This is a genomic window from Tessaracoccus pujii (genome assembly GCF_055326215.1).
The window spans coordinates 1-57,671 of the sequence record NZ_JBUZNP010000013.1 but is presented as its reverse complement, the minus strand read 5'-3'; the positions used below and the strand labels follow the sequence as shown (position 1 = coordinate 57,671).

Annotated in this window: 47 protein-coding genes (1 of these 47 running past the window's edge); 14 read left to right on the top strand and 33 right to left on the bottom strand. The window is 65.7% G+C overall.

Going from position 1 to position 57,671, the window contains the following annotated elements; all coding sequences use genetic code 11:
- Positions 1 to 323, bottom strand: partial view of a cytidylate kinase-like family protein gene (locus ACZK5N_RS13760; protein WP_459017726.1) — the beginning only. Its footprint begins 370 nt before the window's first position; only the first 323 of its 693 coding nucleotides appear in the window; the start codon lies at positions 321 to 323; its stop codon lies off the left edge, out of view.
- Positions 324 to 580: 257 nt separating this feature from the next.
- On the opposite strand from ACZK5N_RS13760, the gene ACZK5N_RS13755 reads away from it, so the two are divergent.
- From ACZK5N_RS13755 to ACZK5N_RS13745, 3 genes are all read left to right on the top strand, one after another.
- Positions 581 to 1,672 carry a tartrate dehydrogenase gene (locus tag ACZK5N_RS13755; RefSeq protein ID WP_459017725.1) on the top strand — a complete coding sequence of 364 codons (1,092 nt, stop codon included), beginning with the start codon at positions 581 to 583 and terminating at the stop codon, positions 1,670 to 1,672.
- Between the two features lie 63 nt (positions 1,673 to 1,735).
- The gene (locus ACZK5N_RS13750) at positions 1,736 to 2,761 is read left to right on the top strand and encodes a type II glyceraldehyde-3-phosphate dehydrogenase (RefSeq protein WP_459017724.1); all 1,026 of its coding nucleotides are present in this window, start codon (positions 1,736 to 1,738) and stop codon (positions 2,759 to 2,761) included.
- Positions 2,762 to 2,767: 6 nt separating this feature from the next.
- Positions 2,768 to 4,045, top strand: a complete 1,278-nt coding sequence (locus tag ACZK5N_RS13745; protein ID WP_459017723.1) for a phosphoglycerate kinase — start codon at positions 2,768 to 2,770, stop codon at positions 4,043 to 4,045.
- Positions 4,046 to 4,176: 131 nt separating this feature from the next.
- Here the strand turns inward: ACZK5N_RS13745 and ACZK5N_RS13740 are convergent, their stop codons facing one another.
- The 20 genes from ACZK5N_RS13740 to iolD form a co-directional block, all read right to left on the bottom strand.
- On the bottom strand, positions 4,177 to 5,133 hold the full coding sequence (locus tag ACZK5N_RS13740; protein ID WP_459017722.1) for a sugar ABC transporter substrate-binding protein: 957 nt from the start codon (positions 5,131 to 5,133) through the stop codon (positions 4,177 to 4,179).
- Between the two features lie 37 nt (positions 5,134 to 5,170).
- Positions 5,171 to 6,151, bottom strand: coding sequence for an ABC transporter permease (locus ACZK5N_RS13735; protein ID WP_459017721.1), 981 nt, complete (start codon positions 6,149 to 6,151; stop codon positions 5,171 to 5,173).
- A gap of 2 nt (positions 6,152 to 6,153) precedes the next feature.
- Positions 6,154 to 7,626, bottom strand: a complete 1,473-nt coding sequence (locus ACZK5N_RS13730) for a sugar ABC transporter ATP-binding protein (RefSeq protein ID WP_463625144.1) — start codon at positions 7,624 to 7,626, stop codon at positions 6,154 to 6,156.
- Between the two features lie 339 nt (positions 7,627 to 7,965).
- The gene (gene rpiB / locus ACZK5N_RS13725; protein ID WP_459017719.1) at positions 7,966 to 8,421 is read right to left on the bottom strand and encodes a ribose 5-phosphate isomerase B; all 456 of its coding nucleotides are present in this window, start codon (positions 8,419 to 8,421) and stop codon (positions 7,966 to 7,968) included.
- A gap of 123 nt (positions 8,422 to 8,544) precedes the next feature.
- Positions 8,545 to 9,387, bottom strand: coding sequence for a 3-hydroxyacyl-CoA dehydrogenase NAD-binding domain-containing protein (locus ACZK5N_RS13720; RefSeq protein WP_459017718.1), 843 nt, complete (start codon positions 9,385 to 9,387; stop codon positions 8,545 to 8,547).
- 39 nt (positions 9,388 to 9,426) lie between these two features.
- Positions 9,427 to 10,203: an enoyl-CoA hydratase-related protein gene (locus ACZK5N_RS13715; RefSeq protein WP_459017717.1), complete on the bottom strand. Its 777-nt coding sequence runs from the start codon at positions 10,201 to 10,203 to the stop codon at positions 9,427 to 9,429.
- A gap of 2 nt (positions 10,204 to 10,205) precedes the next feature.
- Positions 10,206 to 11,390 (bottom strand): acetyl-CoA C-acyltransferase, encoded by a 1,185-nt coding sequence (locus tag ACZK5N_RS13710; RefSeq protein ID WP_459017716.1) that lies wholly within the window; start codon positions 11,388 to 11,390, stop codon positions 10,206 to 10,208.
- Positions 11,391 to 11,445: 55 nt separating this feature from the next.
- Positions 11,446 to 11,718 carry a ferredoxin family protein gene (locus ACZK5N_RS13705; protein ID WP_459017715.1) on the bottom strand — a complete coding sequence of 91 codons (273 nt, stop codon included), beginning with the start codon at positions 11,716 to 11,718 and terminating at the stop codon, positions 11,446 to 11,448.
- Between the two features lie 11 nt (positions 11,719 to 11,729).
- Positions 11,730 to 13,043 carry an FAD-dependent oxidoreductase gene (locus ACZK5N_RS13700; RefSeq protein WP_459017714.1) on the bottom strand — a complete coding sequence of 438 codons (1,314 nt, stop codon included), beginning with the start codon at positions 13,041 to 13,043 and terminating at the stop codon, positions 11,730 to 11,732.
- Between the two features lie 7 nt (positions 13,044 to 13,050).
- A complete protein-coding gene (locus ACZK5N_RS13695; protein ID WP_459017713.1) occupies positions 13,051 to 13,959 on the bottom strand; it encodes an electron transfer flavoprotein subunit alpha/FixB family protein in 909 nt (302 codons plus the stop codon).
- Positions 13,956 to 14,753 carry an electron transfer flavoprotein subunit beta/FixA family protein gene (locus ACZK5N_RS13690; RefSeq protein ID WP_459017712.1) on the bottom strand — a complete coding sequence of 266 codons (798 nt, stop codon included), beginning with the start codon at positions 14,751 to 14,753 and terminating at the stop codon, positions 13,956 to 13,958. Before ACZK5N_RS13690 ends, ACZK5N_RS13695 begins: the two co-directional genes overlap by 4 nt.
- 23 nt (positions 14,754 to 14,776) lie before the next feature.
- A complete protein-coding gene (locus tag ACZK5N_RS13685) occupies positions 14,777 to 15,958 on the bottom strand; it encodes an acyl-CoA dehydrogenase (protein ID WP_459017711.1) in 1,182 nt (393 codons plus the stop codon).
- A gap of 10 nt (positions 15,959 to 15,968) precedes the next feature.
- Positions 15,969 to 17,273 (bottom strand): acetyl-CoA hydrolase/transferase family protein, encoded by a 1,305-nt coding sequence (locus ACZK5N_RS13680; protein ID WP_459017710.1) that lies wholly within the window; start codon positions 17,271 to 17,273, stop codon positions 15,969 to 15,971.
- Entirely contained in the window at positions 17,240 to 17,626 is a 387-nt protein-coding gene (locus tag ACZK5N_RS13675) for a NifU family protein (RefSeq protein WP_459017709.1), read from the bottom strand. The genes ACZK5N_RS13680 and ACZK5N_RS13675 overlap by 34 nt, the downstream gene beginning before the upstream one ends.
- Before the next feature lie 30 nt (positions 17,627 to 17,656).
- Entirely contained in the window at positions 17,657 to 19,108 is a 1,452-nt protein-coding gene (locus ACZK5N_RS13670; RefSeq protein WP_459017708.1) for a 4-hydroxyphenylacetate 3-hydroxylase family protein, read from the bottom strand.
- A 277-nt stretch (positions 19,109 to 19,385) separates the two neighbouring features.
- The gene (locus tag ACZK5N_RS13665; protein ID WP_459017707.1) at positions 19,386 to 20,501 is read right to left on the bottom strand and encodes an alcohol dehydrogenase catalytic domain-containing protein; all 1,116 of its coding nucleotides are present in this window, start codon (positions 20,499 to 20,501) and stop codon (positions 19,386 to 19,388) included.
- 45 nt (positions 20,502 to 20,546) lie between these two features.
- Positions 20,547 to 21,434: a 5-deoxy-glucuronate isomerase gene (gene iolB / locus ACZK5N_RS13660; protein ID WP_459017706.1), complete on the bottom strand. Its 888-nt coding sequence runs from the start codon at positions 21,432 to 21,434 to the stop codon at positions 20,547 to 20,549.
- Between the two features lie 32 nt (positions 21,435 to 21,466).
- Positions 21,467 to 22,402, bottom strand: coding sequence for a transketolase family protein (locus ACZK5N_RS13655; protein WP_459017705.1), 936 nt, complete (start codon positions 22,400 to 22,402; stop codon positions 21,467 to 21,469).
- Positions 22,399 to 23,280, bottom strand: coding sequence for a transketolase (locus ACZK5N_RS13650; protein WP_463625140.1), 882 nt, complete (start codon positions 23,278 to 23,280; stop codon positions 22,399 to 22,401). The genes ACZK5N_RS13655 and ACZK5N_RS13650 overlap by 4 nt, the downstream gene beginning before the upstream one ends.
- 53 nt (positions 23,281 to 23,333) lie before the next feature.
- Positions 23,334 to 25,208, bottom strand: coding sequence for a 3D-(3,5/4)-trihydroxycyclohexane-1,2-dione acylhydrolase (decyclizing) (iolD, locus tag ACZK5N_RS13645; protein WP_459017703.1), 1,875 nt, complete (start codon positions 25,206 to 25,208; stop codon positions 23,334 to 23,336).
- A 361-nt stretch (positions 25,209 to 25,569) separates the two neighbouring features.
- Here iolD and ACZK5N_RS13640 point away from each other — a divergent pair, with 361 nt between their 5' ends.
- Complete coding sequence (locus tag ACZK5N_RS13640; RefSeq protein ID WP_459017702.1) at positions 25,570 to 26,451, top strand: sugar phosphate isomerase/epimerase family protein; 882 nt, start codon at positions 25,570 to 25,572, stop codon at positions 26,449 to 26,451.
- A gap of 104 nt (positions 26,452 to 26,555) precedes the next feature.
- On the opposite strand, the gene ACZK5N_RS13635 is transcribed toward ACZK5N_RS13640, so the two are convergent.
- The 9 genes from ACZK5N_RS13635 to ACZK5N_RS13595 all read right to left on the bottom strand — a co-directional run bounded on the left by ACZK5N_RS13635 (position 26,556) and on the right by ACZK5N_RS13595 (position 36,639).
- Positions 26,556 to 27,314 carry an IclR family transcriptional regulator gene (locus tag ACZK5N_RS13635; protein ID WP_459017701.1) on the bottom strand — a complete coding sequence of 253 codons (759 nt, stop codon included), beginning with the start codon at positions 27,312 to 27,314 and terminating at the stop codon, positions 26,556 to 26,558.
- Entirely contained in the window at positions 27,311 to 28,078 is a 768-nt protein-coding gene (locus ACZK5N_RS13630) for an IclR family transcriptional regulator (protein ID WP_459017700.1), read from the bottom strand. The genes ACZK5N_RS13635 and ACZK5N_RS13630 overlap by 4 nt, the downstream gene beginning before the upstream one ends.
- Positions 28,079 to 28,386: 308 nt before the next feature.
- Positions 28,387 to 29,406, bottom strand: coding sequence for a Gfo/Idh/MocA family protein (locus tag ACZK5N_RS13625; protein ID WP_463625139.1), 1,020 nt, complete (start codon positions 29,404 to 29,406; stop codon positions 28,387 to 28,389).
- 150 nt (positions 29,407 to 29,556) lie between these two features.
- Positions 29,557 to 30,552 carry a substrate-binding domain-containing protein gene (locus ACZK5N_RS13620; protein WP_459017698.1) on the bottom strand — a complete coding sequence of 332 codons (996 nt, stop codon included), beginning with the start codon at positions 30,550 to 30,552 and terminating at the stop codon, positions 29,557 to 29,559.
- Positions 30,553 to 30,634: 82 nt separating this feature from the next.
- The gene (locus tag ACZK5N_RS13615; RefSeq protein WP_459017697.1) at positions 30,635 to 31,651 is read right to left on the bottom strand and encodes an ABC transporter permease; all 1,017 of its coding nucleotides are present in this window, start codon (positions 31,649 to 31,651) and stop codon (positions 30,635 to 30,637) included.
- A gap of 4 nt (positions 31,652 to 31,655) precedes the next feature.
- Positions 31,656 to 33,167, bottom strand: coding sequence for a sugar ABC transporter ATP-binding protein (locus tag ACZK5N_RS13610; RefSeq protein WP_459017696.1), 1,512 nt, complete (start codon positions 33,165 to 33,167; stop codon positions 31,656 to 31,658).
- A gap of 602 nt (positions 33,168 to 33,769) precedes the next feature.
- Positions 33,770 to 34,618, bottom strand: coding sequence for a sugar phosphate isomerase/epimerase family protein (locus ACZK5N_RS13605; RefSeq protein ID WP_459017695.1), 849 nt, complete (start codon positions 34,616 to 34,618; stop codon positions 33,770 to 33,772).
- A complete protein-coding gene (gene iolG, locus ACZK5N_RS13600; protein ID WP_459017694.1) occupies positions 34,615 to 35,619 on the bottom strand; it encodes an inositol 2-dehydrogenase in 1,005 nt (334 codons plus the stop codon). The genes ACZK5N_RS13605 and iolG overlap by 4 nt, the downstream gene beginning before the upstream one ends.
- A gap of 6 nt (positions 35,620 to 35,625) precedes the next feature.
- A complete protein-coding gene (locus tag ACZK5N_RS13595; protein ID WP_459017693.1) occupies positions 35,626 to 36,639 on the bottom strand; it encodes a Gfo/Idh/MocA family oxidoreductase in 1,014 nt (337 codons plus the stop codon).
- Between the two features lie 421 nt (positions 36,640 to 37,060).
- Between ACZK5N_RS13595 and maeA the strand changes: the two genes are divergently transcribed.
- The 3 genes from maeA to ACZK5N_RS13580 all read left to right on the top strand — a co-directional run bounded on the left by maeA (position 37,061) and on the right by ACZK5N_RS13580 (position 42,514).
- Complete coding sequence (maeA, locus tag ACZK5N_RS13590; RefSeq protein WP_459017692.1) at positions 37,061 to 38,788, top strand: NAD-dependent malic enzyme; 1,728 nt, start codon at positions 37,061 to 37,063, stop codon at positions 38,786 to 38,788.
- 62 nt (positions 38,789 to 38,850) lie between these two features.
- Positions 38,851 to 40,935, top strand: a complete 2,085-nt coding sequence (tkt, locus tag ACZK5N_RS13585) for a transketolase (protein ID WP_459017691.1) — start codon at positions 38,851 to 38,853, stop codon at positions 40,933 to 40,935.
- A gap of 151 nt (positions 40,936 to 41,086) precedes the next feature.
- The gene (locus ACZK5N_RS13580; RefSeq protein ID WP_459017690.1) at positions 41,087 to 42,514 is read left to right on the top strand and encodes an aldehyde dehydrogenase family protein; all 1,428 of its coding nucleotides are present in this window, start codon (positions 41,087 to 41,089) and stop codon (positions 42,512 to 42,514) included.
- 106 nt (positions 42,515 to 42,620) lie between these two features.
- Here ACZK5N_RS13580 and ACZK5N_RS13575 read toward each other — a convergent pair whose 3' ends face one another.
- Positions 42,621 to 45,167, bottom strand: coding sequence for a sodium-translocating pyrophosphatase (locus tag ACZK5N_RS13575; protein ID WP_459020436.1), 2,547 nt, complete (start codon positions 45,165 to 45,167; stop codon positions 42,621 to 42,623).
- A gap of 323 nt (positions 45,168 to 45,490) precedes the next feature.
- Between ACZK5N_RS13575 and ACZK5N_RS13570 the strand changes: the two genes are divergently transcribed.
- Positions 45,491 to 46,237 (top strand): sulfite exporter TauE/SafE family protein, encoded by a 747-nt coding sequence (locus tag ACZK5N_RS13570; protein WP_459017689.1) that lies wholly within the window; start codon positions 45,491 to 45,493, stop codon positions 46,235 to 46,237.
- A 72-nt stretch (positions 46,238 to 46,309) separates the two neighbouring features.
- Here ACZK5N_RS13570 and mobF read toward each other — a convergent pair whose 3' ends face one another.
- The gene (mobF, locus tag ACZK5N_RS13565; RefSeq protein ID WP_459017688.1) at positions 46,310 to 52,027 is read right to left on the bottom strand and encodes a MobF family relaxase; all 5,718 of its coding nucleotides are present in this window, start codon (positions 52,025 to 52,027) and stop codon (positions 46,310 to 46,312) included.
- Between the two features lie 485 nt (positions 52,028 to 52,512).
- On the opposite strand from mobF, the gene ACZK5N_RS13560 reads away from it, so the two are divergent.
- The 4 genes from ACZK5N_RS13560 (at position 52,513) to ACZK5N_RS13545 (ending at position 54,898) form a co-directional block, all read left to right on the top strand.
- Complete coding sequence (locus tag ACZK5N_RS13560; protein ID WP_459017687.1) at positions 52,513 to 52,908, top strand: alpha/beta fold hydrolase; 396 nt, start codon at positions 52,513 to 52,515, stop codon at positions 52,906 to 52,908.
- The gene (locus ACZK5N_RS13555; protein WP_459017686.1) at positions 52,905 to 53,198 is read left to right on the top strand and encodes an alpha/beta fold hydrolase family protein; all 294 of its coding nucleotides are present in this window, start codon (positions 52,905 to 52,907) and stop codon (positions 53,196 to 53,198) included. The genes ACZK5N_RS13560 and ACZK5N_RS13555 overlap by 4 nt, the downstream gene beginning before the upstream one ends.
- 333 nt (positions 53,199 to 53,531) lie before the next feature.
- Positions 53,532 to 53,915 carry a helix-turn-helix domain-containing protein gene (locus tag ACZK5N_RS13550; protein ID WP_459017685.1) on the top strand — a complete coding sequence of 128 codons (384 nt, stop codon included), beginning with the start codon at positions 53,532 to 53,534 and terminating at the stop codon, positions 53,913 to 53,915.
- Positions 53,912 to 54,898, top strand: a complete 987-nt coding sequence (locus tag ACZK5N_RS13545; RefSeq protein WP_459017684.1) for a PIN domain-containing protein — start codon at positions 53,912 to 53,914, stop codon at positions 54,896 to 54,898. Before ACZK5N_RS13550 ends, ACZK5N_RS13545 begins: the two co-directional genes overlap by 4 nt.
- 388 nt (positions 54,899 to 55,286) lie before the next feature.
- Here the strand turns inward: ACZK5N_RS13545 and ACZK5N_RS13540 are convergent, their stop codons facing one another.
- Positions 55,287 to 56,180 carry an IS3 family transposase gene (locus tag ACZK5N_RS13540; RefSeq protein ID WP_459017683.1) on the bottom strand — a complete coding sequence of 298 codons (894 nt, stop codon included), beginning with the start codon at positions 56,178 to 56,180 and terminating at the stop codon, positions 55,287 to 55,289.
- Positions 56,181 to 56,215: 35 nt separating this feature from the next.
- On the opposite strand from ACZK5N_RS13540, the gene ACZK5N_RS13535 reads away from it, so the two are divergent.
- Both ACZK5N_RS13535 and ACZK5N_RS13530 read left to right on the top strand, forming a co-directional pair.
- The gene (locus ACZK5N_RS13535; protein WP_459017671.1) at positions 56,216 to 57,316 is read left to right on the top strand and encodes a tyrosine-type recombinase/integrase; all 1,101 of its coding nucleotides are present in this window, start codon (positions 56,216 to 56,218) and stop codon (positions 57,314 to 57,316) included.
- Positions 57,313 to 57,671 (top strand): hypothetical protein (locus ACZK5N_RS13530; RefSeq protein ID WP_463625134.1); only part of this gene is annotated, 359 nt, incomplete at its 3' end. The genes ACZK5N_RS13535 and ACZK5N_RS13530, both read left to right, overlap by 4 nt.

Here is a 57,671-nt window from a genome sequence, read left to right as displayed (position 1 = left end):
TTCACGAACACGTTCACCACGTCCGCCATGCCCTGGAGCACCCTGAAGCCGCCCCGGCCAAGGATCACCACGTTGCCGCGGGCCGCGACAGCGGCGATGGTCTCATTCATCATCTGGATGGTGGTGGCGCTGTCGTCGTTGAACAACTCCCAGATCTTGGGTTTGTGATCGTAGATCGCGTCGAGCCGGGTGAGACCGTACTGGCGGATGACCTTGTTGATCGTCGACTTGTCCACGAAGTCGTAGCCGAGCTGGAGAGCAAGCTCCTGCGCGATGCGGCCACCCTGGCTACCGAGCTGACGGGACACGGTGACGACGGCCATGACTACCTCCTCCTACGGGACGGACAGTCTGTCCGCTTGGGTCATAACGTTAGCCCCTTTCTGCGGGGCGCGTGGTCCATACAGGGGGTGTCGATAGCGAAATCGGGGATCACGAGGTGATCCGAACCGAGGCCAAGAGGGCGAAACGATGACATCCTGTATGAACTTCTCTGAATCACCACGGATCTCGAACAACCGTGAGACATCGAGGCTAGCCTTGGGTTGTATGCGGTTTGGTCATGGGCGACGGGAGCATCATGAGGTCCAAGAGCGTCGCGGTGATCGCCGGGGATGGGATCGGCAAGGAAGTGGTGCCGGCCGCCATTGACTGCATCGGTGAGCTCCTACCCGCCTATGACCTGCAGCTCGAGTGGGTGAACTACGAATGGGGCTCCGACTACTACCTTCAACACGGTCGCATGCTTCCCGCTGACGGCCTGGAGACGCTTGCGGGGCACGACGCCATCTTCCTCGGCGCCGTGGGCATTCCAGAGATCCCCGACACCGAAACACTCTGGGGCCTGCTCATCCCCATCAGGCGGACCTTCGAACAGTACGTGAACCTCCGGCCGGTGCGTGCGCTGCCAGGCGTGCCCTCTCCGGTTCGGGGCGGCGACGACATCAACCTGGTCATCGTGCGGGAGAACAACGAGGGCGAATACTCCGAGATGGGAGGCAGGGCGTTCGTCGGCCTGCCCGACGAGATGGCCATCCAGGAGAACGTGTTCACCAGACGGGGCATCACGCGGATCGCGAAGTACGCCTACGAGCTGGCGGCACGCAGGCGAGGGCTTCTCACCTCGGCGACGAAGTCCAACGGGATCATCCACACGATGCCCTTCTGGGACGAGGTCGTATCTGAGGTTGGCCGCGACTACCCCGGTGTGGAGAGCCGCAGCATGCTGATCGACGCGCTCGCAGCCCGCCTGGTCCTTCGCCCGGCGGAGTTCGATGTCATCGTCGCCTCGAACCTCTTCGGCGACATCCTGTCGGATCTTGCCGGTGCGATCGCCGGGTCGATCGGCGTCGCGCCGAGCGCCAACCTCAATCCAGAGGGAAGGCACCCCTCGCTGTTCGAGCCCGTGCATGGGTCAGCCCCTGACATCGCCGGTCGCGGCATCGCGAACCCGATCGGGCAGATCTGGTCGGGAGCCATGATGCTCGAGCATCTCGGCGAGCCCGGCGCATCTCACCACCTGATCCAGGCCTTCGAAGCGGCGCTGAGGGCCGGCGTTCGAACCGCCGACCTGGGTGGCACTGCGACGACGGCCGAGATGACCGCCGCGATCATCGAGCAGATCAATCTGCTTGCCCCCGGCGACCCGGGCCGCCGCAAGGTCGTGCCGTGAGGCCCTCCTGCCCGGACCAGCAACTGAGACCCAACAGACGAATCACTAGGTAGAGGACCGTTCATGGAGAAAGTACGTGTGGGTGTAGCCGGCTACGGCACCATCGGGCAGCGTCTTGCTGACGGTGTTGTCCTGCAGGAGGACATGGAACTGGTCGGGGTTGCGGACGTGGCACCGACGCTGCCGGTTCAGGCTCTGGTTGAGCGCGGCATGCCGTACAGGTTCTTCAATGCCCAGCCTGAGAATCGCTCGCTCCTCGAAGATGCAGGCGTGCCGATCGCAGGGTCACTTGAGGACCTCGTAGAGAGCGTCGACATCATGCTGGACGCAACGAATGCCGGCGTGGGCGCGCGGAACAAGGAGCTCTATCTGAAGCATGGGAAGAAGGCGATCTTCCAGGGCGGCGAGCAGAACTCGGTTGCGGACGTCTTCTTCCACGGCTATGCCAACTACGAGCAGGGCGTGGGTGCCCAGTTCCTCAAGCTCACCAGCTGCAACACCACCGGTCTGATCCGGGTGGTCGACTGCATCGACCGGGCCGTCGGCGCCGAGCGTGTCGCGATCACCATCATCCGGCGGGTGGCTGATCCCGGCGACTACAACCGTGGCCTGACCAACGCGCTGCAGGTCGAAGCGGCGCCGAGCCACCAGGCCCTCGATCTGATGACGATCATGCCGCACGTAACTACGACGGGGATCCTGGTGCACACCCCTGTGACCCACGGCCACATCATCACGGTGCTGGTGACACCGAAGAAGTCGATCGACAAGGCCAGCCTGCTGGAGCTCTTCAACGAGCATGGCCGCATCAGGGTGGTCAGCCTCGCCAAGGGCTTCCTCGGCAACGCCTCGCTGTTCAAGTACGCCCGCGACCTCGGCAACCCGCGCGGAGACATGTACGAAGTGGCCGCGTGGGACGAGTCGGTGGTGATGTCCGGCAACGACATCATGTTCGCCATCAACATCCCGCAGGAGGCCGTCGTGATCCCGGAGAACATCGACGCGATCCGTGCCTCCATGCGGATGCAGGAGGATCGGCTCGAGGGCCTCGCCCTGACCAACAGATACCTCGGTATGGCCAAGGCCTGACGGGCCATGAAGTACCAGATCCTGACCCTCGACGACTTCGAGGTTGCAGGTCGGACGGTCCTGTGTCGCATCGATATCAACCAGCCCGTCGACAAGGCGGCTGGGCGCCTCAAGGACACCACCCGCATCCGGGCCTGCCTGCCCACGGTCAGCGAGTTGGCTGACCGTGGTGCGAAGCTGGTGCTGCTCGCCCACCAGGGCAGCGACGTCGAATACCAGAACTACTACACGACAAGGTTGCATGCCTCCTATCTGGAGGAGTACCTCGGCCGCGACGTGATGTTCATCGACGACGTCGTCGGTCCTGCCGCGAGGGAGGCGATCGCTCGGCTCAAGCCTGGCCAGATCCTGCTTCTCGACAACGTCCGGTTCGTCGCGGAGGAGCAGACCCTGTTCGAGACGAGGCTGAACCTGACGATGGAGCAGATGGCCTCGACGTTGTGCGTCGAGAAGCTCGCGCCCCTGGCCGACCTCTACGTGTGCGACGCGTTCGCGGCGGCTCACCGGGCACAGCCGACGCTCTGCGGGTTCGAGATGGTTCTGCCCTCGTGCATGGGCCGGCTCTTCGAGCGTGAGTATGGCGTGGTATCCGGGATCATGGAGGCGCCCGATCGACCCTGCGTCTTCATTCTGGGCGGCGCCAAGGTGCAGGACGCGTTCTCCATGATGGAGAGGGTGCTCTCCACGGGGAGCGCCGACACGGTTCTGTGTGGTGGGCTCGTGGGCAACATCATGCTCGCCGCCCAGGGCCACGAGATCGGCGCCGCGTCCATGGACTTCCTCCGCGACAAGGGGCTGGCGCAGTACATCGACGAGGGACGGCGCGTCCTCATGTCCTACTCCGGCCGGATAGTGCTGCCGGTTGACCTCGCCTGCGTCGTCGAGGGCGAACGTCGAGAGGTGGGAGTGGACAGCCTCCAGGATGCCGAGTCTTACGTCGACATCGGCGAGTTGACCGTGGCCCGGTTCGCCGAGTTCATCCAGGCCGCGGCCACGGTCTTCGTCAACGGCCCGATGGGCGTCTTCGAAGCCGCCCCGTCCGCGTACGGCACCCGGGAGGTATGGCGCCACGTAGCAGGCTCGCAGGCATTCTCAGTGGTGGGTGGCGGCGACAGTATTTCCGCGGCCCACGCGTTCGCGGTCATCGATGATCTGGATTACGTCTGTACCGGCGGGGGCGCGCTGCTGCGCTTCCTCTCCGGTGAACAACTGCCGGTTGTCCAGGCACTTCGCCACGCGGAAGCGGCTATCGGAGTTCCAGAAGCGCTGGCCCGAAGAACGTAACCTTCAACCACCAGGCTGCGCGAGTGCGGTCGCCCCGTCGAACTCGGGCTCCCCACGCGCAGCCTGGCACGGTTGCGTAGGGTTCGGTCTGGGAAACGGAGTCCAACGGCCAGTCCGAACCGGCGCCATGGTCACTCGAACTTGAACACGTTTTCCGTGGTCACCCAGACCGGGGTGGTGAGCGTGGTGGGCTCAACGGCTTCACCCTTGATTGCCTCGAGCATGATCTGACTCGAGAGCTGGCCCATGCCTACGGTGTCTTGGGACACCGAGCCGGCGAGCCGCGCATCCTTGATCGCCTGCAGGCCTTCAGGTGTCGCGTCGATCCCGCTCACAGGGATATCCAGTTGCGCGTCTTGGACAGCTTTGGCGGCGCCGATAGCCATGGCGTCATTCTGCGCCACGACGTAGTCGATCTGCTTGCCCGTCTGAAGCCAATTCTCCGTGAGCTTCAGAGCCTCGTCGGTTACCCAGTTCGCGGTGCTGTCGAAGATGATCTCAACACCAGGGTTGGCGGCCAGGACAGTGTCGTAGCCCTTCTTGCGGATGAGTTGCGCGTCGGAGCCCATCGGACCCCACAGGACGGCGATGCTTCCTTGGCCGCCGATCGCGTCGACCGCCATTTGCATCTGCATCTCGCCCGCGGCTTCGTCGTCGCCTCCTACGTAGGCCTTCGCAAGGTCCTGCTCGGTCATCTTCTGGACCACCGTCATGATCGGGATCTCGGCTGCATTCGCGGCTTCGACGGCGGGCCGGATGCCGTCAACGGACCCCGGCTCCACCATGATGCCGTCGAACTGCTGGGTGATCGCCGTCTCGACGGCCGCGTTCTGGGTGGCCTGTTCCTTCTTGCCGTCGAAGACTGTGAGTTCGGCCCCCAACTTCTCGGCTTCGGCCTTGGCGGATGCCGAGAACGTCGTGGTGAACGAGTTGGTCAGATGGCTCATGACCAGAGCGATCTTGACCCTCTGGGTGCCGGCGCCGGTGCTTGCGTCAGAGCCCGATGTTCCGGGTGTACTGGAACAGCCGGCCAGGAGGGCAACCGTCAGTAGTGGGCTGACGAGTGCCACCAGGGTGCGTTGCTTCATTGTCGATTCCCTTCGAATCGTGCGGATTGTTTCGGTTCTACGTTTCGAGCCGTAGGCTCCGCTTGCCCCGGATGTCCCAGAACACAGCGAGAATGATGATCAGGCCCTTGACGACCTGCTGATAGTTGGAGTCGACACCGAGAAGGTCGAGCCCGTTTCCCATGACGGCGATCAGGAGTGCCCCGACGACAACGCCGTACCACCTGCCCAGTCCGCCGGCCATGGAGACCCCGCCGATGACAACGGCGGCGATGGCATCCAACTCGTAGGAGACGCCAGCGTTGGGTGCGCCCGTGATCGTGCGTGACGCGTTGAGCAGCCCGCAGATGCCCGCCAGGAGCCCGGAGATCGTGTAGACACCGATCTTCACCCACCGCACGGAGATGCCGGAGACCTCGGCTGCTACCTCGTTGCCGCCCACTGAGTACACGTGGCGTCCGAAGACGGTGCGGTTGAGCACAACGGCGCACACTGCGATCACGACGGCGTAGTAGATCGCCAGCAGTGGTATCGATCCGACGAGGCCGGAGAGGGCCTCGAACTCGGGGGAGACGTTGGAGACGGGCACGCCGCCGGACACGATCAGCGCCAAGCCCCGCACCACCGTCATCGTCCCGAGTGTGACGATGAACGGTGGGATATGCCCCACTGCCACGGCGACACCGTTGAACGCACCCACGGCCGCCCCAACCAGTGCAGCCAGCATGATCGACACGATCAGCGGATATTCCCCGGGGTGAGCGAAGGCGGCAGCGACCACACCGGCGAGGGCAACGATCGAACCCACGGAGAGGTCGATCCCCCCAGAGACGATGACGAACATGATGCCCATCGCGAGAATCCCGTTGATCGCCGCCTGTTTGAGTACCGTCACCAGGTTCTTCGGTGAGGCGAATACCATGTCCGGCGAAAGGAACGTCAACACGACGACGAGAACAACGAGGACGAGGACGATCCCATAGTTGCGGAGAAGAGAGCTCAACTGTGCGTTGATTCCGCTGCGAGGCATTGTGGGCATGGTTATCCTTCGAAGGTCGCTGCGAGGTGCATGATCTGCTCCTGGGAGAACTCGGATCGGTGGAGTTCGCCAGTGACTCGACCCTGAGCCATGACGACTATCCGGTCGGCCAAGCCCATTACTTCCGGCATTTCGGAGGAGATGAGGATCACGGCTTTCCCTTGGGAGACGAGTTCGCCGAGGAGCAGGTAGATCTCCCGCTTCGCGCCGACGTCGATGCCACGGGTGGGTTCGTCCAGAATGATGATGTCCGGTTCGCTCAGCAGCCACTTGGCCAGGACGACCTTCTGCTGGTTGCCCCCGGACAGCAGTCGAACAGCCTGTCCCAGGCCCGCGGTCTTGATCCGTAGGCGGTCGACGAAGCGCGTCGCCGCAGTTCGCTGCAGACGCGTCCGCAGGAATCCACCCCGCGCGAACCGGCGGAGGGTGGCTGCGGTGATGTTGTCCTGGACGGAGCCGACCAGGTTCAGCCCGGTCGACTTCCGATCCTCCGTAAGGAACGCGAGGCGATGGCGTATGGCGTCACGCGGAGAGCGGATCCTCACCTCCTTGCCTCGGATGAAGATGCGACCCGACTCCTTGCGGCGTAGGCCGAAAATGCACTCCATGAGTTCGCTGCGGCCCGCTCCCACCAGCCCGGCTATGCCGAGGATCTCCCCGGCGCGCACACTCATCTCCGCGTCCTTGACGCGTACCCCGGACGTGAAGCCTTGGGCCCGGAGTACCTCGGGCCCGAACTGAGTGTCGACCTTGGGGAACGCGTCATTGAGATCGCGGCCGACCATGTGACGTATGAGCGATGCTCGGTTGAAGCTGGAAGCGGGCCCGGTCGCCACCATCTGCCCGTCGCGCATCACGGTGATGGCGTCGCTGATCTGGAAGATCTCCTCCATCTTGTGAGAGATGTAGATCACTCCAACGCCTCGATCGCGCAGCTTCCTGATCTCCCTGAAAAGGACCTCCACCTCTGACTCGGTGATCGCAGAAGTCGGTTCGTCCATCACGATGACTTTCGCCCCTACAGAGATTGCCTTCGCAATCTCCACGAGCTGCCGCTTGGCGACGGACAGCGCTCGAAGCAAGGTGTTCGGGTCCGTGGCAAGCCCCAGCTGGGCCAGCAGCGCGCGCGATTCTTCCCTCATCCGGCGCTTGTCCACCAGTCCGGCCCGGGTCCTCAGCTCGCGGCCGAGAAAGAGGTTCTCGAACACCGGTTGGTCGAGCACCGGATTGAGTTCCTGGTGGATCATCGACACACCGTGGTGCAGGGCCTCGCCGGCGGACCGGAACTGCACCGGTTCGCCTTCGAGCTCGATGACGCCGTCGTCGGCCTGGTAGATCCCCATCAGGATGCGCATCAAGGTGGACTTGCCGGCGCCGTTCTCGCCCATGAGGGCGTGCACCTGGCCCGCCGTCAATGTGAGGTCGACTCCGCGCAGAACCTTGACCGCTCCAAAGGACTTGGTAATGCCGGACATCCGCACGAGGGGGTGATGAGGATCCATCGCGGTGCACCTCCTCGCTCGGCGGACGACCGCGCCATTGTTGGTTCTGGCTGCAAAACGAGCCGTGACGACTTGATTGACAGGGCGAGCCGCTCGACACTGAGCTTTCACGGTCACCTGTGACTCAATGTCTATCACGCACCGGACAGAGCGTCAATCTGGCAGGAATTAGGCCGAATCGGGATCGGCGCGGCGGAGAAGAGCCTGGCCGCACCGCTGGACACCACCCCGTGCGGATGGAGCTGGCTCTGTTCAACGACGGGACAGACGGCGGCGCTGTTGTCGCCGCCGCCTTGGTCGCTGTCTGGGAATTCAGAGAGGCGAACGCTCCCTCTCGATGTCGCTGATGAGCGCCAGCCGGTCTGCGTGCCGGCCGCCCTCTTCGAAGTCGGCCTCGAGCCAGGTATCGATGATCATCATCGCCAGGCCCGTCCCGACCACCCGTGCGCCGAGCGCGAGGACGTTTGAGTTGTTGTGTTGTCGCGACAGACGCGCGGAGTAGGGTTCGCTGCAGCAGACGCAGCGAATGCCCAGGACCTTGTTCGCGGCGATCGATATACCCACCCCGGAACCGCAGATCACGATGCCTCTCGGCGCCAGCCCTGAGGCGACGGCCTCGGCTACGGCGCGTCCGTATGTCGGGTAGTCGGCGCGGTCGGCACCGTGATGGCCGAGATCGTCCACCTCGTGGCCCATCGCGCGCAGGTGTTCCACGACCTCCAACTTCAGGCTGTAGCCGGCGTGGTCGTTGCCGATGGCAATCCGCATTGTTCGCCCCTTCCGGGCTCGTGTTCCGTGCCTACATCTGGTGAGTCGCCCTCAGCGGGCGTCCATCCGAGGCATCATCTAGTGTTCGCCCGTTCATTGCTGGGCGAGGGTTCCGTCCAGGGCTCAGGAGGCGGGGTAGTGGTGGAAGCCCCGCCCGGTCTTGCGGCCTAGCCAGCCAGCGCGGACGTACTTGCGCAGTAGCGGGTGCGGCCGGTACTTGGGGTCGCCGGTCTCGCTCTGGAGTACCTCCATGATCGCCAACACAACGTCCAGACCCACCAGGTCGCCCAGCGCCAGCGGGCCCATGGGGTGGTTGGCTCCCAGCTGCATCGCGGCGTCGATGTCCTCGATCGTGGCCGTGCCGTTGGCAACCACCTCGATCGCTTCGTTGATCATCGGGATGAGGATCCGGTTGACCACGAACCCGGCGCCCTCCTGCACGGTGACCGGGGTCTTGCCGATGGCCACAGCGATGTCCCTCACGGCCTCAACGGTGGCTGGCGGTGTGCCGGCCCCGGCGATCACCTCGACGAGCTTCATCACGGGTGCGGGATTGAAGAAGTGCATGCCGACCACTGCGTGGTTCAGTCCCCGACCGATCTCTGTGACCGACAGCGAGGAGGTGTTCGTGGCGAGGATGGCCTCAGGGCCACAGATGACGTCCAGGTGTTCGAACAGTTGGCGCTTGGCTGCCATCACCTCGATGATCGCCTCGACGACCAGGTCACAGTCCTTGAGGCCGTCCACGAGGCAGGTGCTGAGCCGGCCGGTGATGTCGGAGACGTCGGCCTCGGTGAGCCTGCCCTTGGCAAGTTGTCGCTTCAGGCTGGCGAGGATCCGGTCCCTGCCACGGTTGGCCAGCTCCTCCGTCGCGTCGCTGAGCAACACCTGGTAGCCACCGTGCCGGACCAGGGCTTCTGCGATTCCTGAGCCCATGGTGCCGGCTCCAACCACTCCTATAAGCATGTCTTTCCTCATTCGATTGAAAATGGTCGGCTGGCGCCGTCACTGGTCCTGGAACGGATCAGCCTTGCGCTTGTCTACGAAGGCCGCCATGGCCCCGCGCTGGTCGGTCGTCTCGAAGCAGGCCGCGAACTGGGTTACCTCGATGGCCAAGGCTGTGTCCAGGTCGGTCTGAAGGCCCAGGCTGAGCGCCTCCTTCGTCGCGCGTACCGCGATCGGCGCCTGGGCCGCGATCTCCGCAGCAAGTTGCTGCGCTGCGGGCATGAGCTCCTCCGGAGCGAGTACATCGTTCACCAGCCCGATCGCCCGCGCCCTTGCCGCGTCGATCCGACGGGTGGAGAACAGCAGTTCACGGGCGATGCCCCCGCCCACCAGACGGGCGAGTCGCTGGGTACCGCCGAAGCCGGGCGTGATGCCCAGGCCCACTTCCGGCTGGCCGAACACCGCCCTGGTGGACGCGAGCCGGATGTCGCAGCTCATCGCCAACTCGCAGCCGCCCCCGAGGGCGTAGCCGTTCACCGCGGCGATGGATGGCATCGGCAGCCGCTCCAGTGCCCGGAAGACCCGGTTGCCGAGTTCACTGAACGCCGCGGCCTCGCGTCGGGTCATCGTCGCCATCTCCCGCACGTCGGCGCCGGCGACGAACGCGCGGCTCCCGGCGCCGGTCACGATCACGCAGCGCGGGCCATCGTCGCGGACCTGCTGAAGGGCCTCGCCGAGTTCGACGAGGACGTCGTGGTTCAGGGCGTTGAGCGCACGCTCCCGATCGATGGTGAGCGTGGCGACGTGATCAACGAGTTCGTAGGTGACCAGTGACATGTTCACTCACCCATCCGGACGAGCGTCGAGATTCCCATGCCGCCGCCGATGCAGAGGGAGGCCAGCCCCAGTTCGATCCCCGCGCGCCGCTGCTCGTGCAGCAGCGTCACCAGGATGCGGGCGCCGGAGGCGCCGAGCGGATGGCCGAGGGCGATCGCGCCTCCGTGCACGTTGACCAGCTCCGGGTCGAGGCCCAGCTCCCTGATCACGCAGAGCGACTGCGCGGCGAAGGCCTCGTTCAGTTCCACGATGCCGATGTCGGAGAGGTTGGTGCCGGTCTTGAACAGCACCTTGCGGGTGCTCTCGACTGGGCCGCGGCCCATCACGGCCGGGTCCACACCGGCGGCCGCGCCACCGAGCCAGGTGCCCATCGGCGTCACGCCGAGCTCTCGTGCCCGTTTCGCGCTGAGAACAATGAGAGCAGCCGCGCCGTCGCTGATGCCTGATGCGTTCCCTGCGGTCACGGTGCCGTCCGGTTTGAAGGCCGGACGCAGCTTGCCCAGGGAGGCCGCGGTCGTGCCCGCGCGGACACCTTCGTCGGTGTCGAAGGCGACGCGCTCCCGCCCCACCTGCACCTCCATCGGGAGGATCTCGGCGGTAAAGGTGCCCGCAGCCTGGGCTGCCGCGGCCCGCTGCTGGCTCGTGGCCGCGAAAGCGTCCTGGTCAGCGCGTGAGATCTGGTAACGCTCGGCGATGTTCTCGGCCGTGATCCCCATGTGGTAGCCGTTGAAGCTGTCTGTGAGCCCCTCACTCAGCAGCGTGTCGATCAGCCTTCCCTCGCCGAGCCGGTAGCCGAACCGTGCCTTATCGAGCAGGTACGGCGCCCGGGACATGCTCTCGACGCCCCCGACGACGACGACCTCTGCCTCGCCCGAGCGGATCAGCGCCGCAGCGAGGTTGACCGCCGACAATCCGGATCCGCACACCTTGTTCACCGTCAAACCAGGAACCTCGATCGGGATCCCGGCACCCACGCTGCACTGCCGAGCAATGTTCTGACCGGTTCCCGCCTGCAGGACGTGGCCCATGATCACCTCGTCCACCTCGGCTGCGGCCACACCGGCGCGGCGCAGCGCCTCGGCGATCACGGCGGTGCCCAGCTCTACCGGTGAGGTGCCGGCCAGTGCGCCGCCGAATTTGCCGATGGCTGTGCGGACGGCTCCGGCAAGAACGATCTCTTCGGTCATATCAGTTGTGTCTCTTCCTGTGTTGCTCTGGATCCTGTGGGGGAGCGGTGCGCGCTCAGCCATCGCGGTACTGGACGCCGAACCCTCCGCGTGGATACCGCCAGGAGAGTGTCCCGGGGGAGGCGACGGCGAGGCACGTGCCGCACTCGAGGCAGGCTGCGTACTCAACGGCAATCGTCCCGTCAGCTGCCCAGGAGTAGACCCCGGCTGGGCAGACGTCGATCAGTCGCTTCGCTGTGCCGGTGGCGCGGGCCAGGTCGTCGTTGACGACGATGTGGGTTTCCTCCTCGTCGGTGACGAAGCGGTTCCCGGCAAGGCGCTCAGACAATGGAGCAAGCTTCACAGTGCCCTCACCGCCCCCCAGCCGTCTGAGACCAGTTGGCCCAACCGCACCGGTGATTTCTTCAGCTCGTGGAGGGCGAGTGCGGCAAGGTGTTTGCGAGGACTGGAGTCGACGTTGAACACGCCGTGCATCACGTTGGCCAGCAGTTCGCCGTAGGCGCCGTAGAGGCGTTCGCTCTCGAGGAACTTCGGCGCCCTGGCGTAGGTCTTTATGTCCTGGCCGACGAAGCCGGCGTCCAGCTCGGTGTCATATCGGGCCAGGCCGGCCGCCGAGGTGTCGCCGGCGGTGATGGCGGCCGAGATGGCGGTGGCGGCCGCGATCCCCGAGCCGGCGGCCAGATCCATCCCCCGCACGGTCAGCCCGTTGTTGATGGTGAATCCTGCGGCATCCCCGACCACCACGAGGCCATCCCAGGTGAGACGTCGGCGCATCTCCCTGCCTCCTTCAGCCACCATGTGGCAGCCGTATTCGACCAGGTCGCCGCCTTCGAGCTTCCCGGCGACGAACGGGTGTTGCAGGAACTGGTCGAAGACCTCGTTGGAGCTGGCCCCCTTCGCGACGAGGTCGTCGAGGCGGAGCACCACTCCCACCGATATCGAGTCGCGGTTGGTGTAGAGGAAGCCGCCACCACCGATGCCCTGTGTGCAGGCGCCGACAACGGCCAGTGCTGCGCCGCTGTCACCCGACAGGCCGAACCGTTGTTCCAGCGCATCCTGAGGAAGTCGGACAAGGGCCTTCACGCCGACTGCCAGATGGTGGGGCGGTGGCTGCTGCCTGAGTCCGGCGTCGCGGCAGAGGAACGAGTTCACTCCGTCGGCGGCCACAACGACGCGGGCTCGGAGTTCATCCTCCCCGGCCTGCACCCCGACGATGCGGGGGGATTCGGCAGGGCCCTCGCGCAGCAGGGCATCAACGCGGACGCCTGCCATCACAGCCACACCGGCCAGTTCGCACTGCTCGGCCAGCCAGGCGTCCAGGCGGGCCCGCAGGACTGTGACAGCTGTCCCGGCCTTGCCGAGCCGCTCGTCGGCGTAGTCGATGGCCACCCAGGAGTCGGCGTTGAGGAAGCAGAGTTGGTTGCGGTCGATTCGCCGCTCGATGGGCGCCTGGGCGAGGAAGTCTGGGAAGACCTGGTCCATCACCGTGCTGTAGAGCACGCCTCCGGAGAGGTTCTTGGAGCCGGGGGTTTCGCCTCGCTCGATCAGAGCGACCTCCAGCCCTGCCTTGGCCAGCTGGTAGGCGGCGACGCAGCCTGCCACCCCGGCGCCCACCACGATGACGTCGAAGTCGGGGTCGATTGCCTCGGGCATGGGGTCCTCAGCCGAGCTCTGCGGTGATCGCGGGCACCAGCTCGTAGAGATCGCCGACGACCATGTAGTCGGCATCTTTGATGATAGGCGCGGCTGGGTCAGAGTTGATCGCGACGATGGTGTGAGCGGATCGGGCCCCGGCCATGTGCTGCAGCTGGCCGGAGATGCCGATCGCGAAGTACAGCTGGGGTGAGATGTGCTGTCCGGAGATTCCGATGTAGCGGTCCTTGGGCAGCCATTCGAGCCCCTCGGCGAGGGGACGGGTGCACCCAAGTTCGGCTCCCAGCGCACCCGCGAGGGCACCGACAAAGCTCAGATCCTCGCGCGCCTTCAGGCCGCGCCCTACGCCCACCACCCGCTGGGCGGTGCCGAGGTCGACGGCAGCCTCGCGGCTCGGTTGGCGACTGGTGACCTCGATGGCGAGCTTCTGCCCGGCCTGGCTCAAGATCGGGGCGGCCGGCCCACCGGTCCCGGTGATGCCACCGTCATCCATGAGCAGGGCGACCGGACCGGGGTAGGCCATTGTGCGGCTGGCGATGCCGCCGTACACCCCGGCGGTGACCAGTGTCAGGTCACCTTCGGCTGAGAGTTCCGTGACCCCGGTTGCGACGGGGGCCAGGACGGCCGCGGCGGCGGCCCCGAGCAGGACCCGGCTCGCGGGGTCTCTTCCGGCGAGCAAAACACCAGGCGCGTAGGTGACCGCGGAGGCGACGGCGGGGGCGAAGGCCTCCGCAGCGCCGTTGTCCGGGCAGTCGAACCACTTCACCTCGTCGACGCCGGAGGCCGCGACCGCGGCCGCGAGCTGCTGCCGACCCACGACGAGGGCCACCAGGCGGCCGCCCAGGCCGGCGGCGGCGGTGACGAGCTTGTCAACGCCCGAGTTAGGTGCCACGATCACGTAGCTGGTCCGGCTCATGCTCGATCTCCTGTCGTCTTGGCCAGTACTCCGTCCGAGCGGAGGGCGCTGACCAGTGCGGTCGCCCCTGCCCGTGGGTCGGATCCGTCGATGCGAATGCTCTTACGGCTTGGTCCTTCGAGCGGCGCCGCTGAGCGGAGCACGCCCTCAAGGACTGTCGGCACTGCGAGGCTCGCCGCGGGGATGACTTCCACCGGTTTCTTGCCCGCCGCCAGCACGTCCTTCATTCCCGGTACCCTGGGGGTCGCGGCATCCGTTGCGATCGCCAGCACCGCGGGGGACTCCACGCGCAGGTTCTGGACGCCCTCGGCAAGGGTTCGGGAGACGGCCAAGGCCGAGCCGTCGGGGGTCACACCGGTCACGTCGGTGAGGGTCGGCCATGCCAGGAATCCGCCCAGTACGGTCGGCACCATCTTGGCCCCGACGTCGATGGAGGAGTCGCCGGTGAGCACCAGCGACACATCACCCAGCCGCCGCACGAGCTCAGCCATGACCGCGGCGATGCTGGTGGAGCCCGCCGTGGCCAGCTGGTCGTCGGTTGCCAGAACCACGCGGTCAAGACCCCGGGCGAGGGCCGACTTCGTCGCCATCGGCACGGCCGCCGCGGCGCCACCCACGCACAGGCCCACCAGTTCGGCTCCTGTGGCGTCGGCGAGCTGTCGCCCTACCTCGATGGCCACGGCATCGTAGTCGCTAACCACCGATTTCGCCCTGCTGAGGTCAACGGTGCCGTCCGCACCGACGCTCGCCTCCTGAGGGTCGCCTGCCCACTTGTAGGCCACTGCGATCTTCATCGTCTGCTCCTCGTGATCCGCGATCAGGATCGGGCCTGGCGCGCAGCGCCGGAGCCCGGTCGTGGGGAAAGCAGGCTCTTGGCGATCACGAGCCGCTGCACTTCGTTGGTGCCTTCGTAGATCTCGGTGATCTTCGCGTCGCGGTAGGCGCGCTCCACCGGGTAGGCCTCGGTGTACCCGTTGCCCCCATGGATCTGGATCGCCATTCCCGCGACCCGTGAAGCCAACTGGCCGCAGTACAGCTTCGCTTTCGCCGCGGCGATGGAGTAGGGCTTGCCCTGTCCCTCGAGCCAGGCCGCCTGATAGGTGAGGAGTCGGCCGGCTTCGATCTCGGTGGCCATGTCGGCGATCATCCACTGGATGGCCTGCAGCGAACCGATCGGACGACCGAACTGCACCCGCTCCTTCGCGTAGGACACCGAGGCCTCGAACGCACCCTGTGCGATCCCGAGGGCCTGCGCGGCGATCCCGATCCGCCCACCGTCGAGGGTGCGCATCGCGATCTCGAAGCCATGGCCCTCCTCGCCCAGCAGCGCGTCCTTCGGCAGGCGGACATCGGAGAACATCAACGGCGGTGTGCTGGACCCTCGGATGCCGAGCTTCCGTTCGCCTTCGCCGACCTCGAAGCCCGGCAGGCTGCGATCGACGATGAACGCGCTGATCGTCCTGTGGGCCGGGCCCTCGGCCGTGGTGCGGGCGAAGATGACGAAGGCATCGGCGTACCCGCCACCGGTGATGAAGACCTTCTGGCCGTTGAGGAGGTAGCCGTCGCCATCCGCGACCGCCGTCGTGGTCATGGCCGCGACGTCGGTGCCGGCTCCGGGCTCGGTGAGGCCGAAGGCCCCCATGCGCGCACCGGAGGCCATATCGGGCAGGTAGGCGTTCTTCTGTGCCTCGGTGCCGTAGTGCAGGATCGGCCAGATCGCCAGGCTGTTGTGGGCCTCCACCATGACCGACGTCGTTGCGCACACCCGGGCCAGTTCTTCGACGGCGATCACGTAGCTGAGGGTGTCCATCCCGGTGCCGCCGTACTCGGGTGGCACGAACATTCCCAGGAGGCCGAGCTCGCCCAGCTTGGGGATGGTCTCCAGCGGGGGACGGTGGTCGCGGTCGATCTCGGCCGCCAGCGGGGCCACCTCGGCTTCTGCGAAGTCGCGCACCGAGTCCCTGGTGAGTTGTTGTTCGTCGGTCAGTTCGAAGTGCATGTCAGTTCCTTCAGACCATTACCAGGGGAGCGAATCGTCGCTCGTACTCTGCGGTCAGTTCGTCGCGGAAGTTCGGATGGGCAATGGAAATGAGTTGTTCGGCTCGGGAGCGCAGGGTTCGTCCCCAGAGCTGGGCGATGCCGAACTCGGTGACGACGTAGTCGACGTCGCATCGGCCGGTGCTGACGGATGCGCCGGCGTCGAGGAAGGGCACGATCTTGGACGCCGAGCCTCCCCGTGTGGTGGAGGCGATCGCCATGATCGTCCTGCCGCCGCGGCTCATCGACGCACCCCTGACGAAGTCCGCCTGCCCGCCGATTCCGCTGATCTGCCGGAGGCCGACGGAACTGGACACGACCTGACCGATGAGGTCGACCTGGACGCAGGAGTTGATGGACACGAGGTTGTCGTTCTGCGCAATGACCACCGGGTCGTTCACGTAATCGACGGGGGCCATCTGGATCATCGGGTTGTCGTCCACGAAATCGTAGAGGCGGCGGGAACCCATCAGGAAGGTGACCACGCATCGCCCTGGGTTGAGGGTCTTGCGGCTGTTGTTCACCACGCCTGCCTCGATCAGGTCGACGACCCCATCGGAGAACATCTCCGAGTGGATGCCGAGGTCCTTCTTGTCGCCGAGTTCCTTCAGTACGGCGTCGGGGATGGCCCCGATGCCCAGTTGCAGGGTGTCGCCGTCTCGGACGAGGCTGGCGCAGTGGCGGCCGATCGCCTGTTCCACCTCACCGATGTTCGGCGGCGGGAGTTCAATGACGGGAACGTCTGCTTCCACGAAGTGCTGGATCTGGGTGACGTGGAGGAAGCTGTCGCCCATCGTGCGCGGCATCTCCCGGTTCACCTGCGCGATCACGATCCGCGCCGCCTCCGCGGCCGGTTTGGTGTAGTCCACCGAGACGCCCAGGCTGCAGTACCCGTGCTCGTCAGGCGGCGTCACCTGGATCAGTGCGACATCGACGCGGAGGGTCGTGCGCAGCAGCCGAGGCACCTGGGAGAAGAAGACGGGAGTGAAGTCTGCTCGGCCGGCCTCGATCGCCTTGCGGGTGGGGGAACCGGCGAAGATGCTGTTGTGACGGAACGACGACTCCATGCCCTCGGCGCAGTACCGCGCCGGACCCATCGGCACCATGTGCACGATCTCAACGTCGGTGTAGGCGGCGGCATTGGCCACCATGGCGTCGATGAGTACCGCCGGCTCTGCGCAGGCGTGGCCCGTGACCACCCGGTCCCCGGACCGGATGTAGTTGACCGCGTCCGCCGCTGAAGTCAGATGCGAGCGGTAGTAGCTGCGCCAGTCCATCGTCTTTCCTCCTTGCGAATATCACAACCGGTTCGTGCGGTGAGCCGGAGCGGAACCCGGCGGGATCCTCGCTGCAGCAGGTGCCTGGCCTGGCCGAGGAGGTCATCGCTGACACTGCCCACCAGGACCACGTCGGAGAGCCCCGTCACGACCCCGAGCAGTTCCTCGCGGACGAGTTGCTGCATCGACAGGTCGGCGGCCGGGCACCCCACGCAGGCGCCCAACAACCGGACGCCCAACACGCCCGCCTCGTCGAGTGCCTCGATCTCAATGGCACCCCCGTGCTGCCTCAGGGCGGGCCGCACGCGGGCGTCGAGGACAGCCTCGATCTCTAGAAGTTGCTGGGTGGCCATGGCCGTCGATCCCCTTCCTCCCCGGAGGGGCTAGTCCTGGATGTGGGCGATCGCCTTGGCGAGGGACTTCTTCGCCTCGAGGTCGGCCTGGCGGCCGATCATGATCCGCTGCGCCTGCGGCGAACCCGCCCCGTGCAGCGACTCAGTCATGTACGCGACAGCGCCGGTTCCCAGCGCCATGTTCTCGATGAAGCGCATCACCTTGAGGCGGTTCTCCGTGGAGACCCCCGGTGCCGCCTTGAAGTACTTCTCGACGATCGGGCCGAGCGTGGGATCGCGCAGTTCCTTCTCCGACGGGGCGGTGACCATCAGGCCGCCGGCGACATCCGTGGCGAGCCGCACGATCTCGTAGGGGAAGCGCGTCACGTTCTGCTTGCACACGTTGGCCAGCAGCAGGTCGACGAGGTAGTTGCCGCTCGCGGTCTGCGTGCCCTCGTACGAGCAGGCGAGGCCACAGGCCCACAGCGTCTCGTTGAGGTGGACCATCTCGATGATCTTGTCCTTGACGTGGGAGACGCGGGGGACACCGTTGTAGTCGGCGGCCAAGGCTGTCGCACCGATCAGGACGTCCGCGACGCCGGTCTTGCAGCCGCCGTAGCTCTGCCGGTGGTAGCCGGCGAAACGCTCGACGAGTGACCCCGAGAAGTCGTATTCGCCGTTCATGAAGACTCGGTCGTTCGGCACGAAGACGTCGTCGAAGACGATGAGGGCTTCCATGCCTCCGAAGTCGGGGTTGCCCGTATCCATCGGGCTTCCTTCGAGCTTGCGGGTGTCGCAGGACTGACGCCCGACGATCATGAAGATGCCCTCGGCGTCCATCGGGACGGCGAACGCGACGGCGTAGTCGGCATCGGCCTCGGTCATGCTCTGGGTGGGCATGACGATCATCTCGTGGGAGTTGCAGGCCCCGGTCTGGTGCGCCTTGGCGCCGCGGACGACAATGCCGTCCTCGCGCCGCTCGACGACGTGAAGGAACATGTCGGGGTCGGGCTGCTTGTGGGGAGGCAGCGACCGGTCACCCTTGGGGTCGGTCATCGCGCCGTCGACGATGAGGTCTGAGGACTGGATGTAGCGCAGGTAGGTGAGGAAGTTCTCGTGGTACGACGTGCCGCGCGCCTGGTCGATGTCGAAGGTGGTGCTGTACATCGAGTTCAGGGCGTCCATGCCGACGCACCGCTGGAAGCACGAGGCAGTCTTCTGGCCGAGGACGCGCTGCATGCGCACCTTGTTGACCAGATCCTGCGTGCTTGAGTGGATGTGCGCGAACCTGTTGACCCGCTCGCCGGTGAACGGCGAGATCGCCGTGGCGAGCTCCCGGTGTTCCGGATCCTGGGCCAGGTCGTAGGTGGCCTTCACCGAGTTGAGCGACGGGCGCAGGATCGGGTGGTCGACGGGGTTGTCCACCTTCTCCCCGAACAGATAGACCTTCAGGTCGAGCTGACGAAGGCTCTCTACGTACTCTTCGCCGGTCTTGAGTGTCATGATTTCCTACTCCTCACGAGAGGTAAGCTTCAAGGGGAGATCCGAAGCGCGAGGGTTCTCGCGAGATGGGCATGCCGTCCGTAGCCTCGGCGACTCGACTTCCTCGTCGGGGGAGACCCCGGATAGCCGGCTCGCATACGCTTGCGACTGGGCGGGGCTTACATGACTGACGCACCTTCGGATTTCAGATCTAAGCTGACCTGCTGTCCTATGTTGTGTGCTTGTATGTTGATACTATCACACAGTAGACAGATTGCCTACTGTGTGAGAGCAAAGATCAGACCTCGTCGGCGAGATCGATGATCTGCCGCATGGCGCGGCCTTCGTGGAGGGCATCCATGCCCTCATTGATCTGGTCGAGCCGGATGTGGCCGGAGATCAGTGCCTCCACCGGGAGGGTTCCGTCCAGCCACATCTGTGCGTAGGCGGGAATGTCCCGTGCGGGGACCGCCGAGCCCAGGTAGCTGCCGATGATCGTCCTGGCTTCGCCCGTCATCACTGCGGGCGAGAGCGAGGCGCGGGCATCAGGGTGTGGCAGGCCGACGGTGACCGTGCGCCCTCCGGGCGCGGTGATGGCGAAGGCCGTCTCCAGCGCGCGCGGGTGGCCCGCCGCTTCGATGACCACAGGCGCCTTGAGGCCGGCGGCGATCGCCTGGTCCGGGGTGTACACCTCCGCGACGCCGAGCTCAAGCGCCCGGTCGAGCTTGTCGGGCAGCGCGTCGACGCCGATCACCCGTCCACGGCCGAGTGCGAGCGCCGTGATCACGGCAGCCATTCCGACCCCGCCGAGCCCGACGACAGCCACGTCCTCGCCCTCAGCGGGATTGCCGGCGTTCATGACCGCCCCGCCGCCGGTCAGGACGGCGCAGCCGAGGACGGCGGCGATGTGCGCCGGCACCTCCAGCGGCACCGCCACGACCGAGCGCTGGTCGACGACCGCGTAGGTGGCGAAGCCGGACACACCCAGGTGGTGCAGGATCGGCGCGCCATCACGGTGCAGGCGGACGGCGCCGGAGAGCAGCGTGCCCGCGGCATTCGCCGCGCTACCCGGCGTACAGGGGAGCCGGCCGCCGGTGAGGCAACCCGCGCACTCTCCGCATCGGGGAAGGAAGGCCATCACCACGCGCTGCCCGGTGACCAAGGTGTGGACCTCGGAGCCCACCTGCTCGACGATGCCGGCCGACTCGTGACCCAGCAGCATCGGCATGGGTCGAGGGCGTGCACCGTTGACGACCGAGAGGTCGGAGTGGCAGATGCCGGCAGCCTCGATCCGCACGAGCACCTCGGTCGGCCCCGGCGGGTCGAGTTCCAGCTCCGAGATCGTGATCGGCTTGCTCACCGCGAACGGTGAGGGTCGCCCCATCTCCTCGAGAACGGCTCCCCGGATCCTCATGATTCTCCTTGTTTGTTGTAGTGGCGGCGCGCTGTGCGGGCCGGTCTAGAGGCTGAGTGGCAGCCGGGTGTCGATCGGTTGATCTGCCATCGACTGCGGGATCCAGGAGTGGCAGGGGTCGTTGGTGACCACCCACTCCCGATCGCCCGGCCCTGCCATCACGTTGAGGTAGTACATGTTGTAGCCGGGGGCTGCTGCCGCAGGCCCGTGCCACCCGTGTGGGACGAACAGGGCGTCGCCGGAGCGAACCTCGGCGGTCACGTCGATCGGCCTGGCGGGATCGGTCGAGTAGACACGGGCGTAGCCGATCGGCTGCGCCGCCTCAGGAGCACCCTGGACCTCACCGGTCTCGAAGTAGTAGATCTCCTCGAGCGAGTTCTCGGTCTCGGTGATCTCGTCGTGCTTGTGCGGGGGGTAGGACGACCAGTTGCCCGCGGGCGTGATGACCTCGCACACGATGAAGCGGTCCGCGTCCAGGTTGGCGACGGTGCCGAAGTTGTGCACCTCACGGGAGCAATTGCCCGTGCCGCGGATCTCGGCGGCGATCTCTTCGGCCTTGACCAGGCGGTTGGGCTTCTGGTTCGACGCCGGCGCGGTGGCCACGGCCACCCTGCCAGGGCCGGTCGCCGTGATCGTCACGTCCTGGCCCTTGCCGATGTAGCAGACGTCGGTGGGACCCGAGAAGACGTTGGCCCTCCCACGCAGCGCATAAGTCTGGCCGCTGGCGACCACATCGAAGGCCCCCCAGAGCGGAACGATGATGCGCTCCTCATCCGCGGCGGGCAGCGTAAGCTGCGCCCCGACCGCCAGGTCTGCGACCTTGATCCCCGTGTGGACCCATCCGGGCAGTTCGGTGGGGGAACCCTCCGCGCCGACCGACAGAAGCCATGGACCCTCAGCGGCCGTTCCGGCCGGATAGAACCAGTCAGTCATTTCTTCACTCTCTTCTCTGGATGTGGTGGGGGTCAGTTGTGTCGTGCGTGGACGGACTGGACCTGCTCCGCGACCCTCTGCGGGGACAACCCGTAGTGGTCCAGCAGGTAGTCGTTCGGGGCAGACTCGGACCAGGCGTCGGCGAGTCCCAGCCGGACCACCCGGGTTCCGGGAAGCTCCGCGGCCACAACCTCTGCAACGAGCCCGCCCAGACCGCCGATGATCGAGTGCTCCTCGACGGTGATCACCAAAGCGGTGGTTGCGAGCTGGGCGACCAGTGCGGCCTCGTCGAGCGGCTTGAGCGAGGGCACGTGCACAACGCCGGCCTGGATCCCGGACTCGGCCAGCAGGGCGGCCGTCTCCATGACCCGCGACGTCTGGACGCCCGTTGACACGAGGGTGAGGTCGGCGCCGTCCCTCAGCCGGTACACGGCGCCAGGCTGGAAGTCGTACTCCTCGGTGAACACGGGGGCCACAGCGTCTCGGGCGACCCGCATGTAGACGGGGCCGTCGAACTCCGCGGTCCACCGCATCATCGACTCCGCTTCGTACTCGTCGGCGGGGGCCAGCACAACCATGTTGGGCATCGCCCGCATGGTGGCCAGGTCCTCGATGTCCTGGTGCGTCTTGCCCGAGGAACCGTTCAGGAGTCCGGCGTAGGCCCCGGAGATGCGTACCGGTGCCTTCGTCTGGGAGACGAGAACGCGGATCTGGTCGAGTGCCCTCGACGTGAGGAAGACACCGAAGGTCGAGAGCCAGGGGCGATATCCGAGCGTGGTCAAGCCCATCGCGACGCCCACCATATTGGCCTCCGCGATCCCCATCTCGAGGAAGGCATCGGGCACCTCGTTGGCGACGTTGACCGCCTGGGTGGATGTTGCAAGGTCGGCGTCCAGCACGAGGACCCGGGAGTCCTTCTTCGCAAGATCGACGAGGGTCTCGCCCCACACTGCGCGTTGGGCCTTCACTTTTCTGCTCCTGTCTGATCCAGCAACTCCGCGCGGGCCGTTGCCAGTTGTGCTTCTGTCGCGACACCGTTGTGCCACTTGAACGTGCCGGCTGTGAATGAGACGCCGGCGCCCTTGGTCGTGCGGGCGAGGATTGCGGTCGGCTTGCCGGAGGTTCGCAGCGCCCGATTCTCGTCGAAGGCGGCGCGAATCTGCTCCAGGTCGTTTCCGTCGATGGTGATCACGTTCCAGCCGAAGCCGCGCATCACCGCCTCCAGGTCGACGTGCCCGAGGGGCTCGCTGCGATCGAACCGGTCGCTCGGCTTGGCCGGCCACCCGTACTGCTGCAGACCGTTGAGGTCGAAGATGGCGGTCAGGTTGTCGAGGCCGTATCGAGGAGCCATCAGGATCGACTCCCAGACCTGCCCCTCCTCGGACTCGCCGTCGCCGAGCATGACGAAGGTGTGGAAGCTCTTGCCCTGCTTCTTCGCCGCGATGGCCATGCCGGTGCCGATCGACAGGCCCATGCCGAGGGATCCGGTCGAAGCGTCGATCCCGGGGGTCAGGTGCATGTCCGGATGCCCTTGGAGGCGGGATGCTCCGTGGTCGAAGGTGGCCAGTTCGGCCACCGGGAAGTACCCCCGAAGGGCGAGGACGGTGTAGAGCCCGATCGCCGAGTGTCCCTTGGACAGGATGAACCGATCCCGGTCAGGGTCCTGCGGGTTGTTCGGATCGACGTGCATCTCCGAGAAGTACAGCGACACCAACAGGTCGGTCGCCGAAAGGGGACCGCCGATGTGCCCGGCCTTGCTTGCTGCAACGGTGGAGATGATGTGCCATCTCGCCTGCTTCGCAACATCACTCAAATTCGTGGTCTTGACGTCCATGTCTACGCTCATCGCCTATCTCGATTGGCTTTCGGGGTTTCTCAGGGTCTGTCCGGCGATGGCCGTCAGAGGTAGAGCCGCTGCTTGGCGCGGTTCTCGTCGTAGACAACGCGGGCGGTTTCAACGGACTCCAGTTCGGAGATCTCCGCCACCGGGACCTCCCACCACGCTCCGGAGCCGCCGAAGCGGGCCTTGGCGTCCACCTCGAGGTAGATCACGGTGGTGTCGGGAGAGGCAACGGCCTTGGTCATCGCCTCGGTGAGGGTCTCGACGGTGGACGCCTTGTAGACCGTGGCGCCGTAGCTGGCGGCGTTGGCGACAAAGTCGATCGGCAGGTAGTCGTGGCCGTAGAGACCGGACTCGTCATCGCGGTACTTGAACCGGCAGCCGAAGGCCTGCGAGCCGACAGACTCGGAGAGTGCCCCGATGGAGCCGTAGCCCTTGTTGTCGACGATCAGGACGATCTGCTTCAGCTTCTCCTGGATGGAGGTCAGGAGCTCGGCGGAGAGCATGAGCCAGGTTCCGTCGCCGATGAAGGTGATGACCTCGCGGTCGGGGTCGGCGAGCTTGGCGCCAACACCGGCGGCGACCTCGTAGCCCATGCACGAGTAGCCGTACTCGATGCCGTAGGAGTAGGGGCCACCGGGCCGCCAGATGCGGTGGAGGTCGCCAGGCATCGAGCCTGCGGCGTTGATGACGACGTCGTTGTCCTTGGCGAAGGAGTTGACGATGCCCATGGCCGCGGCCTGGCTGAGCGAACCGGTCTCGGAGACCGGGTCGATGATGCGGTCGATCTCTTCACGCCAGGCCTGGGCCTCAGCGATAGCGTGCTCCCTGTAGCCAGCTGGAACCTGCCAGTCGGCCAGACGATCCCCAAGCTCACGCAAGGACTCGCGGGCATCTCCCACCAGTCCCGTGGCGGACTCCTTGTAGGCGTCGAACTCTGTGGTGTTGATGTTGACGAACCTGACGTCCGGGTTCTGGAAGAGGGTGTTGGATGCGGTGGTGAAGTCGGTGTAGCGCGTGCCGATGCCGATCACGAGGTCGGCTCTCTGGGCCAGACCGTTGGCGAACCTCGAGCCACTGGAGCCCAGGGCGCCGGCGTTGAGCGGGTGCGCATGGGAGAGGGAGGCCTTGCCCGATTGGGTGAGTCCCACCGGGATACCGGTCTTCTCGATGAAGGTCTTGAGCTCGTCCATGGCGTCGGAGTAGATGACGCCGCCGCCGGCGATGATGACGGGCCTCTGCGCCGACTTGATCAGGGCCGCGGCCTTGTCGAGCTGGCTGAGGTCGGCGCGCTGGCGGGCGATGTTCCACACCCGGTCACGGAAGAGGTCCGTCGGGAAGTCGTAGGCCTCGGCCTGGACGTCCTGAGGGACGCAGACTGTGACGGCGCCGGTGTCGACCGGAGAGGTGAGGACGCGCATGGCCTGAAGCAGCGACTCGGCCAGCTGCTCGGGGCGGTACACACGATCCCAGAAGTTGGAGACCGCGCGGAAGGCGTCGTTGGTGGAGATGTCCGGGTTGTGGAAGTGCTCAACCTGCTGGAGCACCGAACCGGTGCGACGTGTGGCGAAGTAGTCCGATGGGATCAGCAGCACCGGGATCCGGTTGGACGTCGCGGTGCCGGCGCCGGTCACCATGTTGGCGGCCCCAGGGCCGATCGAGGTGGTGACGGCCATGGCGCCCATGCGGTTGCGTGCCTTGGCGTAGCCGATGGCCGCATGCACGAGGCCCTGCTCGTTTCGCCCCTGGATGTAGGGGAATTCCTCCTCGTACTGCAGGAGCGCCTGGCCGAGGCCGGCGACATTCCCATGTCCGAAGATGCCCAGGGCTCCGCCGAAGAATGGCTGCGTGACACCATCACGCTCCACCTTCTGGGCCTTGAGGAACGAGACGATTGCCTGCCCGACGGTAAGGCGAACGGTGTCTGAGCTCATGTCTTGCATTTCCTTTCAACATTGAAAGCCGGAATGCCCTCCGGCAACGGATCCACCCCCGGCGCAAGCGCCTCGTGGACCGAACCTGTACACAGTTCTATCACGTAGTGGCCAATACGTCAACTGGAAGAGAAGAAGTCGCTTGGTCGATGTCCCTGAGTGCTAAGCCCGATGAACGCGAGGCGGGGGAACATCGCGAGTCGGTCCGGGCTCTGCCCCAGCCACCTCGTGATCTTGGCTAGGGCACCCCCGCCAAGTTCCCGCAAGAGTGTCGTGTAGTCTGCTGAGTGATAATTCTAAGGACGATCTCAACTGTCGCATTGCGCCGTCGGGGTCTGACGCACATAGAAGGTTGGTTGTCATGAAACGAGTCGCTGGTGCGCCCATCTCCTGGGGCGTGTGTGAGATGCCGGGGTGGGGTCCCATGCTGGAGGCCCGCCGCGTGCTTCGGGAGATGAAGTCTCTGGGGCTGGACGCGATCGAGCTGGGCTCCCCGGGGTTCTTCCCTGAGGACATCGGCCAGATCAAAGAGATCCTGGCGGAGTACGAGGTGCAGGTGATCGCGGACTTCGTGCCGCTGCCGCTCCATGACACCGCCCAGAAGGCGTGGGCCATGGAGAAGGCCGAGAGGATGGCTGCTCGGCTGCAGAGTCTCGGCGCCACCACCTTCGTCACCTGCGCGATCAAGGATCCGAGCTGGAGCGACCCGCACCGGATGGACGCCGATGAGCTGAAGGTGCTGGCAGATTCGCTCGACAGGCTCGAAGACATCTGCGCCGCGCACGATCTCGTCCATACCCTGCACCCGCACCTGAGCAGCATGGTCGAGGTTGCCGAGGACGTGAAGCGGGTCGCCGAAGCGTGCGACGTGAAGTGGACGGTGGATACCGGGCACCTTGCTCTTGGGGGGTACGACCCACTGCAGTTCACGAAGGACCTGGGCAACCGCGTCTCCCACGCCCATCTGAAGGACGTGAACCTCAGCATCGCCGAGAAGGTCATCTCGCGGGAGATCAGCCTGCTGGAAGCCACCGAGCAGGACATCTTCCTGCCGTTCGGCCAGGGTGATGTGCCGGTGGCCGATATCGTGCAGCACCTCGAGAACTCGGGCTACACGGGCTGGTACGTCCTGGAGCGCGACACAACGCTGATGGGACCCGAGCCGGTTGAGGGCGAGGGCCCCGTCAACGACCTGAAGACCTGCGTTGACTACATGAGGGCCAACTTCCCGAACGGCTTCTGAACAAAGCCCATCGAAAGACGTGGCGGCGGGTCTCGGGGGTGAGGCCCGCCCCCGCCCGGACTGCGCACGCGACGTCGCGCCCCACCCACTTTTCGGCTGGGCCTCTAGGCCGGATCGACCTCGTTGGTCATCTGCTCATGCTGGGCAGCGGCTCTCATCAGGGCCTGCCCCAATTCCTCGGAGCGGCGCAGGATCTCATCGCTGAATGACGACACGGCGATTGATCCCAGTTGGCCGCGGACGTTGTCGCGCACCACCACGCTGATGGATCCAAGCCCGAGGATAGTGTCGTCGAGTGACACGGTGTAGCCCTGTCGGCGACTGCGGGCCACGTCTCCCTGAAGCTCCTCGCTGGAGATCATGGTGGACGGGGTGAAGGCCTCGAACGGCGCTTGTGAGAGGACAGCCTGGAGGTCTTCCGGGTCCAGGCTGCTCAGGATCGACCGTCCTTCCGCGCCTGCGTGCAGGGGGACTTGGCGCCCTGGTTGTGCCAGGAGAACCTCGTTGAGCTTCCCGGGCACCCAATCCAGACACATGGGCGTTCTGTTCTGATAGACGCACAGGACGCTGGTGCACTCAGTGAGCTCGGCCAGTTCGCGCAGGATGCGCCGGGCCGGTTGCCATTCGGTGCGGGCTTCGAGGGCGGTGTCGGCCAGCGAGAGCCAGCGGCTGGCGATGTCTATGGTGCCGTTCGCACGGATCGTGACCAGGTCGATGGCGGCCAGGCCCTCGGCCAACCGGAAGACTGTGGATCGCGGCATCTCCAACGCTTCGGCCAGGTGTCCCGTTGTCATCGGGCCCTCGTCGGCGATCGTATCGAGGAGGCGTCGCGCGTTTCCCAGTAAGCGAAGCGGCTTCTTCATGTCGTTGACTCCCGTCCGCCCCGATACCCCATGGCTTGACTCACTTCGTTGGCGGCTTCCAGAACCAGCGAGACCGTCTTTGCGCGATCCTGCAGCAGTCGCATCCGAGCGGTGCTGACGGAGATGGCCGCAACCAGTTCGCCGCGGTGGTTGAACACCGGGGCTCCGACCGCTGCAATTCCGGGAGTCACGTCCTCGTCCGACAACGAGACGCCGGCAGCCTGGATCTCCTCGATCGTGCGCTCCAGCTGGCGTCGGGTCGGCACTTGTGGGTCTACCTCAGATTCCTGTTCGAAATGGTCCAGCACCGCGCGCCTCTCGGCGTCGGCGACGAATGCCAGCAGGGCGCGAGGGCCGGCACCCGCATACAGTGGCATCGACCCACCCAGCCGCAGGGCCAAGGACCGAACCCCCTTGCCGACGACCCGATCGATGCAGACAGCGTTGACCCCCCGGCGGAGCATCAGGAAGGATGTTGCCGTGGTGTTTGTCTGCAACCACTCCAGCCACGGCGTGGCCGTATCCCGCAGGCTCAAGCGGTCGTCGCAGACGGCCCCCATGGTCATTGCGTAGAGCCCTAAGCGGAAACGGCCCCTGGTGAGACCGTTCTCCACGAACCCGATCTCCTTCAGGCTGGTCAGCATGCGGTAGGTGGAGCTGACGGGCTCGTCCGTCGCCTCCGCGATCTCCTGGGCCGACCAGTCGCCACCCTTTTCCAGGAGCGCGAGCACCCCGTTGGCCTTACGGAACAACTCGAGACCCATTGCCTCGTCGGTGGAGCGCCGATTCGCGGGGCCCGGAGCGGCCGGGGGCGCTGCGACCGAGGCTTCAGTGGCCTTGCGGACTGGCTCCACGCTGAGGCTCCCGTTTCTGTGCTGAGATGTGTGCCGGACGTCTTCGTCAGACGCGACGATCTCTGGAATTATCGTTCATTCTGTCACCTGGGGGTGAGTTGGCCCGCCATGTGAACTCTCCCTCCAATACTACGGGCTCTCCGTCGATCCTCTGCTCTACCGGTGGCGTGTCGACGGTGCGCTGGTGGCGGTTCGGGGAGCGGCAGGTGGATCAGTCGTCAGGCCGGGGCGGACTCTCGCAGTGGCAGATCGGCGAGGCGATAGCACTCGTCAATCATCTCCATGTTCGCGATGCCATCGGTCGCGGTCGTGGGGAACGGCGCCCCCTGCCGGATGGCGGCTACTAACGCCTCGAGCTGGTGTCTGTAGGTGGTTTCCCGGCCATGGTGCTCCACGACTTCGCCCGCGGGCGTACGCAGAATGATCCGATCGTCATCGTGAGGGTTGATGTAGTTCGGCACGAACAGGGTTCCCTTCCTGCCGGTGGCGAGGATCGAGTGGCTGCGGGCTGCGTTCAGATCGGCGTGCAGGGCGGCCGTCGCACCGCCCGGCAGGAGGAGACTCACGTGCGCCCACGCGTCGATGCGGGGATCAGCGCCCGGTCGTGGGCCGGTGCGACAGGACAGGACATCAGGCTCGTCGCCAAGGATCGCGGACACATCCCTGGCAACGTGGATGGTGTAGCAGCCGACGTCCATGAGGCAGCCGCCGGACAGGGGCCAGGACCAGCGAATGTCGTGCAGATCGGAGCACTCCCACTTCATGCTGACGTCAAGCTGCTTCAACTCACCGATGGCGCCGCTCTTGAGGAGCTCGAGAAACCGGTTGTAGACCGGGTGGTAGCGGTAGTGAAAAGCCTCGAACACGACGACGCCCGCCGCCGCCGCCGCGGGAGCCACGAGCCTGGCCTCCTCGGCGTTGCTGGCCAACGGCTTCTCTGTGAAGACGTGCTTGCCTGCGCGGATCGCGGCCAGCGTCCACTCGACATGGAGACTGTTCGGTGTCGGGTTGTAGACGACCTCGACGGTGGGATCGGCCAGTAGCGATTCGTAGTCGCCATAGGCGGTGGGGATACCACGGGCCGACGCATACGCCTGTGCCCGGTCGTGGTCACGGGCGGCGATGGCCACCACGCGCGCACCGGCCAGGGCTGCGGGATGGACGACGGCGGGATCCGCGATTCGCGCGGCACCCAGGATGCCGATCCGCAGGGGCTCGCGCTTGGTATCAGAGTCCATGGGGGAGACTCGCCCTTTCACGTGGTTGGTACCTGACCGGTCGGCGGTCGGGGTCGTGGTCTGCACGGAGCCGACGGGCTGCCGGACAGGAACCAGGGCCCATTCGCCGAAGCACGATGACTTCGGCGAATGGGCCAGGATCCATCGATGTCAGCTGATGCCGATGATCTTCTTGATGTCGTCGTCGTTCATGTTGTCCTTGGTGACCCAGACGGACTCGGAGATGATGCTCTTCTCGGACGGCTGGGTGCCCTGGGCGGCTTCCACCAGAAGCTTGACGGTCTGGTAGCCCATGTCGTACGGGTTCTGAGCGACGACGCCAGTGACCTTGCCCTCGCTGAGGAGCGTCAGCACGTCCGGGGGCGCGTCGATGCCGACGACCTTGGTGTCCATGCCCATGGCCGCCACCTGGTCAGCGATGGCGATGGTGCCGAAGTCGCTGGTCCCTGCGAAGCCGGCCAGGTCGGGGTTGGCCTGCAGGATGGCCTGCGCCTTGTCGGAGGACTTTGCCTGATCCGACTCGCCGTTCTGGATGTCGACGACCTCGATGTCAGGCGCATTGGCCTCCAACCATTCGGTGAAACCGTCGCGCCGCGCGGCGGCCGTTCCGCTTTCACCGTTGGTGATCATCGCCACCTTGCCCTTGCCGCCGATCAGCTTCGACAGCTCCTCGGCAGCCTGTGCGCCGATACCGGGGTTGTCAGAGGCGATGGTTGCGATCGCCGCGTCTGTGGACTTGAGGGGGGTGTCGAAGACGACCGTGGGGATACCGGCCTCGGCGGCTGCTTCGACGATGGCCGGCGCGCCGTCCTGGGCGCCGTCCTGGGGTGCGATGCCGACTCCGTCGGGCTGGTCGTTGATGGCCGCCTGCAGTTGGTTGAGCTGCTTGTCGCCCTCGTTCTCGGTGTCCGGGGCGTTGAAGCTGACCTCAGCACCCAGGTCCTCTCCGGCAGCCATGGCGCCGTCCTTGGCGAGCGTCCAGTAGTCCGACGTCCCCTTGGCGATCAGGGCGACGCGAATGGTGCCCTCGGCGGCGCCGCTGCCACCGCTGGTAGCGCTGTCGGTAGTGGTGGCTGTGTTGGTGCAGGCGCCGAGTGTCGCGATTGCGACAGTCGCGATAGCGAAGCTTGCGAGTAGCTTCCTCATCGTAGGTACTCCTTCTGTGGGTGGTGGAAGATGGTTGGTGGGTCGAAGCTGGAGGTCCCAGCTGCGGTCTTGGGTGTAGCGATCACTCTTCTTTTCCGCCGCGCCGCATGATGTCGACGAACACGGCGACCAGGACGACGACGCCGAGGATGACCTTCTGCCACTGGTCCTGAACGCCCATGACGGTCAGGCCGTTGAAGATGGTCTGAATGGTGACGGCGCCGATCACGGCACCGAAGATGGACGCTCGACCGCCTCGGAGCGACGTGCCACCGATGACGGCGGCCGCGATGGCGTACATCTCGTAGCCCTGGCCGAGGGTGGGCTGGGCGGCAGAGAGGCGTGAGGACATCAGGATGCCGGAGATGCCGGTGAAGACGCCGCCGATGACGTAGGCGAGGACCTTCCAGCGTCGGGTGTTGACACCGGAGATCCGAGTTGCCTCTTCGTTGGACCCGATCGCCAGTGCGTAGCGACCGATCGGGGTCTTGTTCATCATGACGCCGGCGATGATCGCGAGGACGATCAGGATGGTGACGCCGTTGGGGATGCCAGGGATCGCCTGTCCCATGGCGATGTCGGCGTAGCCGGGGACCGAGCGCAGGGACACGGTCTTGCCTTCAGCCATCACCAGCGCCAAGCCCCCGCAGACCATCATCATGGCCAGAGTTGCGATCATTGGCTGCATTCGGAGGTAGGCGATCAATAGTCCGTTGGTCAGACCGAGCAGGGCGCCTGCGGCGATGCCGCCGATGATGCCGACCCAGATCGGGAGCTGGAACCCGAATTCGGCGATCAGCACGGCGGTGAACACCGCTGTAGCCGCCATTCCCATTCCGGGCGTCAGGTCGATGCCGCCGGTGGCGATCACGAACGAGAGCCCGAGGGCCTGGATGCCAGTGACGACGGATGCCAGGAGAAGGGAGGAGATGTTCGACCAGCTTGCGAAGTTGGGGTTCATCAGGCTGAAGAACATGCCCAGCAGGATCAGGACGAGCAGGACCATGCCCTGCTGAAGGAACATCTTGTACCGATCCGGGACGGCCCACTTCACGCTGGTGTTGGCCGCGCTCGAGGCGGTACTGGTGGTGACACTCATTTTCTCACGCCTCATTCTGGGTTGCGTTTGGATTGAATTCGGTGGCTAATTGCATGATCTTTTCCTGGGTGGCCTCGGCGTTCGTCAGGATCCCGGTGATACGGCCGTCACACATCACGGCGATTCGGTCGGACATTCGGAGGACTTCCTCCATCTCGGAGGAGATCATGATGATGGACTTGCCCTCGTCCTTGGTCAGGCGTTCGAGCAGGCTGTAAATCTCCTGCTTGGCGCCGACGTCGATGCCTCGGGTCGGCTCATCGAAGATGAGAATGTCGCAGTCGCGCTGCAGCCACTTGGCGAGCACCACCTTCTGCTGGTTGCCGCCCGACAGGTTGCGTACCAGCTGCCGGACGTGGGGGGTTTTGGTGGACAAGGTGGTGGCCCACTTCTCCGCAGCCTGGCGCATGTCGTTGTCTTGCAGGAATCCCGCCCTCGTGAACTGAGAGATCGACGCCAGCACCGTGTTTGCCGCGACGTCCTGGCCCAGGATCAGGCCGTAGCGCTTGCGATCCTCGGAGAGATAACCGATGCCCATGCGCACTGCGTCACCGGGATGGGTGATATTCACCTGTTGCCCGTTGATCAGCACCCGGCCGGCGGACTTCGGATCGGCACCGATCAATGCCCGCGCGGTCTCGGTACGTCCTGCGCCCATCAGTCCGGCAAAGCCGAGGATCTCGCCCTTCTCCAGGGTGAAGCTGACGTCCTTGAGCAGACGCGCGGACGACAGGTGCTCGACCTGGAGGACGGGCGTTGTAGCTTCGCGGATCTCCGGACGGATGTTGGCTGCGATCTCGCGGCCGACCATCAGCTGGATGATCTGCTGGATCGTCAGTTGCGAGGCGGGCCGGGAGTCGATGAGCTCGCCATCGCGCAAGACCGTGACCTGGGTGGAGATCTTCTTGATCTCCTCCATGCGGTGGGAGATGTAGACCACGGCAGTGGTGGGCGTCACGAAGTTGGCGATGATCCGGAAGAGGGTCGTAACCTCGGCGTCGGTCAGCGAAGCGGTCGGCTCGTCCATGATCAGAACCGAGGCATTGAAGGACAACGCCTTGGCGATCTCAACCATCTGCTGTTGGGCGACCGTGAGGTGGGAGACCTGCACCTTGGGGTCGATGTCGACGCCCAGGCGGCCGAGCAGCTCGGCGGCCTGCCGGTTCAAGGCGCGGTCGTCGTTGAGAAACCCGCCGGGGAGCTTGGGCTCGCGACCGATGAAGATGTTCTGGGCCACCGTGAGGTGGTTCATCAGGAAGAACTCCTGGTGGATGACGCTGATTCCCGCGTGGTGGGCGGAGATCGGGGTCGGCAGGGTGATTCGCTCACCGCGCAGCCGAATCTCACCGCCGTCGGGCTGGTACAGGCCCGCGAACACCTTCATCAGGGTCGACTTGCCGGCACCGTTCTCTCCGACCAGCGCATGGACTTCGCCACCTCGCAGCGTGAACGCCACGTTGTGGAGGGCGCGCACGCCGGGGAAGAGCTTGCTCAGGCCTTCGGCCTCGAGGAGCACACCCCCTGGCTCATTCGACAACGGCGATGTGACGTCCTGTGTAAGTACCGTCATTCCCCGACCTCCCTCACTGTTCGTATGGCCAACCCGATGCGAACCGGCCGGCTCCGTGGCTGGCAGGGACGCCGATGTGGCTGTCCCGGTTCGGGTGTCGTGGTTGTGACTCTTGACTTCCTTGTGCAAGAAGCGCTTTGGAGCGCATGGGTAATTCTTACTATGCAACGGTGTCAGTGTCAACTGCGTGAGAGTAGATGGTTAAGGGTTAGTCTGTTGAGGCAGTCAGAATGCGGCTCCGGCCTACACGCAGGGTGATGGAAGCGGCTTGTCGGAGCGCAGAACGTGCCCGTGCGCGTTAAGTCGCGCACGGGCACTATCGCTGTGGACGGAATGACCGTCATATGAGACTTTGTTCTAGCAATTGCGTGTCATCCAGCGGATAACGTCGACAGATCAGGCCCGGGGTATCCGAGGACCGCTGGCTGGGGGTCGAGAGGTTGACCTCTCAACCACCAGCCAGCCCTCCGAGTGCTCGCCTGAGCAGGTCCAGCCTCCGTCGGTCGCGTCAGTCTCGTCTCATGTCGCCTGGTGGAGTACTCACTCCGTCAAGAACAGAGGAGCGTCTGGGTCGACTCAAAGGCCCGCCGTGCGGCCTCTGCCACTGGCAGCTTGCGGTGGGTCGAGGAGAGGATCTCCACTCCCCAGGGGCCGTTCCAGCCCGTTGCCCGCAGTGCGGCCACCACTCCCTTGAGGTCGAAGTCGCCCTCGCCGGGGAGGCGGCGGTTCTTGACCGTATCGGGGAGCCAGTCGCCCACCATGACGGCGCTGGCGTCGGACAGCTCGATGCCGACGATCCGCTCGACCGGACAGGCTGCCACCACCTCGTGGGGCGTGGCCGCCCTCTCAGTGTGCCAGACATCAACGATCAGTCCTCCGTTAGGGTGCCCGGCCGCCTCCACCAGCGCCAAGCCATCCGTGATGGTGGCGATGTTCATCCACGGCAGGAACTCGATGCCCAGACGTGCGCCGACGTTTGCCGTTTCAGTGGCCAACACCGCGAATTCGGCGGCCCACTGGTCCATGCTCCAGTCCTCACCGGAGTCGTCAGGAGCGACCTTCAGGTCGTAGCCTCCGAGTTCCTCCAGGTAGCGCAGCATGGCAGTGCGGTTGGCGTCGGACTCGGCCCGTTGGGGTCCTGGCCCCCACCAGTTCTGCAGGAGTTCGGTCTCCCAGCGTCGGATGCCGTTGTCAGCGAGGATCTTTCGCATCCCGTCGATGCCGTACTTGGCCTCGGCCACTTCGAGATCGCAGAGGAGGAAGCCCATGCCCATGAATCCCGCGGCCGAGGTCACCTCGACCCGTTCCCGGAAATCGACGGGTGACTGTTTGTCGGCCTCCATCGGACTGACGTCGCCTGCGGTCGTCCAGCAGGTGGCGAAGAGCTCGTCGGTCACGCCGGCACCGCCGGGATCTGCACCGCGACGCCGGAGCGGGCCGCTTGCCCAGCGGCGTCAGCCAGAACCAGCGCTGCCCTGCCGTCGGCTAGAGACGGCGACAGCGGTGAGCCAGACTCGATCGCGGCGACGAAGGCCGCCAGCTCGCCGGCGTAGGCCTCGGCATACCGCCCCATGAAGAAGTTGTGGTAGGCGACGGTGCTCTCTGCGTGATCTGAGCCGTAGCTGCGGACGGAGTTCGGCAGCTGATTGACGGCCTGCATCATTCCCTTGGGTCCGAAGACCTCCAGCCGCTGGTCGTAGCCGAAGGCGCAGTGGCGGGAGTTGATGATCGTCGCCACGGCACCGGTTGCGGACTTGAGGGTCACGACGACGCCGTCGAAGTCGCCGGCCTCCTTGATGCCGAGATCGATGAGGTTCTGGCCCGTCGCCGACACCTCGACGATGTCGGGCAGGAAGAAGCGCACCATGTCGAAGTCGTGGATCGTCATGTCCCGGAAGATGCCCCCCGACTGCGCGACGTAGGCCGCGGGCGGCGGGGCCGGATCGCGGGAGATCACGACGATCTGCTCGACGTCGCCGAGTTCACCCTCTAGGACTCGCGCGTGGATGTTGGCAAAGGAGGGGTCGAATCGCCGGTTGAAGCCGATCATCACCTTGGCGTCCTTGCCCTTGAGCGCCTCCAGACACTCGTCGACCCGTTGGAGCGACAGGTCGATCGGCTTCTCGCAGAGCACCGCCTTGCCCGCCGCAACGGAGGCGAGGATCATCTCGACGTGGGTGGGGGTGGGCGAGCAGATCAGGACCGCGTCGACGTCGTCGGCGTTGATGGCCTCGTGGGCATCGAGGGTCGCGCGCGCCCCGAGTGGGCCTGCGATGCGCTCAGCGGCTCCCGGGACCGGGTCCGCCACCCACTTGAGCTCGACGTCCGGGTTGCTTGCGAATGAGCGTGCATGTGCGGGGGCGATGCGCCCGGCACCGATCATTGCGAAACGCTGCATGATTTGTTACTCCTTAATCTCGTCGAGACGCACCGGTCGGTGCTCTGCCAATGAAAGATCCAGTGCTTCACAGATGTAGAGCGCCTCCAGCGCGTCCTGGAGGGTGCACTTGCTCTCGCCGCCCTCGAGCACGCTGGACACGAACTCGGAGATTTCCGAGGCGTAAGCGGGCACGAAGCGTGGGTAGAAGTTCGGGTACCGAGCACCAGCCTGGGCGAACGTGAAGTCGGGCTCGGCAGAGGTGACGGCCATGAACTCGGCGAAACCGACCGAGATCGTCTCCTTGCTTCCAGCGAGTTCGAGCCGGATGTCATAGCCGGCTGCATTGTTGCGTGAGACCTGGAGCGTGATGAACGAGCCGTCGTCGAGCGTCAGAACTCCAGCGCCTTCGTCGATGTCGCCCTGCTCCCCGAAGTAGGCGGCGCCGCGGCTGGCACCGACGACGTATGCCTCGACGACCTCGCGGCCGGTGACCCAGCGGATGATGTCCGCGTCGTGGATCGTGCAGTCCTTGAAGATGCCGCCGGAGCCGGGGATGTAGCTCGCGGGCGGAGGCGGGTAGTCGCCAGTGACGGCGTGCCCACGACGGAGTTCGCCGATGTAGCCCTCGCCGAGCAGCTTGCGGGCGTTGATGTAGCCCTTGTCGAAGCGGCGCATGAAACCGACCTGGACGAGGGTGCCGGTCTGGGCCACCGTGTCGACGACGCGCTTCGTTGTCGGGACATCCAGTGCCACCGGCTTCTCGGTGAATACCGGAACGCCGGCCTTCGCTGCAGCCATGATGTACTCGGCGTGCGCGTTCGTGGGGGTTGCCACGATCAACGCGTCCACCTGGCTGATCAGCTTGTCCGGATCTACCTGACGGGCATTCAGTTCCGCCGCCACCATCGCGGCCCGATTCGAGTCGAAGTCGGCCACCACGAGTCCGGCGATGTTGTCCAGCGTGTTGATGGTCCGAGCGTGATCGGCTCCGATCCGTCCCGTTCCGATCAATCCGACGGTGATTCCTTCTCTTGCCACGGTTGCTCCCTTGCAGTGGTTGGTTGTGGCGGTCGGGTCCCTGTCTGCCATCGGCATCGCAGCGGCCGTAGCCTTGCCTTGATCGCCTCTTCGGACATGGCAGTTGGACGCTGGCCAATGGTCCGGCTGAGGATGCGCAGAAGTTCGTCCTTCTGTGTGCCCTTTCCTATCATGCAACGGTCAGACTGTCAACTGGAAGAGAATATGCGGTGAATCCTGGCCGGCCGACCGCCGTACAGCGGCTCGGCGCGCGGGATGCCTCGCCCGTGCGCCGGGAGCGGTCAGATACGGTGTCGGCCGCGAGTGCCACTCCATACTTAGGTGTCATACAATGGTCAAGGTGTCCGTTGTATGAGTATACTGGGTCTGGAGAGGGGCCCTTCGCCGGCCCGCGGAAGTGCGAACTTGGATCGGAGCAGGCATGCGACAGCGCACCTTCAACCTGGACACGCGTTCCCGTGACGCAGTGCTTGAGATCAGCGCTCGTGGCCGACTCGTCCTGGTGCACCCGATGGCAAACCGCGGTACCGCCTTCTCGCTGGAGGAGCGCGAGGCGCTGGATCTCTCGGGACTCTTGCCGAGCCGGGTCACCACCATCGAGGAGCAGATGCGCCGGACGTACGCCCAGTACGACCGCTCGCCCTCCCCGCTGGCCAAGTTCATCTACCTCTCACAACTGCGCGACCGCAACGAGGTCCTCTTCTACCGCCTCCTCAGCGAGCATCTCGAAGAGATGCTGCCGATCATCTACACCCCTACCATCGGTGAGGCCATCGAACGGTTCAGCCACGAGTACGTGGGGTCTCGAGGATTGTTCCTCTCCATCGACCATCCCGAACTGATCGAACGATCGCTGCTTGACTACGAACTCGACGCGGACGACGTGGACCTCGTCGTGGTGACTGACGCCGAAGGGATTCTCGGCATCGGCGATCAGGGGATCGGCGGCATCCAGATCGCGATCGGCAAGCTGGGCGTCTACACTGCCGCCGCCGGCATTCACCCCCGCCGTGCCATCCCGATCGTCCTTGACGTTGGCACCGACAACCTCGGGCTGCTCAACTCCGACATGTACCTCGGCGAGCGCCATGCGCGTGTGCGTGGGGAGCGCTACGACGAATTCATCGATCAATTCGTGCAGACCGTGACGCGGCTCTTCCCCAACGCGCTGCTCCACTGGGAGGACTTCGGTGCAGCCAACGCCCACCGCATTCTCAACCGCTACGCCAACGACGTCTGCACCTTCAACGACGACATCCAAGGCACAGCCGCGGTGGTCTTGGCCGCTGTGCTCGCAGCCGCGCGCCTCACCGGAACCCCGTTGCCACAGCACCGCGTGGTGGTCTACGGCGCGGGCACGGCAGGCGTCGGCATCGCCGACATCATCAGGGAGGCCATGGCGAAGGCGGGTCTACGCGACGACGGTCACTCCCACTTCTACGCGTTCAACAGCCGTGGGCTCATCGTGGAGGACTCGTCAGGCGTCCGTGACTTCCAACGACCGTACGCCAGAACGAGGTCCGAGGTCTCGCAGTGGGACGTGGCCGACCCAGCGCACATCACGTTGGCTGAGACGATTCGCGCGGTTGCTCCGACGATCCTGATCGGTGCTTCCGCCCAGCATGGCGCGTTCACCGAGGAGGTCGTGCGGGCCATGGCCGACAGCTGCCAACGGCCGATCGTTCTTCCCCTGTCCAACCCCACGAGCCGCTCCGAGGCTCATCCGGCCGACGTCCTCGAATGGACCGACGGAAGGGCGTTGATCGCCACGGGAAGCCCTTATGGCACCGTCAAGCACGGCGACGTCTATCACACCATCGCGCAAGCGAACAACGCCCTGATCTTTCCCGGCCTCGGCCTGGGCGTGTCGGTGGTCCAGGCCCGCCGGGTCACCGAGGAGATGATCTACGCGGCCGCCGACGCACTGGCGGGCCTGGTCAACGAGTTCAGGCCAGGCGCCTCGCTCCTGCCCTCGATGGGGGACCTCCGCCTCGTCGCGGCCACCATCGCCAAGGCTGTGGCTGAGACAGCCGAACGGCAGGGATTGGCTCGACGTCCCATGGTCAACCCGATCAGCGACATCTACCAACGGATGTGGAAGCCGGTATATCCCGAGCTGAAGATCCTCCCGCCCGACCAGACCAACTGAAGGTTGCGCTCAGCAACTCACCCGCCCCGGCGTGGGCACACTCACGGAAGAAGAGGACAACGATGACCGATTTCACCTGGACCGAGCTGGACCAGAGGGCGGTGGATACTGCCCGGATCCTCGCCGCCGACGCGGTGGAGAAGGTGGGCAACGGTCATCCCGGGACCGCCGTGTCCTTGGCGCCGGTGGCGTACCTGCTGTACCAGAAGGTCATGAGAGGCGACCCCGCTGAGCCGACCTGGCTCGGTCGCGACCGCTTCGTCCTGTCTGCGGGGCACTCTTCGTTGACCCAGTACTGCCAGCTGTTCCTCGCTGGGTACGGACTCGAGCTTGCCGACCTCGAGGCGCTTCGCACCGAGGGGTCGCGGACTCCTGGCCACCCTGAGCTCGGCCACACCGACGGTGTCGAATGCACCACCGGTCCGTTGGGTGCGGGCATCTCCAACGCGGTCGGGTTCGCGATGGCGGCCCGTCGGGAGCGCGCACTGTTGGACCCGTCTACCCCGCTGGGGAAGCCGAGCGTGTTTGACCGGACGGTCTTCACGATCGCCGGCGATGGCTGCATGCAGGAGGGTGTGGCGTCAGAGGCGTCATCGCTGGCCGGTGCGCAGAAGCTGGGCAATCTGGTGTTGATCTACGACGACAATCGGATCTCCATCGAGGGAGAGACCCAGATCACGTTCACCGAAGACGTGATGGCCCGGTACGCGGCCTACGGCTGGCATGTGCAACATGTCGATTGGACCGACGGCGGCAGCGGCTACACCGAGAACCTGGGGGCCCTCTTCGACGCCATCGAAGCTGCGAAAGCTGTCACGGACAAGCCGAGCTTCATCAGGCTGACGACCACGATTGGCTGGCCGCTGCCCACCATGGCCGGCCACCACAGCGTCCACGGCGCGAAACTGGGCGCATCGGAGATTGCTGGGCTCAAATCCACTCTCGGCTTCGACCCTGCCGCCCACTTCGCCGTCGAGGCCGACGTGCTGGAGCATACCCGCAGCAACGCGGCGTCGCGGGCGGCGGCCGCTAAGGCGGAATGGCTTCCCCGGTTTGAAGCGTGGCAAAGCAGCAATCCCGACCACGCCGACCTCTACGAGCGCCTTGTCAGCCGCCGCCTCCCCGAAGATCTCGCGGCGGCGCTACCAGTGTTTCCGCCGGGCACAAAGTCCACCCGCGCAGCCTCCGGGGACGTGCTGAACGCTTTGGCGGAGGTGATGCCGGAATTGTGGGGCGGCTCCGCCGACCTGGCTGGGCCCAACTTCACCACCATGAAGGGCGTCAAGTCATTCCTGCCGCCGGATCAGTCGTCACCTGAGTTCGCCGGGGACTTCACCGGGCGGACGCTGCACTTCGGCATCCGCGAGCACGCGATGGGCAACATCATCAACGCGATCACCATCTCCGGGCTGACCCGCTGTTACGGCGGCACCTTCCTTGTCTTCGCCGACTACATGCGCGGCGCAGTCCGGTTGGCCGCGATCCAGAAGGTGCCCAGCATCTTCGTGTGGTCGCATGACTCGGTGGGCGTCGGCGAGGACGGCGCCACTCATCAACCGGTCGAGCACCTCGCGTCGCTGCGGGCCATCCCGGGCCTTGATGTGATCCGGCCGGCTGACGCCAACGAGACCGTGCAGGCCTGGGCGCTTGCCCTGTCCCACACCGACCGGCCTTCGGCGATCATCCTCTCCCGTCAGGACCTGCTCACGGTCGACCGCGACCAAGCCGGCATCGCCCCGGCGTCGGACACGGCCAAGGGCGGCTACATCCTGGTCGACGCCGACGGCCAGCTGCGCGTCGTCCTGATCGCCACAGGCTCCGAAGTCGAGGTGGCCCTCACCGCCCGCGACCAGCTGCAGGCCGAAGGCATCGGCACCCGCGTGGTCTCCATGCCCTGTCAGGAATGGTTCGACGAGCAGCCGGGGGAGTACCGGGCCGAGGTTCTGCCGCCCGGGGTCGCCAAGGTGGCTGTGGAAGCCGGCATCAGTATGGGGTGGCGGGGCTACGTGGGCGACAATGGAGCGATCATTGCCATCGACCACTTCGGGGAATCAGCTTCCGGCGCCCGTCTCTTCACCAAGTACGGCTTCACTGCGGACAATGTCGCGGCAGTCGCCCGAGCCACCTGCCTGGCAGTGGGCAGCTGACCCGCCGTCGCCACGGCGGCGGCTTCAGGCCGCAGTCGACTGGTGCCCCAACGGGTACGATGTCTCACCTAGCGGCCACCCGAACCACTTTCACCTTCGCCCCGGAAACCGACACCCAATCGAGTCAAGAGACCGCTACCAAGGAGCCCCCATGCCCAGTCCGTTCTATCTGTCAGGTGTGCCAACGTTGGGCGCTGAATCCTTTGAGGTTCGGTCCCCCTATGACGGCACGCTTGTTGCTGAAGTCTCGATGCCAACCGACCAGCAAGTCGAACAGGCCGTCGCAGATCTCGCCGCCGTCCGTGCAGAGGCCCAAGCGCTTCCTGCCCACGTGCGAGCATCCGCGCTCGATCACGTCTACCACCGGATGAACGAGCGATTCGACGAGATAGCCCACCTGATCACGATGGAGAGTGGCAAGGCGGACATGTGGGCCCGAAACGAGGTGCGCCGGGCGATCTCCACCTTCAGATGGGCGTCAGAGGAGGCCAGGAGGTTCTCGGGTGAACTCATGCGATTGGACAGCGACGAAGGGGGTGCCGGCAGAATGGCACTCGTTCGACGGTTCCCCCGCGGTCCGATCCTGGCGATCACGCCTTTCAACTTTCCCCTGAACCTTGTGGCGCACAAAGTAGCGCCCGCGCTCGCAGTCGGCGCCCCCGTTCTTGTGAAGCCCACGCCGAAGGCGCCCCTCTCCTCACTCCTGCTCGGCGAACTCGTCGCTGAAACGGCACTCCCGCAGCAGATGTTCTCTGTCTTGCCCATGAGTCTCAGCCAGCAGGAGCCTTTGCTCACGGACCCGCGACTGCCAGTGATCTCATTCACTGGATCTGACCGGGTGGGTGCCATGATTCGCGCCGCAGCACCGGACAAGCATGTGATCACCGAACTCGGCGGTGATGCCGCAGTCGTCGTGACCGCTGATTGGCCGGACATCAGAACTGCAGCCGCCCGAATCGGGCTTTTCGGTTGCTACCAGGCGGGACAGTCGTGTGTTGGCGTACAGCGTGTCTACGTCCACTCGAGCATCGCGGAGGAGTTCACGACGGAACTGGTCAAGGTCATGGAGGGGCTCAGGCAGGGTGACCCGGCCGATGCCGAGGTGCAGGTGGGGCCGGTCATTGATCTCGACTCGGCGAGCCGAATCGTGACGTGGGTGACCGATGCCACGGATCGAGGAGCCAATCTGCTCACTGGCGGGACGGCGGAAGGAACAACGGTCTCTCCGACGCTCCTCACTGACGTCCCCCCGGATTCGATCATCGCCAACAATGAGGTCTTCGGCCCCGTTCTTACCCTTGCGACCTTCGAGGACATCGACGAGGCCTTCGAGCTCGTGAACTCCTCGAAGTACGGCCTACAGGCGGGCGTCTTCACGACCGATATCCAGACGGCATTCCTCGCCCAGCAGCGGCTTGAGGTGGGAGGTGTCATCATCGGTGACGTGCCGACCTTCAGGGCGGACCAGATGTCGTACGGCGGATGGAAGGCTTCCGGCCAAGGCCGCGAGGGTGTAGCCACCGCCATGGCGGACATCACCGACGACCGCCTCCTCGTGTTGACGGGCATCACCATCTAGCCATCTCTCGTTGATGCACACGGTTAGGACGGTGACGTCCGCCGACGCTTCCTTCTGATGGGCCCCGGGCTGCAGGTGCAGCCCGGGGCCCACTGTCACTGACCGGCTAGAGGGCGGAGCCGACGGTGTCCCTCTCTGCCATCTCGGCCCTCGCTGCCTTCGCGTCTTCCTTGAGGTAGGCGAAGTCCGCGGAGGTGAGCATGGGTGCGTCGATCCGCATGTTGTAGAAGGAGCGGTACACCATGTAGATGCTGGCCACGCCGAAGGTGACGGCGAGGACGGCGTTGATGGCGGGGTTGCCGATGATGATCGAGAGCTCGATCGCGAGCATGCCGAACAGGGTGGTGAACTTGATGACCGGGTTGAGGGCCACCGAGGAGGTGTCCTTGAACGGGTCGCCGACGGTGTCGCCGACGATGCTGGCGTCGTGGAGTTCGGTGCCCTTGGCCTGCAGGTCCACCTCGACGATCTTCTTCGCGTTGTCCCAGGCGCCACCGGCGTTGGCCATGAAGATGGCCTGGTAGAGCCCGAAGATGGCGATCGAGATCAGGTAGCCGATGAAGAAGTACGGCTCGACGAAGGCGAACGCGAGGGTGGCGAAGAAGATCCCCAGGAAGATGTTGAACATGCCCTTCTGGGCGTACTGGGTGCAGATCTCCACCACCTTGCGGGAGGTTTCGACGGAGGCCTTGGTGGTGCCTTCAAGGTCGATGTTGGCCTTGATGAACTCCACTGCGCGGAATGCCCCGGTGGTGACGGCCTGCATGGAGGCGCCGGTGAACCAGTAGATGATCGCGCCGCCGGTGATCAGGCCCAGCAGGAACGGCACGTGCAGCAGGGACAGGTTCTCGACGTTGGTGGTCAGACCGGAGGTCAGCCCCATGATGATGGAGAAGATCATCGTGGTGGCGCCCACCGCTGCGGTACCGATCAGAACGGGCTTGGCCGTGGCCTTGAAGGTGTTGCCGGCGCCGTCGTTGGCCTCGAGCAGGTACTTGGCCCGTTCGAAGTTGGGGGTGATGCTGTAGTCGCGCTCGAGCTCCTCGCGGATGCCGGGGAGCGATTCGATCTGGGACAGCTCGTAGACGCTCTGTGCGTTGTCGGTGACCGGGCCGTAGGAGTCCACGGCGATGGTGACCGGGCCCATGCCCAGGAAACCGAAGGCCACCAGGCCCAGCGCGAACACGCCCGGGACGAGCATGACGCCGCCGGTGACCACGCCGTCGACCATCGCGCCGGGTTCGATCAGCGTGGAGACGCCGTAGGCGCCTGCCATCAGGGACACGATCGCGATGCCCAGCCAGTAGGCCGAGAAGTTTCCGGCGACCAGGCCGGAGAGGATGTCGAGGGAGGCGCCGCCTTCCTTGGCCGACTTCACGACCTCCTGGACGTGCTTGGCGCGGACGCCGGTGAAGACCTTGACCAGCTCGGGGATGACCGCGCCGGCCAGGGTGCCGAAGGAGATGATCAGTGAGAGCTTCCACCACAGGGTGGTGTCGCCGCCGACGTCGGGGATCAGGATGGCCGACATGATGAAGGTCAGGACAATGGACACGATCGAGGTGAGCCACACCAGCGAGGTCAGCGGGGTCTCGAATTCCATCTCGTCGGCGTCGCCGAACTTCGACTTGGCCCACATCGCGTTGCCGAAGTAGGACAGCGCCGAGGCCACCAGCATGATCGCGCGGATGAAGAAGATCCAGATCAGGAAGTGGGCCTGCAGGTCCGCCTGGACGCCGAGCAGGATGAAGGTGATCAGCGCGACGCCGGTGACGCCGTAGGTCTCGAAGCCATCCGCGGAGGGGCCGACGGAGTCTCCGGCGTTGTCGCCCACGCAGTCTGCGATGGTGCCGGGGTTACGCGGGTCGTCCTCGCCGATCTTGAACACGATCTTCATCAGGTCCGAACCGATGTCGGCGATCTTGGTGAAGATACCGCCGGCGATACGCAACGCCGAGGCGCCCAGCGACTCACCGATCGCGAAGCCGAGGAAGCAGGCGGTGGCGATGTCGGCCGGCACGAACATCAGGATGGCCAGCATCATGATGAGTTCGGTCGAGATCAGCACCATGCCCACGCTCATGCCCGAGCGCATCGGGATGTCGTAGACCTTGAACGGCTTGCCCTCCAAGGCGGCGAACGAGGTCCGCGAGTTGGCGAACGTGTTCAGCCGGATGCCGTACCAGGCGATGGCATAGGAACCCAGCATGCCGATGATCGCGAACCCCAGCACGATGAACACCCGGGCCCAGCCGCCGGTGGTGTTGAGGAACCCGAAGTAGACGAAGATCACGGCACCGATGAACGCGAACAGCAACATCAGGAACTTGCCCTGCTGCAGGAGGTAGGCCTTGCACGTGGCGTAGATCAGCTCGGACACGTCCCGCATGGACGAGTGGACGGGGAGGTTCTTCAGCTTGATGTAGCTGAGGATCCCGAACACGAATCCGGCCACACAGATCAGCATGCCGACCATGAGGAGCCACCAGCCGCTGATGGTCCCGCCGAAGAACGTGACCGCGTGCAGGTCGGGCAGCGGCAGGTCGAACTCGGAGGTGTGGGAGCCGGTTTCGGCGGGCTCAGCCGGGCCACCCGAGCACGCGGCCAGAGCCAGAGTCAGGAGCCCGAACGCGCCGTAGAGGGCCGCGCGCATGAATCCGCGCGGCCTCCCTGTGGCGGGTTGGGTAACGAGCGAGGGATTCGTCACGATGTCTTCCTTTGAAGGTTCTGTGGGTTGGCGTCGTCCACGTGTCACCGTGTGCAGAGCGACCGCCACGCATCTACGACGTCGGGTCGTAGACAAGACAAGAGTACATCTCATGCAATGAGCAATGTGTCCACCCCGTGCTAACTTGTTCGAACGGGCGTGGGGTGGCGGCGTGCCAACCAGCCGGAGGGTCGAACTTAGTGATGGGTGGCGTCCATGGAGATATGTTCGGTGGAGAAGCAGCGGGGACTTGGGAGCGTGTACCGGGCATGACCGAATGGGTGCATGTCCTGGCTACTGTCTCGCTGGCGGAGTGGCTGATCTTGCTTATCTGCGGGCTGCTCATCGGCTTTGCGAAGACCGCGATCGGGGGAGTGGCGATGATCGCGGTTGTCCTGGCTGCGTTAGTGATCCCGACGAAGGACTCGACGGGGGTCGTCCTGGTGCTGCTCTTGGTGGGTGACATGGTGGCGATCTGGACGTATCGTCGTAACGTCGACTGGCGTTTGATCGGTCGGTTGGTGGTGCCGGTGCTCATCGGTATCGGGCTCGGGGCCTTGTTTCTGAGCTGGGTGGACGGCCCATTGTTGAAGCGGACGATCGGAGCGATCCTGGTCAGTCTGCTCGTGCTGGGACGGTGGTCGGACAGGTTGGCTCCGCACCGGCCGGCTGTGGCCAGGTCCTACGGGTCGCTGGCGGGTTTCACCACCATGGTCGCGAACGCAGGCGGACCTCCCATGAACCTGTATCTGCTCGCCGCCAAGTACGACAAGTGGAGGTTCCTCGGGACAACTGCCTGGTTCTTCTTCGCTGTCAACCTGACAAAGCTCCCAGTCTCTATCGGGCTCGGCATCGTGCGGGCCGACACTGCGGTGTTGGCCTTCGCTCTTGCGCCAGCGGTCCTGCTTGGGACATGGGTGGGCAGGTTGATCATCCGGCGCATTGATCAACCGACGTTCGACCGGCTGGTGACCGTCTTCGTGGCGCTGACCGCTCTATACCTTCTGCTCGGCTGACATGGTCGTCGGTGGTGCGTCGTCATCGCCGCCCAGTCGTCTGCCCCGCCCAAATCTCGCGCACAGCATCTACTACCGACTGGGCCGTGGTGGCCCGGAGCCAGTCGACCGTTCGATGATCCTAGGGCTGACACGCTTCTCTGGATCCCGTGTCGGGGTGAGCTCTAGGGATGGGCCGAGGTGATGCCTCAGGACCCTCAGCAGGGTGGTCGTGATCCGATCAGCTGAGCAGCCCATGAGGGAGCGAGCGAGCGCCTCGAGGTCGGCGCCACACGTTTGGAGGTGCGTCAGCTGGGAAGTGACGCTGTCCCAACTGTTCGGTGCAAGGAGGTCGCTGTTGACGCCGGCGGCCCAGGGGCGCCAGTCGATCTCCACCCGACCACCGGGCTTGTGTTGGGCCAGGGTTGCTGTGACCACGGCGGCGGGGACCCTGGCGAGGCGTCGGGCCAGTAGGTTGGTGTCGGCGCCGGCGTGGTGTAGCTCGTCGAGCCTGGCAGCTATCGATGGCCACTCCGGCGTCCCGGCGAGGCCGGTGGTGTCGGCCCACTGCTGCCAGCGTTCAGTGGAGGGCTGGTCGAGGCGTTGTCGCATGGCCCGGGTCTGCTCCTTGGCTTGGTCGGCGGCTGAGGTGGGTGTGGTGGTCCAGGCGTTGACCCGCGCCACCAGGTATCGGGTCTGCTCCTCCGGGACGAGGTGCAGTTCGTCGCCCCAGGTGGTGGCGGGGCGGGCGGCGATGATGTCGGCGATCTGGCGGCCAGCTTCGATGGGGTTGAGGAAGGTGGCGCGGTCGCGGAGCATCAGCTGCGCCTGGGCGGTGGTGGCATTGGTGAGGGCGTCGTGGAGGGCGTCGGGTCCGTGCTGTTCGAAGAGCTGTGCCGGGTCGCTGCCCGCGGGAAGGAGTAGGCGGTGGGGGTCGTGGCGGTGCTGGGCCAGCAGCCAGAAGGCGTTCTCGGCTGCGACGTGGCCGGCGTTGTCGGAGTCGGTTGCAATCACCGGCGTGACCCCGCCGCGCAGCAGTAGAGCCTGTTCGGGGGTGAAGGCGGTGCCGAGTGGTGCGACGCCGATGAAGGCGCCTCGGCCGGCGAGGGTGACCGCGATCGCGTCCATTGGCCCTTCCACGATGACTGGCACAGCATCGTGGGTGAGGTGGCGGTGGCCGTAGAGCACGTCGCGCTTGGCGAACAGTGGGCTGGCGGGGCTGTTGAGGTACTTCGGGCCGTGGTCGTCGTCGGCGTCGGGGTGGCGTCGGCCGACGAACCCGACGATGACGCCGTCGTGGGTGATGGGGAGGATGGCTCGGTCGCGGAATCGATCGATCACGTTGCCCTGCCGGGTGGTGGTGGCCACTCCGGCCGCCAGTAGCTCGGCGGTGGTGAACCCCCGCTTCCGGAGGTCCGTGACGAGGCTGGTCCAGCCGGCTGGCGCGTGACCGACCCTGAATCGGGGGTCGCCGGCGAGATCCTGCCCGAACCGCTGCGCGAAGTAGCTGTGGCTCCAGCTCCCGGGCAGCTGGACCTCGAAGAACCCGGCTGCGGCCTGGGTGACCTGGGCGAGGCGCTCCGGGGTGTGGGGTTCGTCGGCCCAGCGGTCGGCTGCTGCGAATGCTTGCCGCAGCTCGACCTCGCTGCAATCGGGGTCGGTGCGCTCCCGTAACCGGGCGGCTTCGGCGAGGTCGGCGGTGCGCGTGGACCAGTCGATCTCATCGATCCCGTCGGGCGGCAGCTCGTCGGGATGCGGAGGCGCCTCAAACCCGTCCTCGTCGACCAGTGCGGTGTTGGTTTCGGTGAGGTGGTGGGCGCGCCACAGGATCGCCTGACACGCATCATCGAACCCGGACACATCCGCCACGGGAGCGATCAAGTCGTCGATGTGGAGGCCCTGGTCGGTGCCGTGGGTGATGGCGGCAGCGAGGTGTGGCCACCAGGGGCTGGCTTCCAGATCGGCCGTCGCTTCGTAGCCGAGACGCTCGACGAGCGACCCCTCCCAAGCAGGCATTGTGGGCGCGTCCGCGGTAGCAATGTGTCGGCTGAGGCGCCACCACAGCGCGGCTGCGGGCTGCTCTGCGGGCAGCGGTCCGTCGGCGACGGCTGCGGCGAGGTGTTCGGTGATCGGTACGCCTGTGTTGTGGAGGGAGGCGAGGCGGTGGGCGAGCACGGGGGTGTAGGGGTCGCGGGGGAGGTCGGGGCGGATGTCGAGCAGGAGGTTGGTCCAGATCGCGACGGGGTGGGCGGGGCGGAGCCGGTCGGTGAGGTGTGTTTGCCAGTGGTGTGCGGCTGCGCCGAGTTGAGCGGGTCCGGTGGGTCGTCGGTCGGATCGTTCGACCTGCCAGGCGGCGCGCCACACCTCCACCTCGGTCACGCTCGACGAGGTCAACGTCTGCCCCGGCAACGCCCACACCGGGCGCCCGATGGCAGCTGTGGCGTCTCGGACTTCGGCGGCGAAATCACGGACCTGGGAGGCCCGGGCGGCGAGGTAGGGGCCCCACTGGTCGTGGTGAGCGAGTGTCTCCAGGATGCCGGTGAGCCAGGGGAGTGGCCCCGTTGTGTCGGGGTGGGGGAGTCGCCAGGTCAGGACTGCCGCCGGATCCTGGGCAGTTGACAGTTCGCGCGCATCCACAGCATCGCGGAGCAGCTGGAGCGGTGAAGGGGACGTCTCGCTGGCGGCCGAGAGCAGGAGGAGGTGGGCCCGGAGGGTGGGCCACGCCGCGCTAGAGGTGAGCTGATCGACGACCTCGTCGGCATTCCGATCCAGCTCGCGTGCGGCGTGGGTGTTGAGGTGTTCGACGGCGACGCTCAGCGCGTCGGTGTAGCGGGCCACCGCCTGGCCGAGGCGGGTGTAGGGGTCGACGGCGTGCCGGGTTTCGGTGATGACGGATCTGGAGGATCCGTCGCGGGCAAGGATGGATTCGAGGATGTCGCCGGCGGTGACTGGTCGCAGGGTGGTGGGGTGGATGGGGGAGTTCTCCCCGCCGCCGTCGACCACCTCCACATAGGCATGGTTCGACCGGCGTCCGCGGCTCATCGCCACATACAACTGCTGCCGGGTTTCGGCGCCGGTGAGGACGGTGTGGGTGGTGTCGACGGTGATGCCTTGGGCGCCGTGGACGGTCACCGCGTAGCCCAGCTCCACGCTTTGGGTGACGTAGGTGGGGGGTAGTTGAATCCGGGATCCGGAGAGACGATGAACTGCGTGGATTGCTCCGGTGGTGGTGACGGCGGTGACTGTCCAGCGGTCGCCGTTCTTGACCCAGTCGGTGGCGCTGACGGAGAGTCGACGGTCGTTGAGTCGGGTGACGATGACGTCCCCGACGGAGGCGAGGTTCCCGTCTGACAGCGCGGCGACGGGACCCTCAATGTGGCTGCCGGTGGCGGTGAGGCGGTGTTCGCGGGCCCATTGGTTGAGTTGGGTGACCTGGTCGCGGGTGCCGGCCAGCATCACCGTGTCAAGGCCGGCCGCGCGGTCGGTCTGCCAGCCGTTGAGGGCGTCGCGGAGGACGCTTTCGTCCGAGCCGGCATGGATCCGCTGCTGGTCGAGGTAAAAGCCAAGAGCCTCGGGTCGGCCGTCACGCAGCGCGAGGGAGGCGGCTGCTTCCGCGGTGTCAGCGAACCGCATGACCTCAGTGAGGTGGACGGCGCCGTGGGTGTGGTCGATGTCGCGCAGCACCCCGCCGGCGCCGACGGCGGCGAGCTGCTGATCATCCCCGATCAACCGCACCGACGCCCCACGCGCCATCGCCACTCCGATCACCGCCGCCAGGGTGGGTGTATCAGCCATCCCAGCTTCGTCGATGATGATCAGCGTGTCAGGTCCGATCGTGGAGTGGACATCGTTGTGGTTGTGGTGGAGGTCCCAGGCGACCTTTGCCAGGGTGGTGGCGTGGCCGACGTGGTCTGCCAATAGGCGTGCTGCGATGGCGGAGGGGGCGAGCCCCATGACGGTTCCTCCGCCGTCCTGCCATGCGTGGGCCAGGGCTGCGAGGGCGGTGGTTTTCCCGGATCCGGCGGCGGCGAGGGCGAGCTGGACCCGGCGTCCGCTGGTGGCCATCTGACGCACCAAGGCGATCTGTCCAGCGGTGAGAGTGATGCCATTGGCGGTGGAGGACAGCAGCGCCAGCGACACGTCCGCCTCGCTCGCTGTCCGGCCATCCAGCAGTGTCGCGGCGTTGGTGATGGTCTGTTCGGCTTCGATCACGGCGGTGGACGTGAACCGCCGGCTCCCGACGGTGGTGTACACCGATTCCCCGTCCGTGCGGCGCAGGACCTGCGGGTCGCTGATCGGATCGACCCACCCCTCCAACGCGACACAGCGATCGGTCGCCGCAGCCAGCAGCTCGGCGGTGAGCTGGGCGGCTTGTTCGGGACTGGTGGCGCGTTCCCTGGCCCTCCGGGAAGCTTCGGCCTGCAGGTGCCACACCGTCCACGACGCCCGCGACAGACCCATCCTTGTCACCATCTCGTCGGCCACCGAGTCCACCCATTCCGCCGTCGCCGCCGGCCCCGGCGCGCGGCCCGCGGCGTGCACGTCGGCGAGCATGCGCGTCACGCCGTCGACGCCGAGCACCGCGGTCGCTTGGGCTGCCCAGGTGGTCCGCTGCTCGGTCAGGGTGCGGGGTTCGTGCTTGGCCTGACGGGTCTCCAACGTGGCCTGCTGCGCCAACGCGATCGCCTCGGCAGGTGTCGGCGGGCGATGATGATCGTGCTGGAAGTCGACGGCGAGCTCGGCCTGACGGGCCACGATCGCGGCCCTCCGGCTGGACCACGCCTCACGCAACTGCTCCGGGACGCCGACGATCTCCCGGACCGGTCGCTTCGCCGGATCCCGGGTCAGATCCGGAGCGAAACGGAGACCCAGACGGGTAGTGAGGTGGGCTTCCAGCTGCGTGTTGTACACCTCCGAGACGCTCACCATCCCCGCGAACAAGGGCCGCCCGTCGATCGCCAACCACGCCCCATCCAGGGTCTGGACCTTGTTCGCGATCGCGACATGGGTGTGCAGATTCGGATCCCCCGCGCGCGAGTCCCGGTGCGTGAACGCGGCTGCGATCAGGCCGGTCACCTCGACCTGACGCACCCCACCAGCGCCGCGCCGCGAGTACAGCACCCGCTGCTCGAGGTAGGCCAGGGCGTCGGCGACGGCGGCGTTGTGGGCCTCCTCAATCTGAGCTGCCATCGGCTGTGGCGCGACCGCCCACAAGGCTGAGACCGACTTCACCGGCGTGAACGTCACATCGAACCCCGCACACGCCGTCGTCGCATTCCGCGTCAACCGCGCCACCTCCGAGGACAGCTCCAGACTGCTCGGAGCCCTGCCCATCCGCTGCTGAAAGCCGGCTCTGGCGAGCTCGTTGCGGATCCCTGCCCGCACATCGACAGGCACCGAGGCGTCACTTCCGAGACCGTTGGCGGCGGCCCATTGGCTACACCGGATCGCGACCGCCTGCTGAAACACTGTGGCCGCCTCATGCACCCTGAACGGCGACCCCAGCCGCGCCGCGCGGCGGATCTGCTCGACGGTGGCGCCCTTCGGGAGGGCGGAGAGTCGGGCCTCCATATCGGGATGGTTCCCCGCCCCGAACAATGCCCGCATCTGCACCTCCGACACCGGGCTCCCAGGCTCCATCTCCAGCGCCTTGAGGCCGGCGCCGACCCAGCGTCCGGGGACCTCTCCCTTCTCGGTGTAGTACGACGTCAGCGACGCGTGACCCTTCTCCGTGGAGTCTTGGACAGCGACCTGCCGGGTCAGGTAGTCATAGCCCGACCCGGCCGTCAGCTTGTGCAGTGACGCCGTCATACCCCCTAAGAACCCGCACTCGCCCCAGCCACAGCGCGAACCGTCGTGCAAGAGGTGTGTTCTACATCAAGGGAGGGGGGTATGGGCTTGTCGAGGCAGCGCGGGGAAGGACGCGGCAGAGCGTAGCTGGGAGTCCGAGCGAGGCGGGGGCTCGGCTGATGTCGGCCGGCGACGGAGGCAGTCCTTCGTGCTGTTGACCGGTCCACGGGAAGGGAGCCACGGGTTGCTGAGGTGAGTGATGTGGTCGGGGCCGACACCCATGGTGGTCTCGCTCTCCGCAGCGGGGTTTCACACGTTGTCGTGCCACGCCCTGACATACGTGCACGCTTGGGGAACATGATGGAGCCCTGGTTGTGCGCGAATGTCGATCCTTATCGTCGGCTGCTGCAACAAGCGCGTGTGCCAGGGATCAAGAAAGGACTGCTCATGGGCGTCAACCGGTCGTTGGATCCTGCCCGTGATGTCATCGTGTTGGTTCACAGTGGGTGACCGGTGGCCAGGAGACCTGGGCGCAGCAGGGGGCCCTGTCTGCGACGTACGATCTAGTCCTCCCTGATCGGCAGGGCTATGTGCTATCGGCGCCCGACGCTCCGGATGATCAGCTCGCCGATGCAGTCACCATCAGTGGCCTGCTGGGGGACGGCGCACATCTGGTCGGCTACTCCATGGGCGGGTTGCTCGCGATGCTGGCTGCCGCACGCAACCCGCAGGCCGTGAAGAGCCTCGTCCTGATCGAGCCGGTGGCTTTCGACCTGATGCGGGGTCGAGCACACGTCGAGGCGTTCATCACCGGCTACGATGCATTGCTGTCGAGCAGCGAGATCCCGAGCACTTCTTGCGTCAGTTCCTGGTGTTCTTCGGTAATGATCCGGCAGAGGTGAGCCAGATCCCCGATCCGCTGCCGGAGGGGCTGCGTAAGGCGGCCGTCGCACTCTTGACAGGAGCGGCCCCGTGGGAAGTGCCAACCCCGGTACCTGAGCTCGCTGCGGCGGACTTTCCCATCGTGGTCGTATCTGGTGGGCACAGGGACATCTTCGCTGCCATCCGCGATGAGTTGGCCGGTCGGGTGGGGGCGCAACGCGCCGTCGTCAAGGGCGCCGGTCACGCGGCCCAGTTCACGGGTGAGCCCTTCAACGCCCTGTTACGAGCCACCTTGGAAGGGGCCACCTAACTGTAGGCACGCCAGCATGGCCAGTCATCACCAGGGTTGGATGATGACCCCACCTGCGGATCCCCTCACGATGCGCGTGGGTGGGGCTCTCCGCCAGGGCAATGACGAACGCCGAGATGATCACCCAAACAGCAGCAGAGTCAGCATCCCGCAGACCTTCCCGACATCAACGCCCATGCACGCTTGGCCACGATGGCGATCGACTCAGCGCAGCATGAGCGAGCGCTAAAGCAAGGACTGCGCCGTCCTCTCCGAAGGTGGCTCACACCCGGGTGACCGCGGCCGCACATCGGTAATCTTGTGCGTTTTGTGCGTTTCGGCTAGCCTGGATGCATGACTGGAATGTTGGCTGCGGATCAAGCACGTCAGTTGCATGCCGCCTTGGAGGCGGTAGAGGACATGTCAGCGCGTGAGCCATTTCTGCGTCTCCTGGAGGTGTTGGAGACGTCCCCGGGGGCGGTGGTTCTTCCTTCTGACGAATTGCTCAGCACCCAGGCCGTCGCGGATCACCTGGGCGTAAGCCGGATGACGGTCGTCCGACTCATCGATCAAGGGACTATCGAGGCAGCCGGGGCCGGCACGCATCGCAAGGTCCGAGCATCGGAGGTCGATCGGTACCTGCGGGAGCGGACGTCGAAGCGTCGTGCTGCGTTGGGGAGGCTGGCTCAGGACGTCGATTTCGGCACTCCTGCTGACGAGGTGATCCGCACTCGATGAGTGGCCCCGTCGTGCTGCTGGATGCGTGCACGTTGGTGCCCATTCGGCTGACTTCGTGCCTGCTGTCCCTGGCTGAGGCTGGGCTGCTGACTCCGCTGTGGTCCGACGAGATCCTGGATGAGGTAGAACGGAACCTGCCGAAGCTCAAGCTGATGACCCCTGATCGGGCGAAGCAGCGTGTGGCCGCGATGCGGGATGCCTTTGACGAAGAAGCATCGGTGGACGGTTACGACGACTTGATTCACCGGCTCACGTGCGACCCTAAGGACCGCCATGTGCTGGCCGCGGCCATCGCAGGGGGCGCAGACGTCCTGCTGACGTTCAACCTGAAGGACTTCCCCCCGGCCTCGGCCGAGCCCCATGGGGTGTCCATTCAGCACCCTGACAGGTTCCTGTCGTTGCTGCTCGCCGAGCACCGCCAAGAGGTACTGGACGCCCTTCGCTTGGACGTAGCCCGGTACCGCCAGCCCACTATGAGCATCACCCAGTACCTCGCGGCCCTGACCGCAACGGTACCGACGTTCGCCACACTCGCCCACGATGCCCTCGCTACCGAGGGACAGGATGAGTCGCCCGTGGCGGCACTCATCCCGGCCGCCGAGGACGAAGCGCTTGCCGCCCTCGGGGCACTCGGAGATCTGACGAACCCGGCCCAGGTCGCTTTCCTATGGTGGACAGCGTTGTCGGCTGACGCCGAAGCCGTGCGACTTCTGACTTATGACCCAACGGTTTGGGGCGACTACCAACGGGCGCGTGACCTCCTCAAGGGAAGAGGGCTGGCTTCACGGGTGATCCAGCTTGTTGACGCTCCAGATCGTGTGGCGGTCATGCGGTTCGTCCCAGAAGCCCCCACCGCGGTTCAATCGTTCGCCTCGTTCGTCACACCTATGGTCTTCCTCACGATGCTGCGACTTGAAGACGGCACGTGGCGGGCATGGGGGCTGGGACCCCAGATCCTCAGCGCTCGTGACATTCTGGCGTAGGCGTCGCTTAGCCCGACAGCGGCAAAGGAGTGCATCGCCGTGCAATCCACCGGCTATGTGGGACCTCACTGTCCCGCCCAGCGGTTCGCTGCGAACCATCGCAACCCGAGGTGGACATCCCCCGCACCAAGGCCCTGGCGGTGGGCGCAGAGCGAGGGCATCCTGTTGTCCATGAGTGGACCGTCGCACGCAACCTTGGCCTCGTTCCGCATGAACCTAAACCGGGAGGCGGAGCAGCGGAAGGCACTCGAGCAGATGATCATTCCGGGTCTTCGGGAGTTCCCCGGCTTCGTGTCTGGGCACTGGACCGTGGACCGCGAGGCAGCCCAGAGCGTCGTACTGCTCACGTATGGGCTGTGTCAAGTTTCGTGGACAGGTGTTTTGTTGGTCAGGCCGCGGCTGCGGTCTGAGGTTGGTGGGCAGCGGCGTGGACCGCGGCTGGGGTTTGGTAGTCGAGGGTGGAGTGGCGGCGGCGTCGGTTGTAGAACACCTCGATGTACTGCATGACGTGGAGCCTGGCTTGGGCTCGGGTCGCGAACCTGTGCCGGTGGTACATCTCGTTCTTCAGCATCGAGAACCACGATTCGGCCACCGCGTTGTCGTGGCACGATCCGGTCCGCCCGACCGACAACAGCACCCCGAGTTGGGCGGCGACGGCGGCGTAGTCGGCGGAGGTGTACTGAGATCCGCGGTCCGAGTGGAAGATCGCTCCAGGGGCGAGGTGTCCGTGGGTGTGGGCCATCCGCAGAGCGGCGCTGATCAGTTCGGTGCGCATGTGCTCGGCCATTGCCCAGCCGACCACCATCCGGGAGTGGAGATCGATCACGGTGGCCAGGAACAGCCACCCCTCGCCAGCGCGCAGGTAGGTGATGTCACCGACCAGCTTGGTCCCTGGCGTGTCGGCGGTGAAGTCGCGTTTGACCAGGTCAGGGTGCTGTTCGGCGTCGTCGGCGGGGATCGTGGTGCGTTTCTTCGTCCGCGGTTGGATGCCGGCGATCCCGGCCTGGCGCATGATCGAGCGCACCATCCCCTCCGAGGCGGGCACGCCGTCGGCGGTCAGGTCAGCGCGCACCCGGCGGTGCCCGTTGACGCCATTGGAGGCGGTGTGGCTGTCGATCACCGCAGCGGTCACCTCCGCCCGTCGGGTCGCCGCCGGGCTCGGGGTGTCGCGTCGCTTCACCCACGAGTAGTAACCGGCGCGTGACACGTGCAGCAGGCGGGTCATCAACTCGACCGAGTGGGTGGCCTTCTCCGCGTGGATCAGCGTGAACTTGTCGGTCACGGTTGCGTCCTGGCGAAGAAGGGCTTGATATGTAGGTGATCTCGACCCTGATGCAGCGGGCAGCCGACGTGACGGCGACGATGGGGCCATCGACGTCTGGGCGGGGGCTGGTGATGGAGCGTTTCGAGCCGCATCTGGATTTCATCGATGGGGCCGCGCCCACGATCGGCGAGCAGTTGCTGGATGAGTATCTGCGGTTCACGGCAGCCCGCTTGCGCCCAAATTCCGTACTGGCGCAGGCTTTCGACATCAAGGTGTTCTTCGAGGTGGTGGGGAAAGCACCGCTGGCGGTGACCACGGCGGACGTGCTGGCGTTCATTGAGCAGCAGCGGGCTCCTCGTCATGGCGGCAACGTGGTCCGGTTGGCCGATGGCGAGCAGGGCTTGGCTGCCTCGACGATCAAGCGTCGGCTGGCGACGGTGTCGTCGGTGTTCGACTATCTGGTCGCGCGGGGGTTGTGTGAGCGGCAACCGGTCCCGCGGTCGATGTCGCCGCGGTCCCGCTCCTTGCGGGGCTCGCCGCTGATCCGGGCCCCGAAGCGCCTGCCGCAGGTCCTGTCGCCGGGCGAGGCAGCGGCGTTGATGGCGGCGTTGCGCACGCAGCGGGACCGGGCCATGGTGACGCTGATGTTGCACGCCGGGCTCCGGCGCTGCGAGGTGTTGGGTCTGCGCTTGAGTGACATGCAGCTGGGTGACCAGCGCGTGTTCGTCCATCAGGGCAAGGGCGGCCACGAACGCATCGTCCCGGTCGTCGAGGCCTTCTTCATCCAGCTGGCCGACTATCTCGCCACGGAGCGCCCCGCGGGTTCTGATCCGGAGCTGGTGTTCGTGGTGTTGAAGGGCCCTCGCCGGGGCCGGCCGTTGAGCCCGGCCGGGCTAGACGAGGTCCTGGCCGGCGCCCGCCGCCGAGCCGGGTTACGTCATGCGACCTGTCACGAGTTGCGGCACACGTGCTTCACCCGGCTGCGGGAGGCCGGGATGGCGTTGGAGGCGATCCAGGCCCAGGCCGGACACGCGAACTTGGAAACCACCCGGATCTATCTGCACCTGTCCAATGACTGGCTCGCCGATCAGTATCGCGACGCGATGAGCGTGTTGGCCGACATCTACCCACCGATCACCAGGAGCGAACCATGAGCGTCCCGGCCGAGCACCAGAGTGTCAGCCCCGTCTTGGGTGAGGTGATCGACGCCTACATCGCCGGCGGCGCAGCTGCGGCCGTCCGTAAGGGCCGTCGGCTAGCGGCGGCGCGCTTCGCCCGCTTGTTCGGCGACCTCGAGGGTTGGAGGTCGGCCAGCATCCAGCAACGACGTCAGGTTCGCACCGAGGTCATGTCCTTTGCCGCGCATGCCGTGATCGCCACCCAGACCCCGGTTGATGCGGCGTTCGTGGCGCAGTCGGGCTGCCACTGGGGCATCTACGTCCAAGATGCCTATCCCGAGCAGCACCAACGCTTCACCGCCCAGGCCACAGAGCTGGGCTTCAGCCTTCG

What these genes read in the sequence shown, in the direction of transcription:
- ACZK5N_RS13755 (WP_459017725.1), top strand. Translation starts at nt 581, where the DNA reads ATGAGGTCCAAGAGCGTCGCGGTGATCGCCGGGGATGGGATCGGCAAG.
- ACZK5N_RS13750 (WP_459017724.1), top strand. Translation starts at nt 1,736, where the DNA reads ATGGAGAAAGTACGTGTGGGTGTAGCCGGCTACGGCACCATCGGGCAG.
- ACZK5N_RS13745 (WP_459017723.1), top strand. Translation starts at nt 2,768, where the DNA reads ATGAAGTACCAGATCCTGACCCTCGACGACTTCGAGGTTGCAGGTCGG.
- ACZK5N_RS13740 (WP_459017722.1), bottom strand. Translation starts at nt 5,133, where the DNA reads ATGAAGCAACGCACCCTGGTGGCACTCGTCAGCCCACTACTGACGGTT.
- ACZK5N_RS13735 (WP_459017721.1), bottom strand. Translation starts at nt 6,151, where the DNA reads ATGCCCACAATGCCTCGCAGCGGAATCAACGCACAGTTGAGCTCTCTT.
- ACZK5N_RS13730 (WP_463625144.1), bottom strand. Translation starts at nt 7,626, where the DNA reads ATGTCCGGCATTACCAAGTCCTTTGGAGCGGTCAAGGTTCTGCGCGGA.
- rpiB (WP_459017719.1), bottom strand. Translation starts at nt 8,421, where the DNA reads ATGCGGATTGCCATCGGCAACGACCACGCCGGCTACAGCCTGAAGTTG.
- ACZK5N_RS13720 (WP_459017718.1), bottom strand. Translation starts at nt 9,387, where the DNA reads ATGCTTATAGGAGTGGTTGGAGCCGGCACCATGGGCTCAGGAATCGCA.
- ACZK5N_RS13715 (WP_459017717.1), bottom strand. Translation starts at nt 10,203, where the DNA reads ATGTCACTGGTCACCTACGAACTCGTTGATCACGTCGCCACGCTCACC.
- ACZK5N_RS13710 (WP_459017716.1), bottom strand. Translation starts at nt 11,390, where the DNA reads ATGACCGAAGAGATCGTTCTTGCCGGAGCCGTCCGCACAGCCATCGGC.
- ACZK5N_RS13700 (WP_459017714.1), bottom strand. Translation starts at nt 13,043, where the DNA reads ATGCCCGAGGCAATCGACCCCGACTTCGACGTCATCGTGGTGGGCGCC.
- ACZK5N_RS13695 (WP_459017713.1), bottom strand. Translation starts at nt 13,959, where the DNA reads ATGAGCCGGACCAGCTACGTGATCGTGGCACCTAACTCGGGCGTTGAC.
- ACZK5N_RS13690 (WP_459017712.1), bottom strand. Translation starts at nt 14,753, where the DNA reads ATGAAGATCGCAGTGGCCTACAAGTGGGCAGGCGACCCTCAGGAGGCG.
- ACZK5N_RS13685 (WP_459017711.1), bottom strand. Translation starts at nt 15,958, where the DNA reads ATGCACTTCGAACTGACCGACGAACAACAACTCACCAGGGACTCGGTG.
- ACZK5N_RS13680 (WP_459017710.1), bottom strand. Translation starts at nt 17,273, where the DNA reads ATGGACTGGCGCAGCTACTACCGCTCGCATCTGACTTCAGCGGCGGAC.
- ACZK5N_RS13675 (WP_459017709.1), bottom strand. Translation starts at nt 17,626, where the DNA reads ATGGCCACCCAGCAACTTCTAGAGATCGAGGCTGTCCTCGACGCCCGC.
- ACZK5N_RS13670 (WP_459017708.1), bottom strand. Translation starts at nt 19,108, where the DNA reads ATGACACTCAAGACCGGCGAAGAGTACGTAGAGAGCCTTCGTCAGCTC.
- ACZK5N_RS13665 (WP_459017707.1), bottom strand. Translation starts at nt 20,501, where the DNA reads ATGAGGATCCGGGGAGCCGTTCTCGAGGAGATGGGGCGACCCTCACCG.
- iolB (WP_459017706.1), bottom strand. Translation starts at nt 21,434, where the DNA reads ATGACTGACTGGTTCTATCCGGCCGGAACGGCCGCTGAGGGTCCATGG.
- ACZK5N_RS13650 (WP_463625140.1), bottom strand. Translation starts at nt 23,280, where the DNA reads ATGAGCGTAGACATGGACGTCAAGACCACGAATTTGAGTGATGTTGCG.
- iolD (WP_459017703.1), bottom strand. Translation starts at nt 25,208, where the DNA reads ATGAGCTCAGACACCGTTCGCCTTACCGTCGGGCAGGCAATCGTCTCG.
- ACZK5N_RS13640 (WP_459017702.1), top strand. Translation starts at nt 25,570, where the DNA reads ATGAAACGAGTCGCTGGTGCGCCCATCTCCTGGGGCGTGTGTGAGATG.
- ACZK5N_RS13635 (WP_459017701.1), bottom strand. Translation starts at nt 27,314, where the DNA reads ATGAAGAAGCCGCTTCGCTTACTGGGAAACGCGCGACGCCTCCTCGAT.
- ACZK5N_RS13630 (WP_459017700.1), bottom strand. Translation starts at nt 28,078, where the DNA reads ATGGGTCTCGAGTTGTTCCGTAAGGCCAACGGGGTGCTCGCGCTCCTG.
- ACZK5N_RS13625 (WP_463625139.1), bottom strand. Translation starts at nt 29,406, where the DNA reads ATGGACTCTGATACCAAGCGCGAGCCCCTGCGGATCGGCATCCTGGGT.
- ACZK5N_RS13620 (WP_459017698.1), bottom strand. Translation starts at nt 30,552, where the DNA reads ATGAGGAAGCTACTCGCAAGCTTCGCTATCGCGACTGTCGCAATCGCG.
- ACZK5N_RS13615 (WP_459017697.1), bottom strand. Translation starts at nt 31,651, where the DNA reads ATGAGTGTCACCACCAGTACCGCCTCGAGCGCGGCCAACACCAGCGTG.
- iolG (WP_459017694.1), bottom strand. Translation starts at nt 35,619, where the DNA reads ATGCAGCGTTTCGCAATGATCGGTGCCGGGCGCATCGCCCCCGCACAT.
- maeA (WP_459017692.1), top strand. Translation starts at nt 37,061, where the DNA reads ATGCGACAGCGCACCTTCAACCTGGACACGCGTTCCCGTGACGCAGTG.
- tkt (WP_459017691.1), top strand. Translation starts at nt 38,851, where the DNA reads ATGACCGATTTCACCTGGACCGAGCTGGACCAGAGGGCGGTGGATACT.
- ACZK5N_RS13580 (WP_459017690.1), top strand. Translation starts at nt 41,087, where the DNA reads ATGCCCAGTCCGTTCTATCTGTCAGGTGTGCCAACGTTGGGCGCTGAA.
- ACZK5N_RS13575 (WP_459020436.1), bottom strand. Translation starts at nt 45,167, where the DNA reads ATGCGCGCGGCCCTCTACGGCGCGTTCGGGCTCCTGACTCTGGCTCTG.
- ACZK5N_RS13570 (WP_459017689.1), top strand. Translation starts at nt 45,491, where the DNA reads ATGACCGAATGGGTGCATGTCCTGGCTACTGTCTCGCTGGCGGAGTGG.
- mobF (WP_459017688.1), bottom strand. Translation starts at nt 52,027, where the DNA reads ATGACGGCGTCACTGCACAAGCTGACGGCCGGGTCGGGCTATGACTAC.
- ACZK5N_RS13550 (WP_459017685.1), top strand. Translation starts at nt 53,532, where the DNA reads ATGACTGGAATGTTGGCTGCGGATCAAGCACGTCAGTTGCATGCCGCC.
- ACZK5N_RS13545 (WP_459017684.1), top strand. Translation starts at nt 53,912, where the DNA reads ATGAGTGGCCCCGTCGTGCTGCTGGATGCGTGCACGTTGGTGCCCATT.